The sequence below is a fragment of the Pseudomonas sp. EL_65y_Pfl1_R83 genome, from assembly GCF_963970695.1.
Classification (GTDB): domain Bacteria; phylum Pseudomonadota; class Gammaproteobacteria; order Pseudomonadales; family Pseudomonadaceae; genus Aquipseudomonas; species Aquipseudomonas tritici.
Window position 1 is genome coordinate 115,344 of sequence record NZ_CAXAQI010000013.1, and the last position, 57,671, is coordinate 173,014.

Genomic DNA, 57,671 nt, shown 5'->3' on the forward strand with positions numbered 1-57,671 from the left:
GTTCGCGTACTGTTTCGCCTCTATCTGATCACCATCGTCACCTACAGTGCAGCGATTTACCTCGTGCCCACGCTGGTGATCCAGCTGTTCGAGCACCGCTACGTGAATTACAACATCGAGCAGACCCGCGGCCAGCAAAAGCTGATTGTCAAACAATACCTGCGCGCACCTGTGGAGCGCTGGTCACAGGTCACCGACCAACTGGGCCGCGAATTCGCGCCACTCAACGTTCAATTGCTGCTGCGCCAGGACGCCAGCTACACCCCGGCTGAGGAACAGCTATTGGAACAGGGCAAGTCGGTAGTGCGCCTGGGCGAATGGGGCTGGATGGAGCAAATCAGCACTCCGATCAATGAGCAATTTGTGGTCAAGCTGACGATACCGCCTGACCCGATGGACATGAACGTGCTGTATTGGGCGATCAACGTGTTGATTGTTGCGGCGCTGCTGGCCTGCCTATTGGTGTGGCTGCGTCCGCACTGGCGCGACCTGGAACGCCTGAAAAGCACCGCGGGGCAATTGGGCCAGGGCAATATGGCGGAACGCACGCGCATTCCGGCCAGCTCCAGTATCGGCAGCCTGGCTTCGGTGTTCGACACCATGGCCGACGACATCGAACACCTGCTCAATCAGCAACGCGACCTGCTCAACGCCGTCTCCCATGAATTGCGCACGCCGCTCACGCGCCTGGATTTCGGCCTGGCCCTGGCGCTCTCCGAAGACTTGCCCGAGGCCAGCCGCGAACGCTTGCAAAGCCTGGTGGCGCATATCCGCGAGCTGGATGAACTGGTGCTGGAACTGCTGTCCTACAGCCGCCTGCAAAACCCGGCGCAATTGCCGGAGCGGGTGGAGGTGGTGCTCGACGAGTTTATCGACAGCGTGCTGGGCAGTGTCGATGACGAACTGGAAAACCCCGAGATCGTCATCGATGTAGCGCTCGACTGCGCCGTGGAGCGCTTCAGCCTCGATCCGCGCCTCACCGCCCGCGCGCTGCAGAACCTGCTGCGCAATGCCACGCGTTACTGCGACAAACGCATTCAGGTCGGCGTGAAGGTCTGCCCCAAGGGCTGTGAAATCTGGGTGGACGACGACGGCATCGGCATCCCGCCGGACCAGCGCGACCGCATCTTCGAGCCGTTCTACCGCCTGGACCGCAGCCGTGACCGCGCCACCGGTGGTTTTGGCCTGGGCCTGGCCATCAGCCGACGCGCCCTGGAAGCCCAGGGCGGCACCTTGACGGCATTGGCTTCGCCGCTGGGCGGTGCACGCTTTCGCGTGTGGTTGCCCAGCGTCGCCTGATCAGAGCACCTTGACCGCGCGGCCAATCGCCTGGATCGGCCCGGTGGGTTTGCCGGTCGGCGAGCCGCGCGGGTCTTCCAGGGTCAGTTCGAACAGCTGGTTCTGCGTAAGCGGCGGCAGCTTGTCCAGCGGCACCGACAGCGTTTGCCCGGGTTTGACCAGCCCCAGGGATACCGGCCCCTGCCAACCGTCACCCTTGGTCCAGAACTGCAGAGCCTTGTCCGTTGGCACTTCCATCACGCCCAGCGGGATCAACTGAATCTGCTGATTGTCACTGGCCTGGATCACCCAGCCCGGGGCCTGGCTTTGCGGCGCCACCAGCACCACCACAAAAGTCGGCTCGGCGGTGGGCGGGCGGGTCAGCAGCAGTCCGGCGAGGACCAGCGTAGTCAGCAACCCGGCGCCGGCCAGGCCGCGCCACACGGCCAGCAGGTCCCACCAGTGCGTGCGGGCGCTGGCGATGTTGCGTTCGATACGCCGCCACAACTCAGAGGAGGGTGGCACGGGCTGCGCCAAGGCGGTCAGCGGCAACAGACGCTGTTCCCAGGCGTCCACTGCGGCGCGTAATTCGGCGTCGTGCATGAGCCGTTGTTCCACCTCGGCGCGTTGTTCGGCGGGCAGGGTGCCCAGTACGTATTCGCTGGCCAGTTCGTCCAGTGGGTTGCTCATGCCATGCACTCCCGCAGCGCCGCGAGGCTACGTTTGATCCAGGCTTTGACGGTCCCCAGTGGGGTGTCCAGTTTCTGGGCGATTTCGCTGTGGGAATAACCGTCGACGTAGGCATGCAGGATGCAGGTGCGACGGGCCGGGTCGAGCTGCTCCAGGCAGAGGTGAACCCGCCCGGTGCGTGCGCTGAATTCAAAGGTGTCGGTTGCAGCGACTTGCTCGTGTTCTTCGCCCAACGGTACTTCGCGGTACTGGTTACGCACAACGTTGAGCGCCACGTGCCGGGTCACGCTGAACACCCAGCCACGCGCCGAACCGCGACTGGGGTCGAAACTGCCGGCACCGCGCCAGATCTTGATAAACGCGTCATGCACGATGTCTTCTGCCAGGGACTTGTCCCTGGCGATGCGCAACGCCACGCCGAGCAAACGGCTGCTGTCCTGCTCATAGAGCTGGCGCAAGGCGCGTTGATCGCCACGGGCGCAGGATTGCAGACAGGCTTCGTAATCAAACACGTGGTGCTCCCCCCAACGATCGGCATTGGGGGCAGCGTAGCCGACTTTGCTCAGTTGGCCGCCCAGAAAATGTAGTCGGCCTGGTACTTCACCACTTCCTGCTTGCCCTTGTTGGCCGCCGTGCACGCGCTGCTCGGTGCCACGCCGCCTTTGAGGGCAACCCGCTGGATGTAACTCACGCCGCTCATCGCGCCCTTGCCTTCAGCCGGGTTGGCCTTGACCAATTGGTACGGCAGGTTGCCCGCACCCGACGGCGCCACGGCCAACTGAGTGCCGGTGATTTTTGAACCGTCCTTGGCTTGCCAGGTGGCAGGCGGGCCGAAATAGGTGCCGACTTGCTCGCCGCTGCGGTCATTCAACACGGCCTTGGGGCCGACGAAGGTCCACTCGGTCTGGCCGGCGGCGTTGGCTTTGTCGCGGCACTCGTAAGTGATTTCGCCGACACCGGTAGTTTCCAGCGCTACCTTGTGGCCGTCCGGTACCTTGATGCTGTCCGGCAAGCCGGTCTGGGCGAAGGCAGCGGGTGCGGCAGCCAGCAGGGTGGTGAGGCAGAACAGTGCTTTAGCGTTCATGGGTGTTTCTCCATTTCAGTAAAACAGCGGGGTGACTGAAAGGACTACCCAGGGTGCTCAGGATTGGATGCACGGATTAGAAAATAAATGTTTGAGGGCGCACACTGTGCCCCCGCTTTACCCCTGAGGAGAGATTGGCAATGACGGGTGTCCACGCGTCTGCTCAACAAGGTTTCTCCACCCAGGCCGTCACTTACGCCCAGGGCCGGCCGAATTATCCCAGGCAACTCACTGGCTGGCTCACGCAAACCCTGCGCATTGATGCCCAGTCGACAGTGATTGACCTAGGTGCCGGCACCGGCAAATTCACGCGCTTGCTCAGCACCCTGGCGCCAACGCTGATTGCCGTCGAGCCGCTGGCGGCGATGGGCGCGCAACTGGCTAAGCTGCTACCGGGCGTGCGCCTGGTGAACGGCACTGCCGAAGCCATCCCCCTGGCGTCCGCCAGCGCCGATGCACTGGTCTGTGCGCAAGCCTTCCATTGGTTCTCTACCGAGGCCGCATTGGCGCAAATCCATCGCGTACTCAAGCCCGGAGGGCGCCTGGGGCTGGTCTGGAATGTACGCGACGAATCGGTGGGCTGGGTGGCGGCAATCACCGAAATAATCACACCGTACGAAGGCGACACCCCGCGCTTTCATAGCGGGCGTTGGCGTGAAGCTTTCACTGGCAAGTATTTTTCCGATCCTGAAGTCACCTGTTTTTCGTACAGCCACGTCGGCAGCCCCCAGGAAGTGGTCATGGATCGCTTTCTGTCAGTGAGCTTTATCGCGGCGCTCCCAGCCGCAGAAAAGGCCAGCGTTACCGCGCAATTGCGCACCTTGATCGACACCCATCCCGACTTGCGCGGGCGGGACACCATCGCCTTCCCGTATCAGACCCAGGCCTATGCCTGTCATCGGCTGCCATAAAAGGCATAAAGTCAGATCATATTGATATAAGTCGTTATAAGAAAAATCGCTATCCTGCGGCCAGAAATTTACAAGGCCGCAGGTAGCGTTGATGGAAGTGGGTAATGTTGGTTTTGTGATTGCCGGCCTGATCGTAGGTTTTATCGTGGGCATGACGGGGGTGGGTGGGGGCTCGTTGATGACCCCGATCCTGCTGTGGTTTGGCATCAACCCGGCGACGGCCGTGGGTACCGACTTGTTGTACGCCGCCATCACAAAGTCCGGTGGGGTGCTGGTGCACAGCAAGAACAAGAACATCGACTGGACCATCACCGGTTGGCTGACCCTGGGCAGCGTGCCTGCGGTGTTGCTGACCCTGTGGTTCCTGGCCAGCCTGCACACCGACCCCAGCGCGATGAACGCGGTGATCAAGCAAGCCCTCGGTGTGGTGTTGCTGCTGACGGCCCTGGCGATTCTGTTCAAGAAAAGCCTGTTGGCTTTTGCCCAGCGGCATGCCGGTGATGACTATCACATGAGCCCGCGCAACCTGAACATGCTGACGGTGGTGACCGGCGCTGTTCTGGGCACCATGGTTGCCCTGACCTCCATCGGCGCGGGTGCTCTGGGGACTGTGGCGTTGTTTATTCTGTACCCGTTCCTGGCCACGCGGCGGCTGGTGGGGACCGAGATCGCCCACGCCGTGCCTTTGACCCTGGTGGCGGGGTTGGGGCATGCCAGCATGGGGAACATGGACTGGCATTTGTTGGGTTTTTTGTTGATGGGGTCGTTGCCGGGGATTTACGTGGGCAGCCATATGACGGGCAAGCTGCCGGACGGGGTATTGCGGCCGTGCTTGGCGATTATGTTGATGGCGATTGGTTACAAGCTCGCGTTCTGATTTTTGCTGGGCGGCGATGGGGGGTATCGCCGTTATTTGGGTAACGGCTACTTAGGGTTCCGCTCTTACAGCGGGTCACGTTGGAAAAGCCGGAATGCCGGCCCAGCCCAAAGTAACCAAAGGGCTCTTGCCCCAACACTCGGCGCCCTTAAAGCCGACCGGTATTCAAAGCCGGACTCGGTCAAACTGTGGGCGCTGGCTTGCCTGTGATGGCATCACCCCGCCGTAAGGGCGGAACCCTCCGCCATCACCCAAATAACGGATATACCCCCTACCAAAACCGCGACTCAACCCCGGCCCGGGCCATTCCCAATCTGCCAAACAAACGGCGGCTCAGCCCCATTGATCACCCAGTCCCCCACAACCCGCGCCTTATAGATCACCGGATTATGCGACGACACCGTCCGCGCATTACGCCAATGCCGATCCAGCGCTTTACCCTGACGCACATCCGAAGCCCCCAGTGCGTTGAACAATTCACTGGTAGCCCGCTGGATCAACGCCGACACCACCACCTGAGCCGTCGCCGATTCAATCTCGGCGGCCACATTGGCTTCACGCTCCACGGCATCATCCCCTCCAAACCGCGCCAAGTACGCCCTCTGCGCCGGTAGCGTGGCTTTCAACGCACTCGCCTCGGCGGCATAGACCAACGCTGCCACGTCTCCCACCACCTGCTGAACCTGTGCGTCCTGGCTGACATGGGCCGCATTGCCATGGCTGTAGATCCGCTGGCGGCTGCGCACCTGATGCGCCACATCCCTCAGCGCTGCGCGTCCAATACCGGCCAGGCTGGCGAGCAGAACAAGCTGATAGAAGGCGGTCTGGTATTTGAACCGGCTGGAAAAGTCGATAACGTTTTCCGCCTCCACCACCGCCTCGGTAAAGCGCGACGTGCCGCTGCCCGTGGTGCGCTGGCCAAAGCCGTCCCAGTCGTCGCTGTGCACCACGCCAAGCTGGCGAGCGCGGGTGGCCGCGATCACATCGCCGCCGGTGTCGCTGCGTTGGGCGTACACATCGATCCAGTCGGCGAAAATGCTGCCGGTGCTGTAGAACTTTTCGCCGTTGAGTTTCCAAGTGTCACCGTCGGGGCTGACTTGGGTGACTACATCGCCGATGGCCACCTTACCGATTTCGGTCCAGGCGCAGCCGACGATATCGCCTTCCACAAAGCGCTTGAACCACAGGTCACGGCCAGCACTGGGGGGCGCGTTCAGGCGGTCTTCGGCAAAGGCGAAATGCCCGCGCAGGGCCTGGGGCACGTTGGAGTCGGCTTCGGCCAGCTCGATCAGCAATTCGAACAACTGCGGCAGGGAAGCACCACCACCGCCGTATTCCACCGGCACCCGTACCGCGCCAAAACCGGCCTCTTTGAGCCACTGGATGGGGTCATGGGGCAGGGTGCGCGTGTGTTCGCGCTCTACCGCGCCATCGGCGATGCGCTGGAAGATCGGTCGGAATCGCGCGGCTAACGTGGGGTAGTCGACGCCAATGGACAGTGGGTTGATGACGTGGTGGTCGCTCATGGGCAAGGTTCCTGGGCAGTGATCAGTACCGGGGTGATTGCACACTCCGTGCCGGGTGCCGGCGCCCGTATTTGCTGAAAAAAGCCCTGATGCACTGTTGCCCTGGCAACAGCTGATCGACAAACCTGCGCAATCCGCAACATCGGCCTCTGCCCCCAGCATTGGCGGCAACCCCCTTGGCCTGGGCGTTTCCCCGGCCTGGCACGCTTGCTGCTCAAGCGTTCGGTACATCCTTTTGTGCGAGGTACCGATTGATGAGTCAGCAAGCCGTGAAATTTGCCTATTGGGTGCCCAACGTCAGTGGTGGGTTAGTGGTCAGCAAGATCGAGCAACGTACCGATTGGGGTATCGACTACAACCGCAGACTGGCGCAACTGGCCGAAGCCGCGGGCTTCGAGTATGGCCTGACCCAGATCCGCTTCACCGCCGGCTACGGCGCCGAGAACCAGCACGAATCCGTGGCGTTCAGCCATGCGCTGCTGGCCGCGACCACCACACTCAAAGTGATCGCCGCGATCCTGCCCGGCCCGTGGCAGCCGGCGCTGGCGGCCAAGCAACTGGCGACCATCGACCAGCTCACCAACGGCCGTATCGCGGTAAATATCGTCAGCGGTTGGTTCAAGGGCGAGTTCCAGGCCATCGGCGAGCACTGGCTGGAGCACGATGAGCGCTATCGCCGCTCCGAAGAATTCATTCGCGCCCTCAAAGGCATCTGGACCCAGGACGATTTCACCTTCAAGGGCGACTTTTACCGCTTCAACAATTACACCCTCAAGCCCAAGCCCATCGGTCAGCCGGAGGTGTTTCAGGGCGGCAGTTCACGGGCGGCGCGGGACATGGCCGCGCGGGTCTCGGACTGGTACTTCACCAATGGCAATACCCCAGAAGGCATCAAGGCCCAGGTCGATGACATCCGCGCCAAGGCAGCGGCGAATAACCATTCGGTCAAGGTCGGCGTCAACGCTTTCGTGATCGCCCGTGACACTGAGGAAGAAGCCCGCGCGGTGCTGGCGGAGATCATCGACAAGGCCGACCCGGAAGCGGTGAATGCCTTTGGCGACGCGGCCAAACAGGCCGGCAAGGCTTCACCCGAAGGCGAGGGCAACTGGGCCAAGTCCAGCTTTGAAGACCTTGTGCAGTACAACGACGGCTTCAAAACCGACCTGATCGGCACCCCGCAGCAGATCGCCGAACGCATCATTGCGCTCAAGGCGGTCGGTGTGGACCTGGTGCTCGCGGGGTTCCTGCACTTCCAGCAAGAAGTCGAGTACTTCGGCAAACGCGTGTTGCCTTTGGTGCGCGAGCTGGAGGCCAAGGCTGCACTCAAGCAGGTGGCTTAACGGATCCTTCAGGGTACGCAGGCTTTTGTAATGAGCGGGCTGCCGCGCGCTGGGCCGCAGTGTGGTCTTCGTAATAGTCGTTGGTCAGCGCAAATCGCCGGTAACCCTTGCGTTCATACAGAACCAGGGCTGGTGACCCGGCGATGATCCAGCGTTTTGAGCTGACCGATGGCAAGCGCCGCCCGTTTGGTTCAGGAGGGGGGTTGAAGGGTCAGGACTTCGAAGCCATTCGCTGTCACCGCCACGGTATGTTCCCACTGCGCTGACAGGCTGTTGTCCTTGGTCACCACGGTCCAGCCATCCTTCAGGCTGCGCACTTTACTGCTGCCCTGGTTGAGCATCGGCTCAATGGTAAACACCATGCCTTCGCGCAGTTCCAACCCGGTGCCGGGGCGGCCGAAGTGCAGGATCTGCGGTTCTTCATGCATCTGCCGACCAATGCCGTGGCCGCAGTACTCGCGGACCACTCTGTAGCCGTTGGCTTGCGCGTGGCTCTGGATGGCATGGCCGATATCGCCCAGGCGGGCGCCGGGCTTGACCTGGCGGATGCCGGCCCACATGGCCTCAAAGGTCATTTCCACCAAGCGCCGGGCTTTGGGGGCGACGGTGCCGATCATATACATCTTGCTGGAGTCGGCGATAAAACCGCCTTTTTCCAGGGTGACGTCGATGTTGATGATGTCGCCGTCCTTGAGAATCTCCTTGGCGCTGGGCATGCCGTGGCACACCACCTCGTTGATCGACGTGTTGATGGAGAAGGGGTAGTCATACTGGCCAAGGCTGGCAGGGCGGGCCTTGAGCTCATGGCGAATGAAGGCTTCGACGGCGCTGTCCAGCTCCAGGGTAGAGCGGCCGGCGGCGACAAAACCGTCGAGCATGCAGAAGACCTGTGCCAGCAGGCGTCCGGCTTCACGCATCACGGCCAGTTGCGGGGCAGTCTTGATCATCAAGTGCGCCCCCGTATCAGGTCGGGCTTGTCGAGCAACAGTTTGTTGATCAACGCGTTGTAGGGCAGGTTGGGGTTGAGTTCGGCAAGCAGGCCGATCTTGATCCAGAACTCGGCCTGGGCGTTGATGGAGCGGTCCATCGCGGCGCTGGCCAGGCGCAGTTGTTCGTGCAGTTGGTCGGTGATCTTGACGATGCCCATGATGTTCACTGTGCGGTATGAATATACAAAGCGTATACGTTTCGTATATCCATCGTAAAGCCCCGGATGCTAAATGGTGCTTCATCATTGACGAAGTCACGGGCCGCCGGTTAGTTTCGTCACATGACCTTTCAAACCGTGTGCAGCCAGCAGAACATTATTATTACCGCCATTCCTCATTTGGCGGGATAGCGCACGGCTGTACCCATACCCGCCCTAGAGGCGGGTTTTGTTTTTCCGTCTCCCGGGCCCTTTACAAGAAGCCAGGAGATACCTATGAGCACCTGTACCGCGCCTCACACCGCCGACCCGGGCCTGCTTGAACACTATGTGAAGAAGATTCTCGCCGCCCCGGTGTATGACTTGGCGGTGCGTACGCCCTTGCAGGCCGCCCCGGCGTTGTCAGCGTTGTTGGGTAACCAGGTGCTACTCAAGCGTGAAGACCTGCAACCGACCTTTTCCTTCAAAATCCGTGGCGCCTACAACAAGTTGGTGCAGCTCACGCCTGAGCAAAAGGCGCGTGGCGTGATCACGGCCTCCGCAGGCAATCATGCTCAGGGCGTAGCGCTGGCAGCAAAGGCGTTGGGGATCCAGGCGCGGATCGTGATGCCGAGCACCACGCCGGAGTTGAAAGTAGTGGGCGTACGTTCACGGGGCGCCGAAGTGGTGCTGCACGGGGCGAATTTTCCCTTTGCCCTGGCCCACGCGCTGCAGTTGGCCGAGTCATCCGGGTGCACCTTCGTTTCGCCTTTCGATGACCCGGAGGTGATCGCCGGCCAGGGCACCGTGGCCATGGAAATCCTGCGCCAGCAGCAAGGCTCGTTGGACGCGATCTTCGTGCCGGTTGGGGGCGGTGGCTTGATCGCCGGCGTGGCGGCCTACGTCAAATACCTGCGCCCCGAAGTGCGCATCATCGGCGTCGAGCCCGAGGGCTCCAGTTGCTTGTTGGCGGCGCTGCGGGCCGGTGAGCGGGTGGTGCTGCCCAGCGTTGACGGGTTCGCCGACGGCACGGCAGTGGCGCAGGTCGGCGCCTATGGGTTTGAAATCTGCCGGGACTGGGTGGATGAGGTCATCACCGTGAGTAATGACGAACTCTGCAGCGCAATTAAGCTGATCTACGACGATACGCGCTCTATCACCGAGCCTTCAGGCGCTTTGGCGGTAGCGGGGATTTGCAAGCACGTTGCTGAACGTGGCGTGCGCGGGCAGACGCTGGTGGCGATTAATTCTGGAGCCAATATCAACTTTGATAGTTTGCGATATGTTGCTGAAAGGGTGATCGCGCACGGTGCTGTCTTCCACAACGTAGCGGGTTAAACGTTTAATCGAAGCTGTTCGATGATTATTTAACAGCCTCTATAAGTTCAAGTTTTAGTTATATGAAATCGACGCCTGCTTATGAGGAATCGTTACAACGAGGTCGGATTTTGCCGAGTAGGCTTGGGTGTCATAAGCGTCTTCCAAGGTCGGTAAGGCGCGGCGAGCAGGCGCTCGCTGGATTCACAACAATCTGTTGGCAGTCGCAAGAAAGGAGAGGTTGACCATGCTTTCGGAATTAGAACTTCGCAGCATTATTGAAGGAAGTTTCCTGCCCAAACGGTGTGAATGCACCAAAGCCGAAGATGCTTCGCTGACGATCAAAGTCTATGACGACCGCGACCGTGATCGGGTGGATTTGGAAGTCAAAGGCATAAACGCTGACAAACTCGACAGCAGCCGAGCCCTCTGCAACCTGATCACCGGTTTGCGTGAAGACCTCAAGCACACCCAGGCACCCGTCCTGAAACAAGTGTCAGGGCGAAGCTACAACTAACGTGACGCCTGAGGTTGGACGACCGCAGACCTGTGGGCCTGGATAAACGCCAGGCCCAATACGGTTTCCGTTCCCACCGCCAGCAGAATGCCGGGTCCGGCATTGCCGTTTATCCATTCACTGAACCCCAGCGCCGCCAACACCAGGCATCCGGTGATAAAACCGGTGGTCATGGCGCGTCGCGTATGGGAGGGCGGTGCATAGCGAGCGAGATAAAACATCACGCCGATGGCCAGGAACAGCGCCGCGTTACGTCGGGCAACCAGGCCCGTGGGGCTGGTGTACTCCACGCTCCACAGCCACAACATCCATTCGGGGCGCAGGCCCCATATCAAGGCCAGGGCGAAGCAGAGCAAGGCGGTACAGAGGGCGAGCGTGTGAAAGCGCAGTTGCATGGCGAGTCCTTTCAGCCGTTTGACGAGCGCGCAAGGATATCCCGTGTTGACGCATTACGCCGCCCTTATCTGCAGCCTGCTCAGTTTAGGAACAGGCAAGCCTCGGACATTTTTTTGTAGCTCACGTCTTAGACTTTGCCCGCCTTATCCAAAAACTTGATATCGGCCTTGATGACTTTGCATTCGTCGGTCGGGGTTTCGTTCATCGCCAGGACCTTGTCGATATTCATCGGCATGCCGTACTGGTAAGGCGCGGGTTTGGCAGTGGCGGGTTGATCGTCGGCCTGGGCCAGGCCTGAGGCTGCGGCCAGCGCCAAAGCGCTGCCGAGCATTGAAGTGCGTAGTGTCATAGGGGGACTGCGCAAGTGGGTACGACTTGGCTGCCGACTTGCGGGATTAACCATCGATTAATGTTACTTGGCTGACAAAACCTTCATCAGAGCTGCTCGCGATACGGCAGGTCGGGCCCGGTCTTGGCACAGGTCAGGGCAGCGGCGCGAATGGCGAAACCCAGCATGGCATCAATCTGCGCGCGCGTGAGCTGTTGCAGGCCTTGCACTGAATCCAGCTGCTGCTCGGTCAGCCAGGCAATCAAGGCGGCCTGGAAGGTATCGCCGGCGCCCACCGTGTCGGCCATCACAACCTTGACTGCGGGTGCAGACCAGGTGCCATGCTGACGGCTGAATACGCTGGCGCCATCGCCACCGCGTGTCAGGAACACTAACTGACAACGATGTTGCAGCCAGCCCTGCAGCACGCTCTCGGGCGACTGGTCGGGGTAGAGCAGGTGCAGGTCTTCATCGCTGACCTTGATCAGGTCGGCATGCTTGGCCAGCTCGGCGACACGGTCGCGCCACAGTTGGATGTCCGGTTGCGGGTTGAGCCGCACGTTGGGGTCGAGGCTGATCAGGCGCTTGCCGCTTTCGCGTTTGACCAGGCTCAGCAGGGTGTCGCCAATCGGCTGCACCACCAGCGAGAAGGAGCCGATATGCAGGCCGCGAATGTCATCGCCCAACTCCGGCAGGTGGGCGATTTCCAACAATCGATCGGCACAGCCTTCGCCGCGGAAGTTGTACTGCGGTGAGCCATTGGCGCCGACGGCGACCATCGACAAGGTCGTCGGCGCGGCAAATTCCACCAGGAACTGCTCGCTCACGCCTTCATCCTTGAGCACCTGCAACAAGCGGCACCCCAGGAAGTCGCTGGATAAACCGCCAAACAGCCCGGCTTCGATACCCAGGCGACGCAACCCGACGGCGACGTTGAACGGCGAACCGCCGGCAATCGCCTTGTAATTGACCTTGGAAGCCTGCCCGCTGGCATCTTCTTCGCTGAAAAAATCAAACAGCGCTTCGCCACACACCAGATACATAGTCGTTCGCTCTTAAAGGGTTGCCACAAGCTGCTGATAGCGCTCGTATGCCTGTTGATAGGCGCTGACATTGGCCGCCACCGGGAGGGTCCGGCTGGCCGGGTCGACGCTCACGCATTTGTCGCACAGGCTGGCCAGGGGTTCGCCGGATTGACTCCACGCCGCCTGGATCGCCGCGCCCAGGGCTGCGGCTTCGCTTTGTTCAGTGCAGATCACTTCGGTGTTCATGATATCGGCGACCATCTGCCGCCACACAGGGCTTTTCGAACCGCCGCCGATCAGGCGGATGCTGTGGCTTTGCAGGCCGGTCTGGCGCAGCAGGTCGAGGCCGTAGCGCAGGCCGAAGGTGGTGCCCTCGACCACCGCGCGACACAGGTTAGCGCGGGTCAGGTTGGTCATGGTCAGGCCATGCAGGCTCCCCGTCGCGTGGGGCAGGGCGGGCACGCGTTCGCCGTTGAGGAAGGGCAGCATGCTCACGCCCTCGGCCCCGACAGGGGCGTGTTCGACCAACGCATTGAACGCGGCCAGGTCGAGGTCGAAGAGCTCGCGGATCACCCCGGTGGCATTGGTCAGGTTCATGGTGCAGATCAGTGGCAACCAGCCGCCGCTGGACGAGCAGAACGTGGCGACCGACGCCTGCGGGCTCACGTTAGGCTGGTCGGCGAACGCATACACGGTGCCCGACGAACCCAGGCTCATGGTGATCACGCCTGGGGCAATGTTGCCGGTGCCGATGGCGCCCATCATATTGTCGCCGCCGCCGCTCGAGACAATGGCGTTGGGGTTGATGCCCAGGCGTTCGGCGACAGCGGGCAAGAGAGTGCCGACGGGTTGATCGGCCTCGATCAGTTCCGGCAAGGCGTGTTCCAGGCGACCGCTCGGGTCGATGTGCTTGAGCAGCGCCACATCCCACTCACGGCTGCGCACGTTGAAATACCCCGTACCGGACGCATCGCCGTATTCCGCGACCGCGCGACCGGTCAGCCAGTAGTTGAGGTAGTCGTGAGGCAGCAGGATGTGCGCGATGCGCGCGAAAATGTCCGGATGCTGTTCGCGGGTCCACAGCAGCTTGGACACGGTGTAGCCCGGCGCAATCGCCACGCCGAGGCGTTCCAGCGAACCACTTTCGCCACCGAGGTGGTGCAGCAGGCGGTCGTTCTCCGACGCAGTTTCGGTGTCGCACCACAACTTGGCCGGGCGTAGCACCTGACCTTTCTCGTCCAGCAGCACCAGGCCATGTTGCTGGCCGGAAACACCGATGCCGAGGATGTCCTGGCCATCCACACCGGCCTGTTGCAGGGCGCGGTGGGTGGCTTCGGTGAAAGCGTCCAACCATTCCTGGGTGTGCTGTTCGCGACGGCCATTGGCGCCGCTGATCAGCGTGTGCGCCGCCGCGCCGAGGCCCAGCACCCTGCCGCTGGAGGCGTCGAGGACGATGGCTTTGGTGCCCTGGGTGCCGCAGTCGATGCCGAGAAACAGGTTTTGCTGGGTCATGAGGATTTGCTCAGCAGTATTATTTTTTGAATTGGAAACCCTATCAACTGTGTGTGTGGCTTGCCTGCGATGGCGGTGGTCCAGTTAGCCATGATGTGGCTGATAGATTGCTATCGCAGGCAAGCCAGCTCCCACATTTTTAATTCGGTTTCTTCAGTAGGTGTTGCAGTGTTTCGGTGACACCGTTGTCACGCAAGCTGACAAAGCACCGCTCGAAAGCTGCCACAAACGCAGGCGAGTTGGGAATAGCTGTACCAAAAATCTCTTCCACCCCCAACAGGCGTTTGCTGATCAGCGCGTCATCGCTCACCAGTCCCTGGCAAAAATCAGCCCGCGGATCCGGGATCTTGTAGCTCACCCCGTTCTCATCCACACCTTTCAAATACAGCGCCCAGGCCGCCACCACCAACGCGGCGCGCTCGGTCTCGCGGCCATCGGCGATCAACCGGTTAATGGTTGGGACGGTGAACTTGGGAAACTTCGACGAGCCGTCCGAGCACACGCGCTCCAACTGATCGGCAATCGCCTGATTGGAGAAGCGATCCACCAAGGTCTGCTTATAGTCCGTCAGATCAATACCCGGTACCGGCGCCAGGTTCGGCGTGACATCAAGGTCCATGTAGGCACGCATGTAAGCGACAAACACCGGATCGTTCATGGTCTCGTGAACAAACCGATAGCCCTTGAGAAAGCCCAGGTAGGTCAGTGCCAAATGACTGCCATTGAGCAGGCCGATCTTCATTTCTTCATAAGGCGTGACGTCATCGGTGAACTGCACGCCGACCTTTTCCCAGGCCGGGCGTCCGTTGACGAATTTGTCCTCCAGCACCCACTGCACGAAGGGTTCGCACACCACGGGCCAGGCATCGTCGATGCCGTGTTCGTCGTGCAGTTGCAGGCGGTGGGCGGTGCTGGTCATGGGCGTGATGCGGTCGACCATGGCATTCGGGAAGCTCACATGGGCCTTGATCCAGTCATGCAACTCGCCATTGTGCAGGGCGGCGAAGGCCAGCAGCGCTTTGCGCGTGACAGCGCCATTGTGCGGCAGGTTATCGCAGGACATCACGGTAAACGCCGGGATGCCGGCGGCGCGGCGTTTGGTCAGGGCGGCGCAGATAAAGCCAAATACGGTTGTCGGTGACGTGGGGTGCGCCAGGTCGTGCTGGATCTGCGGCAAGTGGGCCATGAACTCGCCATTGCTGTCGTCGATGCAGTAGCCGCCTTCGGTGATGGTCAGCGAGACGATGCGAATCTGCGGGCTGGCCAGTTTGTCGATCAGCGCCTGGGCGCCGTCTTCAGCCAGCAGCATGTCGCTGATCGAACCGATCACGCGCACCTCGGTGTCGTCGGTGTCGCCCAGCTCATACAGGGTGAACAGGTAGTCCTGGCCAGCCAGATCGTCACGCGCCTTGCGGTCCTCGCTACGCAGGCCGACGCCACAGATGCTCCAGTCCAGGCCTTCGCCCGTGTTCATCAGCGCATCGGTGTAATACGCCTGGTGCGCGCGGTGAAAGCCGCCGACACCGATGTGCGCAATGCCCTGGGACGTGCTGGCAATCGCATAGGTTGGCAGCTTCACTTGCGGTGCCAACTGGGTGAGGTTCTGTTTATTCAGCTTCATGACGGAATACTCGCGAGATCAGGCGGCAGCGCGCAGTGGGCGGGCCACGGCAACACCGTCGGTGTCGAACAGATGGCAGTGCGCCGGGTCCAGGTGCAGGTGCAGCGTCTCGCCGTACTGGCTGGCCATGTCGCCACGAATCCGCATGGTCAGCGGCTCGCCGTTGGCGGTAATGACGTGGCAGAAGGTGTCGCTGCCCAGGCGTTCGCCGACATCGGCGGTGACGGTCAGCGTGGTTTGCCCCGGTGCGGCAATTTCCAGGTGCTCAGGGCGGATGCCCAGGGTCACTGCACTGCCGACGCTCAAGCTGGCACCGCTCAACGGCAGGCTGATGGTGGTGCCAGCGTCCAACTGCACATCGCAGCCTTGGCTTTCGATACGGGTGACCGTGCCCTTGAGGAAGCCCATCTTCGGCGTGCCGAGGAAACCCGCGACAAACAGGTTGGCGGGCTGGTGGTACAGCTCCAGTGGCGAACCGACTTGCTCGATACGGCCGCTGTTCAACACCACGACCTTGTCGGCCAGGGTCATGGCTTCAACCTGGTCGTGGGTCACGTAGATCATGGTCGCCTGCAGCTCTTTATGCAGGCGCGCCAGCTCCAGGCGCATCTGCACGCGCAGGGCGGCGTCGAGGTTGGACAGCGGCTCATCGAACAGGAAGATCTTCGGGTTACGCACAATCGCGCGGCCGATCGCCACACGCTGACGCTGCCCACCGGACAGCTGCTTGGGCTTACGCTCCAGCAACGGGCCCAGCTCGAGAATGCGCGCCGCTTCGCTGACCTTGCTCTCCACCAGCTTCTTGTCGATACCGGCCAGGTCCAGCGCAAACGACATGTTCTTGCGCACGCTCATGTGCGGGTACAGCGCGTAGGTCTGGAACACCATGGCCAGGTCACGCTTGGCTGGGGTGACTTCGGTGATGTCGCGGCCATCCAGCTCGATGGTGCCTTCGCTGACTTCTTCAAGGCCCGCGATCAGGCGCAGCAGCGTGGATTTACCGCAGCCCGAGGGGCCGACGAATACGACGAATTCCTTGTCGTTCACTTCCAGGTCGATGCCCTTGATGATGGAAAAGCCTTCGAAGCCTTTTTGCAGATTCTTGATTTTCAGGTGGGCCATGGGATGGGCCTCCGCTTTGAATTTTTTATTAGGCAGCCGTTACTTCACGGCGCCGAAGGACAAACCGCGCACCAGCTGTTTCTGGCTGATCCAGCCAAAGATCAGGATCGGCGCGCAGGCCAGGGTCGAGACGGCGGACAATTTGGCCCAGAACAAGCCTTCAGGGCTGGAGTAGGAGGCGATCAACGCGGTCAGCGGCGCGGCGCTGGACGAAGTCAGGTTCAGCGACCAGAACGCCTCGTTCCAGCACAGGATCAACGACAGCAACACCGTGGACGCCAGGCCGCCCTTGGCGATCGGCAGCAGGACGCGGACCATTTCCTGCCACAGAGTGGCGCCATCCAGGCGGGCGGCTTCGAGGATGTCCTTGGGAATGTCCTTGAAGTAGGTGTAAACCATCCACACCACGATCGGCAGGTTGATCAGGGTGTAGATGATGATCAGCGCAATGCGCGTATCCAGCAGGCCCATGCTCTTGGCCAGCAGGTAGATCGGCATCAGCACGCCTACCGGCGGCAGCATCTTGGTAGAGAGCATCCACAACAGCGTGCCTTTGGTACGTTTGGTTTCGTAGAACGCCATGGAGTAGGCGGCCGGCACCGAGATCAGTAGGCATAGGGCCGTGGCGCTGAAGGAAATCAGCACCGAGTTCCACGCATAACTGAAGTAGTTGCTGCGCTCGTTAATGTGCAGGTAGTTCTCCAGCGTTGGCGTGAAGATGAACTGCGGCGGCGTGGCGAACGCATCGATTTCGGTCTTGAAGCTGGTCAGCACCATCCAGAAGATCGGGAAGAAGATCAGGATCGCGATGGCCCAGGCCAATGTGCCAAGCAGCAGGCTTTGCAGCCGGCGGGATTGTTGAAGCGTCATGGCGCGGCCCTCAAGGCTTGTCAGTCAGGTTTTTGCCGATCATCCGCACCAGGATGATCGCCGCGATATTGGCGATGACCACGGCAATCAAGCCGCCGGCCGAGGCCATGCCCACGTCGAACTGCACCAGCGCCTGGTTGTAGATCAGGTAGGCGAGGTTGGTCGAGGCGTAGCCGGGGCCACCGTTGGTGGTGGTGAAAATTTCGGCGAATACCGAGAGCAAAAAGATCGTTTCGATCATCACCACCACGGCAATCGGGCGGGCCAGGTGGGGCAGGGTCAGGTGCCAGAAGATCGCGATGGCGCCGGCACCGTCGAGGCGCGCGGCTTCCTTTTGCTCCTGGTCGAGGGACTGCATGGCAGTCATCAACAGCAGGATCGCGAAGGGCAGCCATTGCCACGACACAATGATGATGATCGACAGCAAGGGGTAGTGCGCCAGCCAGTCCACCGGCTCGGCACCGAAAAACTTCCACACGGCGGCGAGAATCCCCGACACCGGGTGGAAAATCAGGTTCTTCCAGATCAGCGCACCGACGGTGGGCATGATGAAGAAGGGCGAAATCAACAACACCCGCACCAGGCCGCGGCCGAAGAACTCACTGGCCTCCAGCAGGGCACTGATCAACACGCCGAACACCACGCTGATCAACAGTACGCTACCGACCAGCAACAGGGTGTTGGTGGCGCCGGGCAGGAAGCCCGAGTCAGTGATGAAGTAGGCGAAGTTCTCCAGCCCCACGAATTGGTTTTCGCCGGGGTAGAGCAGGTTGTAGCGGATCAGCGAAAAGTACAGGGTCATGCTCAGGGGCACGATCATCCACAGCAGCAACAAAGCCACCGAGGGGCTGACGAGGAACCAGCCGGGGTTGGCCAGGCGGTTTTTGGGAGTTGTATTCATGGTATTCGAGACCGGTACAGAGCAAGAATCGGAGTGCGGTCAAATGTGGGAGCAGGCTTGCTCCCACATTTACAGTGGAGGGCTCACCTTATTTGGGGTAACCCGCCCGCTTCATTTCACGCTCGGTGGTGGTCTGCGCGGCGGTCAGTGCAGCATCCACCGTCTGCTGACCGGTCAGAGCGGCCGAGAAGAACTTGCCGACCTGGGTGCCAATTGCCTGGAACTCAGGAATGGTGACCAACTGGATACCGATATACGGCACCGGCTTGAGCGTTGGTTTGGTCGGGTCCGCCACTTTCAGCGATTCCAGGGTTACCTTGGCAAACGGCGCGGCCTTCATGTACGCGTCGCTGTAGGTCGACTTGCGCGTGCCAGGGGGTACGTTGGCAACGCCGTCGGTCTTGGCGACCAATGCGCCATATTCCTTGGAGGTGGCCCAGCTGGTGAACACCTTGGCGGCATCCTTGGCCTTGGAGCTGGTAGGGATTGCCAGGCTCCAGGAGTACAGCCACGACGTACCTTTGTCGGTTTTTTCGTGCGGGGCGAAGGTGAAGCCGACATGGTCAGCCACTTTGCTTTGGGTTTTGTCGGTCACAAACGAGCCGGCGACGCTGGCGTCGACCCAGATTGCGCACTTGCCGCTGTTGAACAGCGCCAGGTTTTCGTTGAAACCGTTGCTGGAGGCGCCCGGCGGGCCGGATTTCTTCATGTTGTCGACGTAGAAGTTCAGCGCCTCCTTCCATTCAGGGCCGTTGAATTCCGGTTGCCACTTCTCGTCGAACCAGCGCGCCCCGTAACCATTGGCCAGGGTGGTGATCAGCGCCATGTTCTCACCCCAACCGGCTTTGCCGCGCAGGCACAGGCCGTATTGCCCTTTGGTCTTGTCGGTGAGTTTGCTGGCGAATTCGCCGATCTGGGTCCAGGTCGGGTGCTCGGGCATGCTCAGCCCGGCGTCCTTGAACAGGTCGGTGCGGTAATAAGTGATCGAACTTTCGGCGTAGAACGGCAGGGCATACAGCGAGCCTTTGACAGACAGACCGTCACGCACCGAAGGGAATACGTCATCGAGGTCGTAGGACGCCGGCAAGTCCTTCATCGGCTCCAGCCAACCCTTGGCACCCCAAAGTGCTGCTTCGTACATGCCGATGGTCAACACATCGAACTGTCCGCCCTGGGTAGCAATGTCAGTGGTCAGGCGTTGGCGCAGTACGTTTTCTTCGAGCACCACCCAGTTCAACTTGATTTCCGGATGCTCGGCCTCGAAGGTTTTCGAAAGCTTTTGCATGCGGATCATGTCGCTGTTGTTGACGGTCGCAATCGTCAGGGTTTGCGCGCCAAGGCTGACGGCGCTGAGGGTCATGCAAGAAAAGGCAATTAGAGCTTTTGCTGTGAACTTCATCGCGCACTCCATTTCTGCGCCCAGGGGCTACAGAAGGACAGTTATTGTTGTTGTGTCTTCCACGACAGCAGGAAGAGTGTGCGTTGATTACAGCCCTCAAATGGCGCTGTGACAAATCCTTGGGAGCACTGGGACTGATACTTTTTTGCACTGGGTCTGCAAAATGTTCAACGGCGCCTACAGTGGCGCCGACCTGTTAGTTCTGACAGTAGACGCTTATGAGCACTGGAGGGTTAATGGTTCGGCACAACCCAACCAGGAGATGTTTATGAACGGTTCTCGCGTAACTCTCAAAAACAACGCAGTCTATAAGACTGTACTGGGCTTTATCATTGCTGTTTCTCTCGGTGCTTGTACAACGGAACCGCCGGAGTCACGAGAGCCTGCTTGTACTAAGGCCGGTTATTTTAAAAGTACTGATAGAGTCGGGGGGTACTACCGGTGTGTATGGAGCGCTCAATCTAACCGATGGCTTCAATTCCCTTACACTTGCCCCGCGGGGCATGAATTCAGCGAGCAGTTACAAAGATGTGTAAGGCCTTGATTTTTCCCCCAGGGTCTATTCATCGGTAGGATAAACAAGTGAGTGCGCAGGGATCAGTACAGGTACTGATCCCTGTTTTGCATCTACCTCAAATCGGATAGGGGGTCTGGATGATGCAAATATCATCCAGGTCGTAGATCCCGCCGGTGGTTGGGTTTTTGAAGGCTATCGAGGCGACAAACGGATTAGCGGGTAAGTAGTTGAGCGGGATGTCGACATTCAGCCAGGTATTGATGGCGGGGACCTGAGGCGTGCTTTTCAGTGTGCCCAGCCGGATTTCAATGAACGTTGGCGCGCCAATGGCAGCAAACTTGTTGATCCGATACCTGAAACTGATCCGGTAATAGCCTGCCGTGGCAGGCGTCAAGGTTTTGTACAGGCGGGCCCCGTTGCCAGTAAGGGGGCCTGCCTGCCAAAAGAAGTTGCCATTGGGTTCGCGTCGGATGCCCACATCAGGCCACTCACTGAGCCAGTAATTCACGTAATTGTTGGTGAATGTCGTGCAGTCGTGAACCATCACGCTTTTTACTGTGTAACGCGTTGGCGGAAACTCAATCGCCTGCCCCTCATCCCTGACGCCGTTGAACGCCACCTTAAACTGCAGGGTCAGCAGGCTGTTGCTTCCTAGGTCGTGCAGGTAACTGCTCAACACCGTTTCCAGGTGATAACCCTGGCTGATCCAGGCAGCATCAACCTCGCCATCGACCGTACCGTCCAGCAGGGTCAAGTTGTGCGCCTTACCGTCGCGGTCGGTACCGAACAATTTTAACCATACGGGCTGGTGCCGTGCGATAAATGGCCAGGTCGTCGCCCTGGCGGTGGCATTACCGATCAATGTGTCCAAATCGATCACGCCGGCGGGTGTGGCTTCATCGATCCTGATCACGGTCTTTTTCAACTCGGATTGAGGCAACGGTTCAAGATTCACCGTGAGCAAGACAGAGGGCCGGGTATCCGTACCTTTGGTTACCGTGTACCTGATTGTGAATTGGCTCGTGGTGCTGCGGATATTGGCGGCAATCAGTGGGGCGTCCAGGGGGACAATGACGGTGCCATCGGTTTCCCCATAGATCGGCCCGATGGTAGCCGAGCCGGCGCCGGCACTGCCTAGAACTTCCACATAGATCTTGTCGGTGGTGCTCATCGGACCATAGCTCACCCGCAGATTCGCACCGTATTGTGCGTTCAGCGGCGCCAATGTCACCAACGTGCCGGACCCGCTTGCCTCTTCCAAGAGGGGCACCGGGTACTGCGCAGGCAAGGCCCTGACGGTGTAGTCGCGCTGCAAAAACCTTACCGCATTGGACAGGTCCGCGCTCTGGTCGAAGGTGACTGCGCAGCGCATGGTCAATTGCGTCCCGTCCAAGAGTTTGCGTAATTGCGCAATGGGTGCAAGTGGATGAAGACCGTTCTGCTCGCCGTCCAGTCCCACCAGGTCCCCATAGTAGAAGGCATGGTAAAACTGATTGCCGTCTGCATAGGTACCGAGCATTTCGAACCACGCCCGCTGAAAGTGCTGGATGAAGAACCAGCGATCGACAAAGGCGCGTTCGGTGCCCTTCAGTGTGCTGAGGTCCAGCACCGCATCCAATGCATGGCCCTCCAGATAGGGTTTGGGGAATGGCGGTGGTAACAACTCCAGGTTCAACACGGGCGAAGGCGTTCTGTGCCGGCCCCGGATTACGAAATACTGCACTGTGATAAAGCGCCCTTGCGCCTGGATGTTGGCACCCACTACATCGGGGTCGATGTCGATATGCAGGACTTTCGATGTATTGCCATACTGGGTTTCGCAATAGGTCCCAATGCCTGGGATTCCGCTCCAGCAGGTCTCGATCTGGTCAGTGGGTCGCATTTGCGCAATATCGACCACGACTGTCGCTCCCTGCGTCGCGGCAACTGCCGCCAGTTGGTCGGGATAGCGGGTTGCTTCTGCGACTTCCGGTCGTTTCAGTTCGAGTGCTTTTCCCACTGTGATGAGCAGAACATCCGAAAAGCGTTTCGCGCTGCCATCCGCCGGTTGGAGTGTGTAGCTGAGACGAATTTCTCCATCGTTATTGGCAATGGCGTATTTCGCCTCTACTGGTATCACGACCTGCCTGCCCGCTGTCGATGAGTTGAGTGTCACGTCATCACTGACGGAGCCGTTGCTGGCAGAACCTCTCCAAAACCACTCGAGAATGTCGCCAGGGAACGTACGTGTTTCGGTCAAGGTCAAGTTGAGCGTGGTGCCGATAATGCTATCAATGTCCAAGTTCTTGAACAGGTCTGCGTATTGCAGTTTTGGTTCGGGCATTGAGCGTACTGCTGCGCCGAAGGTTACTTCCAGAACCTCGGATTTGCGCACCGCGTGAATGCCTTGCCCCATGATCCGCATTTGGCCGTCGTTGACGAGGTAGAACACGCGGACCAGTCCCAGCCCGATGAAACGCGAAAACTGCTCCTGGAGCACTGTGCGAGGGGGCGGGGGTGGCTCTTTTGCGCCAGCCAGCAATTCTTCTTCGTACTCGACCAGCCGGCCTGTCGAGTCCAGGGCCTCCATGCGGAAGATGACGCTCCAGTCAGCGTTATAGGGGAAGAATTTCGGGAAAAAAGCCTGGAAATGTTCGATCGATGGATCGATAAAGCCACCTTCGCTTTTATCGATGGTCATTGCCGGCATCGACTTTCTCGTGCCTGAAACCGGGACGTTCAAGCGTCGCGAGGTGCCGAGGGGCGTGCCAGTGGCGGTGGTCAGTGTGTAGAACAATTGGACGTGGCCGTTAGCCGCCATTTGAATATATTTGGGGTCAATGTCAGTGGTGGCCGACAGGCCGATTCGAGCGGGAAACGGGGGTAATGGGGTGACGGTATTTGCGCCATTATCATCGAACACGACGAGCGTCAGGTGGATCAACGTGCCGCCAGGCGTGGTCGTGCCATTGGGTAGCTTTCTGGGAACGAAGACCTCTCCTTCATAGGGGCCATCACCAACAAGGTCTACATTGACCTCAGTCACTGAATCCCCGTTGACCACCAAGTGTGGCCGTTCGAGCGCATATAGGTCCAGATCGGCTTCCACCTTCTCAGGCTTCGACCACTGCGGCACTTCCCCCGAATAGTTGAACACGATGTCGAAGATCCGGAAGTAAATCACCACCACGCCGCTGCCTCCGGCGATGATGATCGCTTCCGGTACATGCACGACAATCGGCTTGATGCCGTCGAGGTGGTCTTGATCAATCTCTAGGAACACTGGGTGACCGTTCCACCACACCTCGACAGTGTCTCCCAACGCCATGTTCGGGTAAGGATCAACCGTCAAGTCAACGCCTTGCTCAGCGCGCTCGGGGTCGAGTACACCCCCCACCAGATCAGGCGGTAGATGGATGACCAGGCGCGAGTGATAGTAAGGATTGGTGCTGACGCCGCCGGGACGGTCGGTTTTGACAAGCCAGGTTTCATAAGGGGAGGTGCTCGGGGTGCCGCTGCCCACTCTCTTCACTTGGCCAAAACACGGATAAACAAAGCCCCTCGGAACCAATCCCTCAGGGATCACCAGCGTTAAAAAATTCTTATCCGGATCCAAGTCCTCGAACCTGACCTCATCGGCAGCAATGGCGTAGGTGAAACTGCCCATGAATAACGTGAACGTGTCGCCCTCGTTGAAGTTGAACCACTTGCTGAAACGCACCGTAAGCCAGGGCTCCACCAGTCGAATATTCAAGCCGCTATCAGCGCCTGGAATCGGTCGTACTGCGTCGCTGACAAAGGGTGGGTCCAGCGGGTCGACAATGACGGGGGGCTTTGGCCCATGGCGATGGGGTTTGCAGACAGGGCAAGGCAAGTTGGAGGACGTGAATTTTTTCATAGCGAGCGCTCCTTATGCAGCGTAAAGCTGAGTAAGGAAATCACACACCCCTGGGTGTGGCGCGTATAGCTGTCAAAGTTGACAGTAGCGACGGGCGGTCAACCCAGGTTCTGCTCCGTCAAGCGCTGCACCGCCAACCGCCGGTAGTGCGATGGCGTCATGCCCTTGAGCTGCTGGAAGCGCCGATTGAAGTTGGAAATATTATTGAAGCCCGATTCAAAGCACACATCGGTCACCGGTTTGTCGCCGTCGGCGAGCAGTTCACAGGATTTGCTGATACGCAGCCGATTGACGAACTCGATGAAGGTGCGTCCGGTGGCTTGCTTGAACACCCGGGAGAAATACGTGGGCTTCATCCCGAGGTAGGCCGCGACTTCTTCCAGCGGCAACTCGCGTGCATAGTGAGCAAATATGTAATCCACTGCACGGTTGGTTCGGTCGATGCTGTGCTCGTCGGCCAGCTGCGGGGTGGTTGCACCGGACAGTAGTTGGTAGTCCTCACAGGCACTCAGCACTTCCAGCAAAATAAAGAAGTGCCCCAGGCGCGCAATGCCCTGGGCATCCTCGATGCGTTGCATCAAGGTCATCGCTTGGGCAATCGTGCGTTTGCATCGAAATTCGATGCCGTACTGCGCCCGTTCCAGTAGCGGTGCCAGCGTCTTGAGCTCGGTGAAAATGTGGCTGCCGTTCTCCAGCAACTCATCGGTAAAGTTCACCAGCATGTCGCGCTTGGGCACCACCTCGTCTTCCTCGACCTGGCTGATCCAGTTGTGGGGCAGGTTGGGGCCGGTGAGGAACAGGCTTTCCGGGTAGAAGTTGCCGATATAGTCGCCGATAAACACCTTGCCGGAACTCGCGACGATCAGGTGCAGCTCGTATTCCTTGTGAAAGTGCCAGCGCACCAGCGGGCAGGGGAAGCCATGCTGGCGATAGATGATGGACAGACCGTTGTGATCGTCCATGAGCTCGTAGGAAGGGTCGGTGATTCGTGTTGCTCGGGTCATGCTGCCGTCGCTTTATTGTGGTTGCCGCGTTGGATAATGCCCCCTCGCACGCGACCTCGCCAGCGCTGGTGCTTATACGCTGCGGTTTTTTGCCTCGATCCACTGGGACATGTATTGGGTACTTTTATGGGCATGATGGCGCAGCATGCTGCCGGTGAAGTTGTCCCGGCGATGGGCAGCGAGATGGCTGCGGCAGTGTTGCAAGCATGCCACCAGCGCGGGGCCATGAATGTTCTGGTCATAGCGGCGCGCCACCAGTTGGCGACCGTTTTCCTGGGCCTGGGTCCAGCGTTCGCGGTCCTGGTAGAGCGCCACGGCGGCGGTGGCCAGTGCAGGTGCGCTTTGCTCAATCACCCCGGGCCACGGTTGCCCATCACCCATGGCCTCGGCGCCGATGGGCGTGGTGATATTCGGCGTGCCACAGAGCATCGCGTCCGCGAGTTTGCCCTTGATGCCGGCGCCGAAACGCAAGGGCGCCAGGCAGATGCGTGCAGCGGTCATGACCTGTAACGCATCTTCGGCCCAGTTCATCACATGAAAGCCCTGGGCCGGGTTGTGCAGTGCCGTGGCCTTGGGCGGGGTGTAGGCACCATAGATATGCAGCTGCGCCCCCGGCAATTGCTGGCGTATCAGCGGCCACAGGCTGTTTTTCATCCAGAGCACCGCATCCCAGTTGGGCGCGTGGCGGAAGTTGCCGATGCTGAGGAAGTGCGCGCGGTCTTCAAACGGCGCAAAACGCTCGGTTGGCGATTCCAACATCAAAGGGCACCAGTGGAGCAGGGCGGCTGGCACGTTGAAGTGCTCAGTGAGCAGACGGATTTCCACGTCGGAAATCATCAGGCTGATATCGCAGCGGTAGATCGCCGCGATTTCGCGCTTGGCCAGGTCAGTGTCGGCCATGAGCTGGAATTCTTCGTGCAATGCCGGGGAAAACAACGCGCTGAAGTCGTCGCTGTCGGGGTGGGCCTTGAGGTGATCCTTGAGGCGCTGATGTCGCGCATCGCGCAGGCTTTGCAGGTCGGAGGTTTCCAGTACGCGCAGAGCGTTGGGGCAGCATTTCTCGACGCGCCAGCCGAATTGCTCTTCCATCATGAAACGGTCAAACAGCACGATGTCCGGCGCGAGTTCGCGTATAAAATCGTCGAAACTGCTGTTATTCAATTCGATTGGGCATTCGGCTATGCCCAGGGCGGGCAGATCGGCCTTGTGCTCGCCAATGGTCGCAGGGCTGCTGAAGGTAATGTCCCAACCTTGCGTAAGAAAGCTCTCAAGAATCTGCATCATATGCCCGCCTGCGGCTGAAGAGCGGGGCTCCGGCCAGACATAACCAATGACCAGGACTTTGGTGGCGCGGTGGTTCATTAACTCGAATCCTTGCACGTGTTCCGGCTGCATGGCCGGCAAAATTCAGCATTAAAACATGGAGTGACAACACCTACGCGTTTCCTGAACGTCAGAGATTGACTGATCGATGATCGCGAAATGAACTAACTAACTGTCAATTATCACAGTTATGCAGCGTGAGCGGGGCAGGCAGTGTGGTGATGCGTCTCCCTGGCCTCTGGCATGGGAGGAATTCACCATGGTCCGAGGAGCACCTCTAAAATGGACAAAAAAACTTCGGCACCCGCAAGTTGGGTAGGCGATACATTTTCAGGAAGTGCCAGCGGCTACACCGGCAATCTCGACATGCGCTGGAATCGAGTGGGCAGCAGTCTGACAGTACAAACGCTCAGGTACATGTTCACCGCCAATGGTAATCGCCACAGTGCAAATATCAATTTCGAGGTAAAAGCCGAGAATGGTGCAAAGTGGAAGGTCGATTCCCCTGATAACAGGCGGCAGGACGGAAAATGGCATGTCTGGGATACCACCCATACGATGGCCGTGGGGGGCTCCATCTGGATTGAGATCTTCGTGACGTTCATTTTTGACATGGGGGGGCCTGATGACCGCAGGACAGTCAGTCAGCGCTTTGATATTTAACAGTCGAGTGGGCGTCTGGCATCGCAGATGCCGGCGCCCGTATTTCTATAAATAATGTGTTTGCCATAGGTCCTCTGAGCAGTTTGTGGTTAACTTCGGCCTCTCGAATTCGTTAAACCCAACACAGCATAAGGATTCCGTTCATGGCTCAAGTCACCCTTCGTGGTAACCCTGTCCAGGTTGAAGGCGAATTGCCGAAAACCGGTACCCAAGCCCCTGATTTCACCCTGACTGCCGGCGATCTGTCGGACGCAACCCTGGCGACCTTTGCCGGCAAGCGCAAAGTGCTGAATATCTTCCCAAGCGTCGACACCCCGACCTGCGCCACGTCGGTGCGTAAATTCAACGCCCAGGCCAACGAGCTGACCAACGCTGTTGTGCTGTGCATCTCCACCGACCTGCCCTTCGCCCAGGCGCGTTTTTGCGGCTCCGAAGGCCTGGAAAACGTGAAGAACCTGTCCGACTTCCGTGATTCGGATTTCGCGGTGGACTACGGTGTTTCGATTGCCGATGGCCCGCTCAAAGGCCTGACCGCGCGCGCCGTTGTCGTGCTGGACGAAAATGACAATGTGCTGCACAGCGAGCTGGTCAGCGAAATCGGCCAGGAGCCAAACTACGAGGCAGCCCTGGCTGTTTTGAAGTAACTGTTTCGGTACGTTACTGTCGTTTGGCAGTAACACGTATGATGCATGCTTGCGGCCTGGCCTAGTCCAGGCCGTTTTTATTTGTCGCTCAGGTGCTTAGCGAAATAGCGAGCGGACTAAGCGCAGATGTTTACAGTTTTAAGCCCAAGGTAAATAGCCGGTAAAGGCGCTTTTCTTAACGCGCTCCAGTGCTTATCTTTCAGCCTCCCAAAGAAGAAGCTCTCGCGCCCAATGGTTGATCACTCCATGCAATCCTCCCCCCGCAACTCCCGCCGCTGGTTGTTCGGCCTGCTTGTGCTGCTGGCTATCGCCGGCCTGTGCTGGAAATTCTGGCCCAGCGGTGCCGCCCATAAAGACGCGCCGGCCGGCCATGCGAGCAAGACCGGCATGGCGCGCCCTGGGTTTGGTGGTTCCACTGGCCCGGTGCCGGTACGCGTGGCGCCTGCGGTGCTTGGCGAGTTCCCGGTGTACTACAAGGCCTTGGGCACGGTTACCGCACTGAACACGATCAATGTGCGCAGCCGGGTAGGCGGCGAGTTGGTGAAGATCGCGTTTGAAGAAGGGCAGAGGGTCAAGGCCGGCGACCTGCTGGCCGAGATCGACCCGCGCAGCTACCAGAACGCCTTGCTCCAGGCCCAGGGCACGCTGATGCAGAACCAGGCCCAACTGAAAAACGCCCAGGTCGACGTGCAGCGTTATCGCGACCTGTTCGCCCAGGACAGTATCGCCAAGCAGACCCTGGACACCGCCGAAGCGCTGGTCCTGCAATACCAGGGCACGGTCAAGACCAACCAGGGCGCGGTGGATGACGCCAAGCTCAACCTCGACTTCACCAAGATCCGCGCGCCGATCGGCGGCCGCGTAGGCCTGCGCCAGGTGGACGTTGGCAACTTGGTGGCGGCCAACGACACCACCGCCCTGGCCGTGATCACTCAGACCCAACCGATCAGCGTCGTCTTCACCCTGCCGGAAAATACCCTGGAAACCGTGCTTGCTCGCTACCACGCTGGCAACAAACTTCCTGTGGAAGCCTGGGACCGCGGCGATGTGAAAGTACAAGCCACCGGTGTACTGCAAAGCCTGGACAACCAGATCGACGTCACCACCGGCACCCTGAAATTCAAGGCGCGCTTTGATAACAAGGACCAGGCGCTGTTCCCCAATCAGTTCGTCAATGTGCACTTGTTGGCTGACACCCTGCATAACGTAGTGCTGGCGCCGTCGGCGGCGATCCAGTTCGGCAACACCGGCACCTTCGTCTACGTGCTCGACGGCGACAAGAAGGTCAAGGTGCAGCCGCTGGTGGTCGGCGATACCGATGACAATAACACGGTGATCAAGCAAGGTCTCAAGGCTGGCGACCGCGTGGTGCTGGAAGGCACTGACCGTCTCAAGGACGGCAGCGAAGTCGAAGTGGTGAATGAGAGCAGCGAAGTGCCGACCACGCCGACCGAACACCTGCAAGGCAAGCCCGCCGCGAAAGGGGAGACCGGCGCTGCTGACGGCAAGGCGCAAAAGGTCGGTTCATGAACCTGTCGCGACTGTTTATCCTTCGCCCGGTCGCCACCACGCTGAGCATGCTGGCCATTGTGTTGGCCGGCATCATTTCGTACCGCTTGTTGCCGGTATCGGCTTTGCCCCAAGTGGACTACCCGACCATTCGGGTGATGACCCTGTACCCCGGCGCCAGCCCAGATGTGATGACCAGTGCGGTCACCGCGCCGCTGGAGCGCCAGTTCGGGCAAATGCCCGGCCTCACGCAAATGGCGTCCACCAGTTCCGGCGGCGCGTCGGTGCTGACCCTGCGTTTCAACCTCGACATCAATATGGATGTCGCCGAGCAACAGGTGCAGGCCGCGATCAACGCCGCGACCAACCTGTTGCCAAAGGATTTGCCGGCGCCGCCGGTGTACAACAAGGTCAACCCGGCGGACACCCCGGTGCTGACCCTGGCCATCACGTCAAAAACCATGTTGCTGCCCAAGCTCAATGACCTGGTCGACACGCGCATGGCGCAGAAAATCGCGCAGATCAGCGGCGTCGGCATGGTCAGCATCGCCGGTGGCCAGCGCCAGGCCGTGCGCATCAAGGTCAACCCCGAGGCCCTGGCGGCCAACGGCTTGAACCTGTCGGACGTGCGCACCTTGATCGCGGCGTCCAACGTCAACCAGCCCAAGGGTAACTTCGACGGCCCCACCCGCGTGTCGATGCTCGATGCCAATGATCAGTTGGTCTCGCCTGCGCAATACGCCGAGTTGATCCTGGCCTACAACAACGGCGCGCCGTTGCGCCTAAAAGACGTGGCACAGATCGTCGACGGCGCCGAAAACGAGCGCCTCGCCGCCTGGGCCAATGAAAACCAGGCCGTGCTGCTGAATATCCAGCGCCAGCCGGGGGCCAACGTGATCGAGGTGGTGGACCGCATCAAGGCGCTGCTGCCAAGCATCACCGACAACCTGCCGGCCGGCCTCGACGTGACGGTGCTTACAGACCGCACCCAAACCATCCGGGCGTCGGTGAAAGACGTGCAACACGAACTGCTCATCGCCATCGCCCTGGTGGTGATGGTGACGTTCCTGTTCCTGCGTAGGGTCAGCGCCACGCTCATTCCGTCCATCGCCGTGCCGCTGTCGCTGGTGGGTACCTTTGGCGTGATGTACCTGGCGGGTTTCTCCATCAACAACCTCACGCTGATGGCCTTGACCATCGCCACCGGTTTCGTGGTGGACGATGCCATCGTGATGCTGGAGAACATCTCGCGCTATATCGAGGAGGGCGAAACGCCGCTTGCCGCCGCGCTCAAGGGCGCCAGGCAAATCGGTTTTACCCTGATTTCCCTGACCCTGTCGCTGATCGCGGTATTGATTCCGCTGCTGTTCATGGCCGACGTCGTGGGGCGCCTGTTCCGTGAGTTCGCCATCACCCTGGCAGTGGCGATCCTGATTTCCCTGGTGGTGTCCCTGACCCTCACGCCGATGATGTGCGCGCGGCTGCTCAAGCGTGAACCCAAGGAAGAGGAGCAAAGCCGATTCTACAAAGCCAGCGGTGCGTGGATCGATTGGTTGATCGCGCGTTATGGAAGCATGTTGCAGTGGGTGCTCCGGCACCAACCGCTGACCCTGCTGGTCGCCATCGCGACCCTGGGCCTGACCGTGGTGCTGTACCTGGTGGTGCCCAAAGGCTTCTTCCCGGTGCAGGATACGGGCGTGATCCAGGGTGTTTCCGAAGCGCCGCAGTCGATTTCCTTCGCCGCCATGAGCCAGCGCCAGCAGGCGCTGGCGAAGATCATCCTGGCCGATCCAGCGGTGGAAAGCCTGTCGTCCTACATTGGTGTGGACGGTGACAACGCTACCCTCAACAGTGGGCGCTTGCTGATCAACCTCAAGGCTCACGGCCTGCGCGACTTGAGCGCAGCCCAAGTGATCAACCGCCTGCAGCCGCAAATCGACAAGCTGGTGGGCATCCGCCTGTTCATGCAGCCGGTTCAAGACTTGACCATCGAAGACCGCGTCAGCCGCACCCAGTACCAGTTCAGCATGTCGTCGCCGGACGCCGAGCTGCTGGCGTTGTGGAGCAAAAAACTGGTCCACGCGTTGAGCCAGATGCCCGAACTCACCGACGTTGCCAGCGACCTGCAGGACAAGGGCCTGCAGGTGTACCTGATGATCGACCGCGATGCGGCGTCACGCCTGGGTGTCAGCGTATCGAGCATCACCGATGCGCTCTACGATGCCTTCGGCCAACGGCAGATTTCTACCATTTACACCCAGGCCAGCCAGTACCGCGTGGTATTGCAGGCCCAGTCCGGCGAAACCCTGGGTCCGGATGCGCTGAACCAGATCCATGTGAAAACCACCGATGGCGGCCAGGTGCGCTTGTCCAGCCTGGCCCATGTGGAACAGCGCCAGGCGCAACTGGCGATTGCGCACATCGGCCAGTTCCCGGCGGTGATGATGTCGTTCAACCTGGCGCCTGGTGTCGCGTTGGGCAAAGGCGTTGAGCTGATCAACCAGACCCAGAAAGACATCGGCATGCCGGTGGGCGTGCAGACCCAATTCCAGGGCGCGGCCCAGGCGTTCGAAGCCTCGCTGTCGAGCACCTTGCTGCTGATCCTGGCGGCGGTGGTCACCATGTACATCGTGCTGGGTGTGCTCTACGAGAGTTATATCCACCCGATCACCATCCTCTCTACCTTGCCGTCGGCGGCCGTCGGCGCTTTGCTAGCGTTGCTGCTCAGTGGCAATGACCTGGGCATGATTGCGATCATCGGCATCATTTTGCTGATCGGTATTGTCAAGAAGAACGCGATCATGATGATCGACTTCGCCCTCGATGCCGAACGCAACCAGGGCCTCGACCCACAGACCGCGATCTACCAGGCGGCGCTGCTGCGCTTCCGGCCGATCCTGATGACCACGCTGGCGGCGCTGTTTGGCGCGGTGCCGTTGATGCTCGCCACGGGTTCCGGCGCTGAATTGCGTCAACCTTTGGGTCTGGTGATGGTCGGCGGTCTGCTGGTGAGCCAGGTGTTGACGCTGTTCACCACGCCGGTGATTTACCTGTACTTCGATCGCCTGGGCCGTCGCTGGCGCAAAGAGCCGCAAAGCCTGGAGCCGGTTGAGTCATGAACCTGTCCGGACCTTTCATTCGCCGGCCGGTAGCGACCATGCTGCTGAGCCTGGCGATCATGTTGCTGGGCGGGGTCAGCTTCAACCTGCTGCCGGTATCCCCGCTGCCGCAGATCGATTTTCCGGTGATCGTGGTGTCGGCCAGCTTGCCTGGCGCGAGCCCCGAGGTGATGGCGTCTACCGTGGCCACACCGCTGGAGCGCTCGTTTGGCTCGATTGCCGGCATTACCACCATGAGCAGCTCGTCGAGCCAGGGCTCCACCCGGGTGATCCTCGCGTTTGACTCCGACCGTGATATCAACGGCGCTGCGCGGGAAGTGCAGGCGGCAATCAATGCCTCGCGCAACCTGCTGCCCAGCGGCATGCGCAGCATGCCCACCTACAAAAAGATCAACCCGTCCCAGGCGCCGATCATGGTGCTGTCGCTGACCTCGGACATGCTGCAGAAGGGCGAGCTGTACGACCTGGCCTCGACCATTCTTTCGCAAAGCCTGTCCCAGGTGCCGGGCGTAGGCGAAGTGCAGATCGGCGGCAGCTCCCTGCCGGCGGTGCGCATCGAGCTGGAGCCCAAGGCCCTCGACCAGTACGGCGTGGCCCTCGACGATGTGCGCAACACCATTGCCAATGCTAACCAGCGGCGGCCCAAAGGGTCCCTGGAAGACAGCCAGCGCAACTGGCAGATCCAGGCCAACGACCAGCTGGAAAAGGCCAAGGACTACGAGCCGCTGCTGATCCGCTACCAGAACGGTGCCGCCTTGCGCTTGAGTGATGTGGCGAAGATCAGCGACGGCGTGGAAGACCGCTACAACAGCGGCTTCTTCAACAACGAACCGGCGGTGCTGCTGGTGATCAACCGCCAGTCCGGTGCCAACATCATCGAGACGGTCAGGCAGATCAAGGCGCAGTTGCCGGCGTTGCAAGCGGTGCTGCCGTCCAGTGTCAAGCTGAGCCTGGCGATGGACCGCTCGCCGGTGATCACGGCCACCTTGCACGAAGCCGAGATGACCCTGCTGATCGCCGTGGGCCTGGTGATTCTGGTGGTGTACCTGTTCCTCGGTAACTTCCGCGCCTCGCTGATCCCGACCCTGGCGGTGCCGGTGTCGCTGGTGGGCACCTTCGCGGTGATGTACCTGTACGGTTTTTCGTTGAACAATTTTTCCTTGATGGCGTTGATCCTGGCCACCGGCCTGGTGGTGGACGATGCCATTGTGGTGCTGGAGAACATTTCTCGGCATATCGACGAAGGCGTGCCGCCGATGAAGGCGGCGTACCTGGGCGCGCAGGAAGTCGGGTTTACCTTGCTGTCGATGAACGTTTCGCTGGTGGCGGTGTTCCTGTCCATCCTGTTCATGGGGGGGATTGTCACCAGCCTGTTCCGCGAGTTTTCCATCACCTTGTCGGCGGCGATCATTGTGTCGCTGATTGTCTCGCTGACCCTCACGCCGATGCTTTGCGCGCGCTGGCTCAAGCCCCATGTCAAAGGCGAAATGACCGGTTTGCAGCGCTGGAGCCAAAGGGTCAACGACCGCATGGTCGCCGGCTATGCCACCAGCCTGGACTGGGTGCTGCGCCATCGTCGCCTGACCCTGCTCAGCCTGTTGCTGACCATTGGTTTGAACGTGGTGCTTTACGTGGTGGTACCGAAAACCTTCATGCCGCAGCAGGACACCGGCCAGTTGATCGGTTTTGTGCGAGGCGATGACGGCCTGTCGTTCAGCGTGATGCAACCGAAGATGGAAACCTTCCGCAAAGCCGTGCTCAAGGACCCTGCAGTGCTCAGCGTGGCCGGCTTTATCGGCGGCAACAGTGGCACCAACAACGCGGTGATGCTGGTACGCCTCAAACCTATCAGCGAACGCAAGATTTCCGCCCAGGCGGTGATCGAGCGCCTGCGCAAGGACGTGCCGTTGGTGCCGGGCGGGCGGCTGTTCCTGATGGCCGACCAGGACCTGCAATTCGGCGGCAGCCGCGACCAGACCAGTGCGCAGTATTCCTACATCCTGCAAAGTGGCGACCTGGCGGCACTGCGTCTGTGGTATCCGAAGGTCGTCGCGGCCCTGCGTGAGCTGCCGGAACTCACCGCCATCGACGCCCGAGAAGGCCGGGGTGCGGCGCAGGTCACGCTGATTGTCGACCGCGACCAGGCCAAACGCCTGGGTATCGACATGAATATGGTCACGGCGGTGCTCAACAACGCCTACAGCCAGCGGCAGATTTCCACCATCTACGACAGCCTCAACCAGTATCAGGTGGTGATGGAGGTCAATCCCAAATACGCGCAGGACCCGATCACCCTGAACCAGATGCAGGTGATCACCGCTGACGGCGCGCGGGTACCGTTATCGACCATTGCCCATTACGAGAACAGCCTGGCGGACGACCGCGTCAGCCACGAAGGCCAGTTCGCTTCGGAAAACATTGCCTTCGACATGGCGCCGGGTGTGACAGTCGAGCAGGGCACGGCCGCTATCGAGCGGGCGATTGCCAAGGTCGGCTTGCCAGAAGATGTCATCGCCAAGATGGCCGGCACCGCCGATGCCTTCGCGGCCACACAGAAGGGCCAGCCGTTCATGATCCTCGGCGCGTTGGTGGCGGTGTACCTGGTGCTGGGCATTCTGTATGAAAGCTACATCCACCCCTTGACGATCCTCTCGACCCTGCCGTCGGCCGGTGTTGGCGCGATGTTCGCGATTTACCTGACGGGGGGCGAGTTCAGCCTGATCTCCTTGCTGGGTCTGTTCCTGCTGATTGGTGTGGTGAAGAAGAACGCGATCTTGATGATCGACCTGGCCCTGCAGCTGGAGCGTAACGACCGCATGGGCCCGATGGAGTCGATTCGCAGCGCCTGCCTGCTGCGTTTGCGGCCGATCCTGATGACGACCCTGGCGGCCATCCTCGGTGCGTTGCCTTTGCTGTTGGGCAGTGGTGATGGCGCGGAAATGCGTCGCCCCCTGGGCCTGACCATCATCGGCGGCCTGGTGTTCAGCCAGGTCCTGACCCTTTACACCACCCCGGTGGTTTACCTCTATCTCGACCGCGCGCGCCATCGCTTCAATAAATGGCGCGGCGTGCGTACCGATGCTGCCCTGGACACTGCGCTATGACCGATTCAACCTTTGCCCGATTGGCCCTGTTCCGCGGTTGCCGCGTGGCGAGCCTGGTGCTGTGTGGCGTGTTGCTCAGCGCTTGCGCCGTTGGTCCCGACTACAAGCGTCCGGAAGTCGTCGAGCCCGCCCAGTTCAAAGAAGCCCAGGGCTGGCGCCAGGCAACCCCAAGCGACGCCCTGGCCCGTGGCGCCTGGTGGGAGCTGTACGGCGACCGCCAGCTCAATGACCTGGTGCTGCGCCTCAACCACTCAAACCAAACCGTCGCCCAGGCCGAAGCGCGCTTTCGCCAGGCCCAGGCGCTGGTGCGCAGTTCCCGTGGTGCGTTTTACCCCACTGTTGACCTCAGCGTCGGTAAAACCCGCGCCAGCCAAGGCACCGGCAGCAGCAGCGCCAGCCTGAGCAGTTCCAGCAGCGGTATCCGTGACACCCTGAACGCACAGTTGGGCGTGAGCTGGGAGGCGGATATCTGGGGCAAATTGCGCCGTGGCCTGGAAGCCAACGAGGCCAGCGCCGAAGCCAGCTCGGCGGACCTGGCGGCGATGCGCCTGAGCCAACAGTCGGAACTGGTGCAAAGCTACCTGCAACTGCGCGTGATGGATGAACAGACGCGTTTGTTGCAAGCCACGCTGGAGGCCTATCAACGCTCCCTGCAAATGACCCAGAACCAATACCGCGCCGGGGTCTCCGGCAAGGACGCGGTGGCCCAGGCGCAAACCCAGCTCAAGACCACCCAGGCCAGCCTGATCGACCTCATCTGGCAGCGTGCCCAGCTGGAGAACGCAATTGCCGTGCTGATCGGCGAGGCGCCGGCCAACTTCAACCTGGCGGTGAGCAAAGATATTCCGGCACTGCCGCAGATTCCGCTGAGCCTGCCCTCGCAACTGCTTGAGCGTCGCCCGGATATCGCCTCGGCAGAACGCTCGGTGATCGCCGCCAACGCCAATATCGGCGTGGCCGAGGCCGCCTACTACCCGGACCTGAGCCTGAGCCTCGCCGGGGGTTATTCGAGCAGCACCTATTCCGATTGGATCAGCCTGCCGAACCGCTTCTGGTCGGTAGGCCCCAAGCTCGCCATGACCCTGTTCGACGGCGGCCAGCGTTCGGCGGAAGTTGACCGCAGCGTGGCCAGCTATGATGAGACCGTCGCCAAGTACCGCCAGACCGTGTTGGATGGTTTCCGCGAAGTGGAAAACTACATGGTGCAGCTCAAGGTGCTGGAAGACGAGGCGGTGGTGAGCAATGAAGCGCTTGAGGCCGCGCGTGAATCGCTACGGCTGACCCAGAACCAGTACAAGGCCGGGCTGATTGCCTACCTCGACGTGGTCACCGTGCAAGCGACAGCCCTGAGCAACGAACGCACCGTATTGACCTTGCTGCAGACGCGCCTGGTGGCCAGTGTGCAACTGATCGCCGCGCTGGGCGGTGGTTGGGATGGGCAAACACCCATTGCCGAGAAAGAGTGAGTGTGAACTCAGGCCAATGTGGGCGCGGGCTTGCTCGCGCAGGCAGTGTGTCAGTCACCGGATTAGTGGGTTGATTCACCGCCTTCGCGAGCAAGCCCGCGCCCACATTTGGACTCAACCTAAGCAAAGATTTAAGGTGTTGTCGAGCTGGCCAATTGACGTCAAAATGCCAGTAATGGCTATACAATAATTAATCAACTGTACAAGAATTATTGTCGCTACAATCGCCCGCTTTGCCAATTTGCACGGGCCTCTCAGGCCTGCTGCGCACGAGAAGTCCCATGCTCATCGGTAGTTATTCACCCTCCCTGGTCGCGATCTCACTGTTTGTCGCGATCCTTGCTTCCTACACCGCGTTGGACCTATCCGGCCGCCTTGCCACCGCCAAAGGTCGCGCGGTCTATTTATGGATAGCCGGCGGCGCGATGGCGATGGGGATCGGGGTGTGGTCGATGCATTTCATCGGAATGCTCGCGCTGCGTTTACCGTTTGCGCTGGGCTTCGATAGCGGCATCACCGCGTTGTCGTTGTTGATCGCGGTGCTCTCCAGCGGCTTTGCATTGTGGCTGGTCAGCCAGCCGCGTTTACCTGCGTGGCAACTGGCATTTGGTGCGCTGATCATGGGCACGGGCATCGCCTGCATGCACTACACAGGTATGGCCGCGATGCGCATGACGCCGGGTATCGACTACGACCCGGCCTTGTTTGGCGCTTCTTTGTTGATTGCCGTCGGAGCCTGCGGCGCAGCGCTGTGGATCGCCTTCAACCTGCGTCGTAATACCCCATACGTGCGCCTGGCACGGGGTGGCGCAGCTGTCGTCATGGGGTTTGCCATCGTCGGCATGCATTACACCGGTATGGCGGCGGCGCAGTTCGCCGATGACAGTTTCTGCGGTGCCGCGCTGGATGGCTTGAGCAGCAATGGCCTGGACAATCTGGTACTGGTCACGACCCTGGCCGTGCTCGCCATCGCCTTGCTGACCTCATTGCTCGACGCGCGGCTGGAAGCCCGCACGGCGGTGCTCGCTGACTCCCTGACCCAAGCCAATCAGGAACTGACCCACCTGGCCCTGCACGACATGCTCACCGGCTTGCCCAATCGCACCTTGCTCGCCGACCGTATTCAACAAGCCATGCAGGCCGTCAAGGAGCAGGGCGGTTGCTTCGCACTGATGTTTATCGATCTGGACGGCTTCAAACCGGTCAACGATGCCTTCGGCCACCACATGGGCGACCAGTTGCTGCGTGAAGTAGGCCAACGCCTGCGTGAAGATTTGCGTAGCCAGGACACCTTGGCGCGTATCGGCGGGGATGAGTTCGTATTGCTGGTGCAACTGACCCAGCCGGATGACGCGCTCGGCCTTGCCGAACGCCAGGTGATGCTGATCAATCGCGCGTTCCAGGTAGCCGAACATGAACTGAAGATCTCCGCCAGCGTTGGTATCGCCATGTTCCCGGGCAATGGTGGCAACCCCCGGGAACTGCTGATGAACGCTGACGCCGCGATGTACCACGCCAAGGGCGTGGGCAAAAACGGCTACAGCTTTTTTGATGCATCGATGAGCACCAATGCGCGCAAGCAGTTGCAGTTATTGCAAGACCTGCGCAATGCCCTGGAACAGCAGCAGTTCCAGCTCTACTACCAGCCCAAGTTCGACGCGGTGAGCGGTATTCCGGTGGGTGCCGAAGCGCTGTTGCGCTGGGAGCATCCGCAACAGGGGCTGCTGCTGCCGGCGATGTTCATTGAACGGGCGGAAAAGACCGGGCTGATCATTCCCATCGGCGAGTGGGTGCTCAATGAAGCCTGTCGCCAAATGAGTATCTGGTACGCCCAAGGCTACGAAGACTGGCGCATAGCGGTGAACCTTTCGGCCATGCAGTTCTGCCATGCCGGACTGGTCAAGAGCGTGGCCGCGGCCCTTGAGCGCCACCAGTTGCCCGCCAACAACCTGACCCTGGAAATCACCGAAACCACCGCCATGAGCGATGCCGATGCGAGCATGACCGTGTTGCAGGCACTGTCGGACATGGGGGTCGATTTGTCCATCGATGACTTCGGTACGGGTTACTCCAGCCTCATGTACCTCAAGCGCCTGCCCGCCAATGAGCTGAAGATCGACCGTGGGTTTGTCCGCGACCTGGAGCACGACAGCGATGACGCCGCCATCGTCTCGGCCATCGTCGCACTCGGCCAGGCGTTGGGGTTGCGCATTGTCGCCGAAGGCGTGGAAACCAATGCGCAGCAGCGTTTCCTGACTCGGTTGGGGTGTGATTCCCTGCAGGGTTACCTGCTGGGGCACCCGTTGCCGGCGGAGGGGTTCATGGCCGATATCCGGCACGCCGAAAAAGGCGTTGCGCCTGACAAAAGCCGTGAGTGACGGGTATTCTCGGATACGACCCTAACTATCAGGTTGAATCAGGAGAACGCACGTATGGACAAAGTCGTCATCATCACCGGGGGCAGCCGTGGGATCGGCGCCGAGACGGCATCGCTGGCCGCTCGCGAGGGCTACCGCATCTGCATCAACTACCAGTCCGACGAAGAGGCTGCTCACCGCACGCTCGAGCAAGTCCGTGCGCTGGGCGCCCAGGCGATTGCCGTGCGCGCCGATGTGAGCAGCGAAGATGAAGTGATCGCCTTGTTCAACCGTGTCGACGCCGAATTGGGTCGCGTCACTGCACTGGTCAACAATGCTGGCACCGTGGGGCACAAGGCGCGGGTTGATGAGATGTCCGAGTTCCGCATCCTTAAAATCATGAAAACCAACGTGCTCGGGCCGATCCTGTGTGCCAAGCACGCGGTGCTGCGTATGTCGCCCAAGCATGGCGGGCAGGGCGGCAGCATCGTCAACGTCTCATCGGTGGCTGCCCGACTGGGCTCGCCGGGTGAATACGTCGATTATGCGGCCTCCAAAGGCGCGCTCGACACGTTCACCCTGGGCTTGTCGAAGGAAGTCGCGGGCGAGGGCATTCGTGTCAACGCCGTGCGCCCCGGTTACATCTTCACTGACTTCCACGCCCTGAGCGGCGACCCGGACCGCGTCAGCAAACTCGAGTCCGGCATCCCCATGGCCAGGGGCGGGCGCCCGGATGAAGTGGCGGAGGCGATTATCTGGTTGCTGTCGGATAAGGCTTCGTATGCGACGGGCACATTCCTAGACCTGGGTGGCGGCCGCTGATCAGCAGCCGGTGGAACGCGTGAGGCCCCGCCTAGAGGCCTCACGGTTGACCGTCAGGGCAGCTTGACCTGGTACGCCGCCAGTTGCGCTTTATGCTCCGGCTCCACGGTGCTCTGGTCGACCAATTTGGCGAACTGCATCAGGTCGCGTCGGGCATTCTCCTTGTCACCCAGCCGGTCATAGGCCAGCGAGCGCTGGTAGAAGGCCCAGGCGTAGTCAGGTTGTTTGACCAGCCCTGCGCTGAACGCTTCGGCGGCTTCGCGGTATTCGCCGAGGTCGAGCAGCGCCAGCCCCAGGTGATAGAACGTCGGCATGTTGAAACCGCCGCCCTTGCCGAGCTCGCCGAGGCCGGCGTCAAGGTTGGACTGCACCAGTTCCAGCGCTTTGCGTGGGTTGCCATTCAGGCGATACAGATAACTGAGTTCCAACGTCGCTCGCGGTTCGACTTGCGGGTTGGTGGCGATGGATTTCTCCCGCGCGATGATGGCCTCGGGGTACTGCTTGAGGTTGCTATAGGCCGCGGACTTGAGCAGGTACACCGTGCTCTGGATTTTGGCCGGCAGGGTGTTCTTGGCCAGGCACAGGTCGGCTTCCTGGATAACCAGCTGGTTCTGGTCGGTTTTTATGGCCTTAAGGGCGTTGGCGCAATGCTGCAGGTCACGTTGGGCAGCGGTTGGCTGATGTGCGCAACCGGCCAGGACGGCGGCGGCCGCCAGTAGGGAAAAACCACGGATAAGGGCGATAGGCATCTTGGTCAGTCCAGCAGGTTGGCGTTGAGGTCGGGGCGATAGACTTGCAGCAGCGGGGGCGTGACGGTGCCCTGCAAGGAGCAGAAAATCTTCGTCCGCGTCTCGGTCGTACCTTTTTCCAGGCTCAGGATGCGTTCCACATAGCCAAAGGGCGTGGCCACGCCCGGTCCCGCCAAACCTTCGGTGCGCCACTGCCCGATAGGGTCGCCGACCCGGCGAATATCGACGCGGCTGAAGCTGCCTCTATCAGGCGCCACGCGCGCGTTATCGGCGATCAACGGTTTGAGGCGCGCGGTGACATCCTTCACTGAACCTTCTGCGACAAAGCCCCAGAACAGGATCTTGCCAACACCTTGCAGCACCATGGCTTCGTTCTGATAACCCACCAGGCGCACGCCGTTCACCACCAACGGTTGCTCGAACGGCTGATAGCGTCCACCTTCCTGCAGCGGGTTCATGACCACTGGGGCGGTGACGGCGCCCTGTTTGGCCACGCGCAGGGTGCCGGCGGGCAGGGAGGCAGTGTTGAGGGTTTCGAAGAAGCGTGCGTCACAGCGAGAAAAGTCGCTGAACAGCTGTTCGGGGCTGGTGGCGGATTGGGCCTGCGCCTGGCTGGCAAGCGCCAACAAGCAAATTCCGGATAGCAGTGGGCGAAGCATCGGCGTCATCCATGAGCAGTGAGAGGGCGGTAAGTGTAACAAGAGTGAAACATCTTCGCTAACGGCGGGGCACGGCACTGCACAAGAGAGACGCAGTGAGCAGCCTGATCAAAATGACCGCACAATCCGCCCCAGCGTCTCCATGGCCTTCTCCGACGCTTCAGTCCACGGGCTGCCGTAGTTCAAGCGAATACAGTTCCTGAACCGTTGGGTCGCCGAGAAAATCGGCCCCGGCGCGAGGCTGATACCTTGCGCCAACGCCATCTGGAACAACTTCAACGAATCCGTCTGCTCCGGCAATTCCAGCCACAGGAAATAGCCGCCGGCCGGTTGACTGACGCGCGTCTGCGCCGGGAAGTAGCGCGCGATGGCAGCCAGCATGGCGCTTTGCTGTTCTTCCAGGGCATAGCGCAATTTGCGCAGGTGCCGGTCATAGCCGCCGTGTTGCAGGTAATCGGCAATCGCTGCCTGGGCGGGCATCGATGGGCACAGCGAGGTCATTAACTTCAAGCGTTCGACCTTCTGCGCAAAGCGCCCGGCTGCGACCCAGCCCACGCGATAGCCAGGGGCCAGGCTTTTGGCGAAGGAACCGCAATGCATCACCAGGCCTTCGGTATCGAAAGCCTTGGCCGGTTTGGGGGCCTGTTGACCGTAATACAGCTCGGCGTACACATCGTCTTCGATCAGCGGCACCTGATGGCCGCGCAACAGCTCCACCAGCGCTTGTTTCTTGGCTTCCGGCAAGGTCGCGCCCATGGGGTTCTGGAAGCTGGTCATGGTCCAGCAGGCCTTGATCGGGTAGCGCTCAAGGCTTTGCGCCAGTGCGTTGAGATCAATGCCATCGCGTGGGTGCACGGGGATTTCCACCGCCTTGAGTTTCAAGCGCTCCAGCACTTGCAGGCAGGCATAGAACGCCGGGGCTTCGATTGCCACCAGGTCGCCCGGTTCGGTGACGGCCTGCAGGCACAGGTTCAGTGCTTCCAGCGCGCCATTGGTAATCAGCAGCTCTTCCATAGGCAGCATCAGCCCGCCGACCATATACCGCAGCGCGATTTGCCGGCGCAGTTGCGGGTTGCCCGGTGACATGTCGGTGACGACCAGGCGCGGGTCCATCTCGCGGCTGGCGCTGGCCAGGGAGCGTGCCAGGCGCGGCAGCGGGAACAGCATCGGGCTGGGGAAGGCCGAGCCGAAAGGCACGGTGTTGGGGTCTTTGATCGAGTCGAGGACTGAGAACACCAGTTCGCTGACGTCCACTTCGGTGGATTCATGCACCTGTTCACTCACCACCGGCTCGGAGAACGGGCTGGGCGCATGGGTGTTGACGAAGTAGCCAGAGCGCGGTCGCGCGCGAATCAGGCCGCGGCGCTCCAACAGATAATAGGCCTGGAACACCGTAGACGGGCTGACGCCGTAAGTCTGGCTGGCATAGCGCACCGACGGCACCCGCTGGCCGGGGCCGAGCACGCCGGAACGGATCAGTTCTGCAATGTCGTCGGCGAATTTTTCGTAGCGTTTCATGGGGCCTAATCACTTTCTTAAATTGTACGCAGGGCTAAATGGGATCTTCAGTGCCTGACAGGCCTCAGCGGTTCAGCGGCGCCACAAAGCGGCTATCGGCCGCGCTGTAGATCCACGGTTCATCCACATCCGTTACCTTGAAACGCAGGGTTTGCGAACTGCTCGCCGGTTTATCCGCCAGCAAGGCCACCGACACCGGTACATCACTGATTTCCCCCGGCGCCAGGCTGATTTCGGTCTTGCCTTGCAGTTGGAAGCCATCGGCGTCCACCAGTTCCAGGCGGTAGTCCTGGTGCTGTTGGGTCTTGTTGATCACCTTGAGGCTGTAGATGTTTTCGATCAGGCCCTGGGCGTTCTCACGGAACATGCCACGGTCCTTGGTGACATCCAGCGACACCATCGGCCGTTCCACCAGCGCCACCACCAACGCCGCAATCATCACTAACAGCACGGCACTGTAGCCGATCAGGCGCGGCCGTAGCAGGTGGGTCTTGCCGCCTTGCAGTTGATGTTCACTGGTGTAGCTCACCAAACCGCGCGCGTAGCCCATCTTGTCCATGATCGAATCGCAGGCGTCGATGCACGCCGCGCAGCCGATGCATTCCATTTGCAGGCCATCGCGGATGTCGATGCCGGTCGGGCAGACCTGCACGCACAGTTGGCAGTCAATGCAATCGCCCAGACCGACGTCGGCGGGTTTGACCTCACGTTTGCGCGGGCCACGGTGTTCGCCGCGGGCCACGTCGTAGGAAATGGTCAGGGTGTCCTTATCAAACATTACGCTTTGGAAACGCGCATACGGGCACATGTGCATGCACACCGCTTCACGCAGCCATCCCGCGTTGAGATAGGTGGCACCGGTGAAAAACAGCACCCAGAACAGGCTGACGCCGCCCATTTGCCAGGTCAGCAATTCGGCGGCCAGCGGGCGGATGGGTGTGAAGTAGCCGACAAAGGTCAGCCCGGTCAGCACGCTGGTGCCCAACCACATCATGTGTTTGGCCGAGCGTCGCGCCAGTTTGTTCAGGCTCCAGGGCGCGGCTTGCAGCTTGATGCGCTGATTGCGTTCACCTTCGGTGATCTTCTCGCACCACATGAACAGCCAGGTAAACGAGCTTTGCGGGCAGGTATAGCCGCACCACACGCGGCCGGCAAATACGGTGATCGCAAACAGGCCGAAGGCGCAGATGATCAACAAGGCCGACAGCAGGATGAAGTCCTGCGGCCAGAACGTGGCGCCAAAAATGTGGAATTTACTGTCCGCCAGGTCCCACAGCACCGCCTGCCTGCCACCCCAGTTCAGCCACACGGTGCCGAAAAAGGCCAGGAACAGAAAGCCTGCACCGCACACGCGCACAGTGCGGAACACGCCGGTAAAGCTGCGGGTATGAACAAGGTTGTCGCTGGATTTGGCCTTCACCTTCTTTGGGTGTATGGGCTCAAAGGTTTCCACGGTGGGGATTCGTTCGCTCATGGTCGTTCGCTCATCAGCCTCCATCAGGCGGATGAACTATGCGCGCGGCTCTGTTTGCATAACAGACTCAGCTAGGGCGATAAAAAGCGGATCAGATGGACTATGAGAGAGTCGCTGCGACAATCTGCTGCACCCCGTGGAACAAGCGGCGCAGCGTTGTCTGAGGTGTGCTGATGCAGATCAATCAAATCAACGAACCAGGGTCGTCTGCCTTTACATGTTCACGCTCATCGTGGGCGCCCGCAACCGTCAGCGCGTCTGCCTCGGCTTCGGTGATATAGATCCGCTCGGCCGCCAATTCCACGTAAGACATGGATTTGTCGATGTCGGTAACAATATTGACCCGGGTCGCTGGCACGCTCTGTTCCTGGCCGTTGTCATCGAGCATGAAGTAGCACAGTTGGTTTTCGATACGTATGGGCATTCCGATCTCCTTTTTTGTGAGCTATTGAAGGTTAGGGGACGGCGCTGCGCAGGGGTTCCAGGCAACTGACTGGCGGTCGCCGCTGTCCATCCTTTACCAACAATGACAAAGGACAGCTGAGATGGACGCTTGGTGGCATGAAGTGTGGCAAACCCTGCAGGCTGAATTTGCCGACATCGGCGACGCCAGGCAGCTCACCCAGATCACTGTGCGGCTGCTGATCGCCGCGATCCTCGGCGGCATTCTCGGTTTTGAGCGAGAGAGCAAGGGCAAGGCCGCCGGGGTGCGCACACATATGCTGGTGGGGTTGGGCGCTGCGCTGTTTGTCATGGTGCCGCAAATGTCTGGCAACCAGGCGGATGCCATGAGCCGGGTGGTACAGGGCGTGATCGCCGGGATCGGCTTTCTCGGCGCTGGCACGATCATCAAGGGCAAGGATGATGAAGACGGCCATGTCAAAGGCCTGACCACCGCAGCCGGCTTGTGGATGACCGCTGCGATTGGGGTCTCGGCCGGGTTGGGCCGGGAATCGACAGCGGTTCTGAGCACATTCCTGGCCTTGGTGGTGTTCAGCGTGATGCCGAAAATCGTCAAGCGTTTCGAGAAGGACTGACGATCACCGGGGGCATGGTCGTCGGCGGTTCTTCGACCGGCGGCGGCTCATTTTCTGGCGGCTCCTTTTCCGGAATTGGCGCCGGCTCGGTGGGCGGCAGGGTCGGGTTGTCGATATTGGGGTCCGGCGTTTCAGCCGGGATTGGGATATTCATCGGTGTGGCCTCCTTTGTGCTTGGCTCTAGCGGTGGACAGCCGCCGGGCCGAATTGATTCCCGCCCAATGGCGACACATTCACCTGAACTTTTAACAGTGGCGCAGGCTCGGACCTATAAGCGGCCCTGCTCAGGGAGAGCATGGCCGCACCAGAATTCGGATCAAGCAAAGAGCGTCCATAGGGCGTAAGGGGAGATGCTCGATGACTGCTGAAGCACAGGTTCCAGAAAACGCCATATTGCCGCTGTCCCAGGCACTGTTGCTGCCCAGGATCGCTATCGAAAGCACCACCCCCGTGATTGACGGCGGCGAATTCGCCGTCAAGGCCGTGGTGGGGCAAAGGGTCAATGTCACCAGCAACGTGTTCGCCGACGGCCATGACAAGCTCGCCGTGCTGATCCGCTGGCGCCCGCTGCAGGAAGAGAGCTGGCACAGCGTGGTGATGACTGATGTGGGCAACAACGGCTGGGAGGGCGCATTTACCGTCACCCATCAAGGCCCCCACGAATATTGCATTGAAGCCTGGATCGATACCTTCGCCAGCTTCTGCTACGAGCTGCGCAAGAAGCATGAAGCCGGCGTACCAGTCAGCCTGGAATTGCAGGAAGGCCGCAGCCTGGTGCTGCAGGCCGCCGAACGCAGTGACAATGAACTGCGCGAACGCCTGATGCTGCTACACCACGAACTCTCCGGCCTGCTGGAAGCCGAGCAGGTCGCGCAGTTTCTGCACGAAGACAGTGCACGCCTGATGACCCAGGCCGATCACCGCGCTTATTTGAGCGTCAGCACCGTGTACCCGATTGATGTGGAGCGCGAGGCCGCACTGTTCGCTAGTTGGTATGAGTTGTTTCCGCGCTCGATCACTGACGATCCTGCGCGTCATGGCACCTTTAATGATGTGCACTCGCGGCTGTCGATGATCCATGACATGGGTTTTGATGTGCTGTACTTCCCGCCCATCCATCCGATCGGGCGCAGCCACCGCAAAGGTAAGAACAACTCCCTGACTGCTGGCCCTGATGATCCGGGCAGCCCGTATGCGATCGGCAGCGAAGAGGGTGGCCACGAGGCCATTCACTCGCAACTGGGCAGCCGCGATGACTTCCGTCGCTTGGTGCAGGCCGCTGCCGACCATGGCCTGGAAATCGCCCTGGACTTCGCCATCCAGTGTTCCCAGGACCATCCTTGGCTCAAGGAACATCCGGGTTGGTTCAACTGGCGCCCCGATGGCACGATCAAATACGCGGAAAACCCGCCGAAAAAGTACCAGGACATTGTTAACGTCGATTTTTACGCGGCGGACGCGATTCCAGGCCTGTGGACCGAACTGCGCGACGTGGTGGTGGGCTGGGTGGGAGAGGGCGTGAAAACCTTCCGTGTCGACAACCCGCACACCAAGCCGCTGCCATTCTGGCAATGGTTGATCAGCGACGTGCGTGCCAAGCACCCGGACGTGATTTTCCTCGCGGAGGCGTTCACCACGCCGGCGATGATGGCGCGCCTGGGCAAGGTCGGTTATTCCCAGAGCTACACCTATTTCACCTGGCGCAACACCAAGGCCGAGCTGAGCGAATACCTGACGCAGTTGAACGAGTCGCCATGGCGCGAATGCTACCGGCCGAATTTCTTCGTCAATACGCCGGATATCAATCCGCCGTTTTTGCATGAGTCAGGCCGCCCGGGCTTTTTGATCCGCGCCGCGCTGGCCACCATGGGTTCGGGCCTGTGGGGCATGTATTCGGGCTTTGAGTTGTGCGAAGCGGCGCCGGTGCCGGGCAAAGAGGAATACTTGGATTCAGAGAAGTACGAGATCCGCCCGCGAGACTTCACCGCCCCCGGCAACATCATCGCCGAGATCGCTCAGCTCAACCGCATCCGCCGGCAAAACCCGGCGCTGCAAACGCACCTGGGCTTGAAGCTTTACAACGCCTGGAACGACAACATCCTGTATTTCGGCAAGCGCAGTGAGGATGGCAGCAACTTCATTCTGGTGGCGGTCAACCTTGACCCGTTCAATGCCCAGGAGGCCAGTTTCGAGTTGCCATTGTGGGAATTGGATTTGCCGGATGACGCCGAGACCCAAGGCGAAGACCTGATGAACGGCCATCGCTGGACTTGGTATGGCAAGACCCAGTGGATGCGCCTTGAACCGCAGATGCCGTTTGGAATCTGGCGTATCACCACATCCTGAGCCAAGTGAAGATCAACTGTGGGAGCTGGCTTGCCGGCGATAGCGGTACATCAGTCAACACGTGCTGTGCTGACACACCCTTATCGCAGGCAAGCCAGCTCCCACATTAAACCGCGTTCATTCAGCCGGTTTTTTCAGAATTTCCAGGAGTTTCCAATGGCGAAGAAACCCAACGCTGCCACCTTTATCAAAGACCCGCTCTGGTACAAAGACGCGGTGATTTACCAAGTTCATGTCAAATCCTATTTCGACTCCAACAACGACGGCATCGGTGACTTCCCCGGGCTGATCGCCAAGCTCGACTACATCGCCGACCTGGGTGTAAACACCATCTGGCTGCTGCCGTTCTACCCTTCGCCACGGCGCGATGACGGCTACGACATCGCCGAATACCGGGGCGTGCACAGCGATTACGGGACCATGGCCGACGCCAAGCGCTTCATCGCCGAGGCGCATAAGCGCGGGCTGCGTGTGATCACTGAGCTGGTGATCAACCACACCTCCGACCAGCACCCTTGGTTCCAGCGTGCGCGCAAGGCCAAGCCCGGCTCCGCAGCGCGGGACTTCTACGTCTGGTCGGATGACGAACAGAAATACGACGGTACGCGCATCATTTTTCTCGACACCGAGAAATCCAACTGGACCTGGGACCCGGTCGCCGGCCAGTACTTCTGGCACCGCTTCTATTCCCACCAGCCGGACCTCAACTTCGACAACCCGCAAGTCATGAAAGCCGTGCTGTCGGTCATGCGCTACTGGCTGGACATGGGCATTGACGGCCTGCGCCTGGACGCCATCCCGTACCTGATCGAACGCGACGGCACCAACAACGAAAACCTTCCCGAAACCCACGATGTGCTCAAACAGATCCGTGCGGAGATCGATGCGCATTACCCGGACCGCATGCTGCTGGCCGAAGCCAACCAGTGGCCGGAAGATACGCAGTTGTATTTCGGTGACAAAAAGGGCGACGACGGCGATGAATGCCATATGGCTTTCCACTTCCCGTTGATGCCGCGTATGTACATGGCGCTTGCCCAGGAAGATCGCTTCCCGATCACCGACATCCTGCGGCAGACGCCGGAGATTCCCGCCAATTGCCAGTGGGCGATCTTCCTACGCAACCATGATGAGCTGACCCTGGAAATGGTCACCGACAAAGAGCGCGATTACCTGTGGAACTACTACGCCGCCGACCGTCGCGCGCGCATCAACCTGGGCATTCGCCGCCGCCTGGCGCCGTTGATGGAGCGAGACCGTCGCCGTGTCGAGTTGCTCAACAGCCTGTTGTTGTCGATGCCTGGCACGCCAACTCTGTATTACGGCGATGAAATCGGCATGGGCGACAACATCTATCTCGGCGACCGCGATGGCGTGCGTACGCCGATGCAATGGTCCATCGACCGCAACGGCGGTTTTTCCCGCGCCGACCCGGCCAGCCTGGTGCTGCCGCCGATCATGGACCCGCAATATGGCTACCAGTCGGTCAACGTTGAGACCCAGGCCCAGGACCCGCATTCGTTGCTGAACTGGACCCGGCGCATGCTGGCGGTGCGCAAGCAGTCCAAGGCATTTGGCCGTGGCAGCTTGAAAATGCTCTCGCCGAGCAACCGCCGCATCCTGGCGTATACCCGCGAATTCACCGGCGAAGACGGACGCCACGAGATCATCCTGTGCGTGGCCAACGTGTCACGCAGTGCCCAGGCGGCCGAGCTGGATCTGTCGGCGTTTGCTGGTATGGTCCCGGTGGAGATGCTCGGCGGCAATGCATTCCCGCCCATTGGCCAGCTGAATTTCCTGCTGACCCTGGCGCCTTATGGTTTCTATTGGTTTGTCTTGGCGGCCGAGAATCAAATGCCCAGCTGGCATGTGGAGCCTGCTCAAGGGATGCCGGACTTCACCACACTGGTACTGAAAAAGCGTATGGAAGAACTGTTGGAAGAACCCTGCCGTAACTCGCTGGAGCAGACTGCGCTCCCGGCCTGGCTGCCCAAGCGCCGCTGGTTTGCCGGCAAGGACACGGCTATCGACAGCGTGCGCATTGCCTATGGGGTACGTTTTGGCGACCCGCAACACCCGGTACTGCTCAGCGAGCTGGAGGTGACCGCAGGTGGTCAGGTCAGTCGCTATCAACTGCCGTTTGGCTTCCTTGGCGAGGACCAGTTCACCAGCGCATTGCCGCAGCAACTCGCGATGGCCCGTGTGCGTCGGGCACGCGAGGTGGGCCTGGTGACCGACGCGTTCAGCCTTGAGCACTTCATCCGCGCGGTGATCCAGGGCCTGCAGGCCGGCACGGTGCTCAACTCCAGCGAAGGCGACCTGCGGTTTGAAGCCACAAAACATCTGGATGCGCTGCAACTGACGGACGAAGCACAAGTGCGCTATTTGTCCGCCGAGCAGTCCAACAGCTCAGTGGTGGTGGGCGAGGGCCTGGTGCTCAAGCTGATCCGCAAAGTCAGCGCCGGTGTGCACCCGGAGCTGGAAATGAGCGCCTACCTCACCGCAGCCGACTACCCGAATATTTCGCCGCTGCTGGGTTCGGTGATTCGCCGCGACGCCGACGGCCATGACAACCTGCTGATGATTGCCCAGGGTTACCTGAGCAACCAGGGCGACGCATGGAGCTGGACGCAGAACAACCTGGAAAGGGCGATCCGCGACGAGCTTGCCCAAGCCATCTCGGAGCAGGAACAGCACTACAACGCCCTGGGCGAACTGGCCGACTTTGCCGGATTGCTCGGCCAGCGCCTGGGTGAAATGCACGTGGTGCTGGGTGCAAAAACCACAGACAAAGACTTCAAGCCCGAAGTGACCACGGCCAAGGACACTCAGGCCTGGGCCAAGGATGTCGGCGCGCAGCTCGACCGCGCGCTGCAGTTGCTACAGCTGCATCAAAACCATTTGAACCCTGTGGAGCAAGCGCTGGTCAGTGATTTGCTGGCGCAGAAAAAGGCCATCGCCAGCCATGTGCAAGCCCTGGCGAAAGCCACGGCAGGCGGGCTGCGTATCCGCGTCCATGGTGATTTGCACCTGGGCCAGGTGCTGGTGGTGAAGGGCGATGCCTACCTGATCGACTTCGAAGGCGAACCGGCACGACCGCTGCACGAACGACGCGGCAAGCACAGCCCGTATAAAGATGTGAGCGGCGTGTTGCGCTCCTTCGATTACGCGGCGGCCATGGCGTTGAATGTGCAAGGGGTGGATCACTCACACGAGGCGGGCATATCACGCAAGCGTGTGACCGATCGTTACCTGAAAGAAGCACGCCAGGCCTTTATCGAGGCTTATCAGTCAGCTACGTCTACACTGGCGCATGACTGGCAGGATGCCAAAGGCCAGGACGCAGCGCTGACCTTGTTCAGCCTGGAGAAGGCCGCGTATGAAGTGGCTTACGAAGCGGAAAACCGTCCGACCTGGTTGCCGGTGCCCTTGCAAGGGTTACACGGCCTATTGAGTGGGCTAACACCAATATCGAAAACTGCACGCGGTGGGGAATCGTCATGAGCTTTACACATAAAGAACCGCTGCAACCGAAGTTGACTGCACTGCCGGCGTCCAAGGACGTCGACGCACTGGTACGCGCCGAACACCATGACCCGTTCTCGGTGCTCGGGCCACACGATGATGAGCACGGCGGCCAGTTTATCCGCGCATTCCTGCCGGAGGCCTTGAGCGTCCAGGTACTGGCGCGTGACAGTGGCGAGCAGATCGGCAGCCTGGACGCGAGCCAGGTCCCGGGGTTGTTTGTCGGGCACTTCACTACACGTCAGGCGTACCTGCTGAAAGTCCAGTGGGCCGGTGGTGAACAGCTCACCGAAGACCCCTACAGCTTCCAACAACTGTTGCTCGGTGAAATGGACCTTTACCTGTTTGCCGAAGGCAATCACCGTGACCTCAGCAGTTGCCTGGGTGCCCAAGTGACCACGGTAGACGGCGTGCAAGGTGTGCGCTTTGCCGTATGGGCACCGAATGCAAGGCGCGTATCGGTGGTGGGCGACTTCAATGTCTGGGACGGTCGCCGTCACCCGATGCGCCTGCGCCATCCTTCCGGCGTGTGGGAGATCTTTATCCCACGCCTGCAACCGGGGGCAGCGTACAAATATGAAATACTTGGCGCCAATGGAATCCTGCCGCTCAAGGCCGACCCGATGGCGCTGGCCACTCAACTGCCACCCGACACCGCATCCAAGGTTGCCGAACCGTTGGCGGTCGACTGGCAGGATCACGAATGGATGCAGTCACGCCTCGACAAGCAAAAATCCACCGCGCCACTGTCGATCTACGAGTTGCACGTGGGCTCATGGCAGTGCGAGTTGGACGAGGCGGGCGAAGTAGCCCGCCAATACAACTGGCGCGAGCTGGCTGAGCGGTTGATTCCTTACGTGCAGCAACTGGGGTTCACCCACATCGAGCTGATGCCGATCATGGAGCACCCGTTCGGTGGCTCCTGGGGCTACCAAGCGTTGTCACAATTCGCGCCGACGGCACGGTTCGGTTCGCCGCAAGATTTCGCGTATTTCGTCAATGCCCTGCATCAGGCCGATATTGGCGTGATTCTCGACTGGGTGCCGGCGCATTTCCCGACGGATACCCACGGCCTTGCGCAATTCGACGGCACCGCGCTGTACGAATATGCCAACCCGTTGGAAGGCTTCCACCAGGATTGGGACACGCTGATCTACAACCTGGGTCGCACCGAAGTGCATGGCTTCATGCTGGCCTCAGCGCTGCATTGGCTCAAGCACTTCCATATCGACGGCCTGCGCGTTGATGCCGTAGCGTCAATGCTCTACCGCGATTATTCGCGCAAGGCCGGCGAATGGGTGCCCAACCGCCATGGTGGGCGCGAGAACCTTGAAGCCATCGACTTCCTGCGTCACCTCAATGATGTGGTGGCCCTGGAAGCGCCGGGCGCCTTGGTGATTGCCGAGGAATCCACCGCCTGGCCGGGTGTGAGCCAGCCGACCCAACAGGGCGGTCTGGGCTTTAACTACAAATGGAACATGGGCTGGATGCACGATTCCCTGCATTACATCCAGCAGGACCCGGTGTACCGAGCCCATCACCACAACGAACTGAGTTTTGGCCTGGTGTATGCCTGGTCCGAGCGGTTTATCCTGCCGATCTCCCACGATGAAGTGGTGCACGGCAAGCACTCGTTGATCGACAAGATGCCCGGCGACCGCTGGCAGAAGTTTGCCAACTTGCGCGCCTACCTGGCGTTCATGTGGATGCACCCCGGTAAGAAACTGCTGTTCATGGGCTGCGAATTCGGCCAGTGGCGCGAGTGGAACCATGATCAGCAACTGGACTGGTACCTGCTGCAGTACGCGGAACACAAGGGCGTGCAGAAGCTGGTCGGCGATTTGAATCGCTTGTATCGGGAGGAGCCGGCCCTGCATGAGCAGGACGACGCACCGCAGGGCTTCCAGTGGCTGATTGGCGACGATGCGATCAACAGCGTCTATGCCTGGCTGCGCTGGAGCAAGGACGGCAAGCCGGTGCTGGTGGTGGCCAACTTCACCCCGGTGCCGCGTCAGGGCTATCAAGTCGGTGTGCCGTTTGGCGGGCGCTGGAGTGAGGTGATCAACAGCGACGCCGACATGTACGCAGGTTCCAATTATGGGAACGGCGGCGAGGTGTTTACACAGGATGAACCACTCCATGGTCAACCGGTGTCAATGTCGTTGAACGTGCCGCCACTTGGGGTGCTGATTCTGCGGCCAGAAACGCTTTAAAGGCGCTACCGTGCTCGATTTTGTTGTCCATGCTGGTGGCAGGGTGCCACAATAGCGCCATTCTCGGGGGCAGTAGATCAGGCGGATTTAATGAATGGCCTTGGGCGTGGGCAGGACCAGGATTGCGTTATAGAGGAGCTGGTGCGAACTGACCGTTTGCACCAGCTGTTTCGGCAGTCATTTGCCGCCATTCTCGGCAGTTTCTTGGCAGCGGTCATGCTCTGCTGGCTCTGCTGGGACCGGTTTGACCATCAGGTCATCCTTGTCTGGCTGGTGGTGTTGGCGGGGTCATCCCTGTTGCGCGTCAAGATGTTTGTAGAGTGGTTTCGCTGCCCCAACGCCGAGCGCACGCCGGATCTGTGGGAGCGCCGTTATTGGATGACGCTGGTGTTTTCCGCCGGGATCTGGGGCTTCGGCGCCTTGGCGGTGATGCCGACGGATGATCGCCTGTCCCAGGTGCTGGTCATGTTGTTTACCGTGGGCATGTCGGTCAGCGCGGTATCCTGTTACTCGGCTTATCGTTACATGACCCTGGCCTCCATGGGCCTGGTGCTGCTGCCATGTACGCTGTGGCTGCTGTTCCAGCCTTCTTCGATGCAAGTGGGCGTGGCCATCGCCGTATTGGTGTTCTCCACCTTTGTTGTCAGCGCCACGCGCAAGTTGTCCGATGCATTGGAAAAGGCGTTTCGTCTGACCCGGCAAATGGAACGTGCCCACAATATCTCCACTCGCGCCGCACAGACCGATGAACTCACCGGTCTGATGAATCGCCGCGCGTTTTTCGAACATGCCCAGCGGCTGCATGAACAATGCCTTCACAACCAGCAGCCGCTGTGCGCGCTGATGATGGACATGGACCACTTCAAGGAAATCAACGACACCTACGGCCACCAGACCGGGGACCAGGTGTTGCGCCAGATTGGAGGGGTGATCAGCGCGTCCTTTCGCCAGGCGGACGTGTATGGGCGCGTGGGCGGTGAGGAGTTTGCGGTATTGCTGCCCAATACTTCGCTGGAAACGGCTCGGGGTATTGCCGAGCAACTGATCAAGGCCATTTCCAGCCTGGACTCTGAACCCGTGCAAGGGTTGACCGCCAGCCTGGGCGTGGCGTCCACCCATGGCAAGGACCAAGACCTGCACGGCCTGATGAATACCGCCGACAAGGCGCTGTACCGCGCCAAGGCACAAGGTCGCAATCAGGTGGCGGTGGCGCAGTAGGGCTTAGTCCTGGACATTGCCTTGGTCAGTGCCCGTGCAACCAGGTCGGCGGAATAGGGCTTGGGCAGGAACTCGACGCCTTCATAGCCACTTTCGGCCAGCTCTTCGCTGTAGCCGGAGGTGAGCACCACCGGCAAGTCCGGGCGCCGTTGACGCAGCTTTTTGACCATCGCCACACCGGTCATGCCAGGCATCACCACATCCGAAAATACCCCATCGAATGCCAGGGCATCCGTACCGGCCAGCGCGAGTGCCTGTTCGGCATCGGTGGCCCAGGTGGTCTGGTAACCCAGGTCCTGCAGGATCTGGTTGGCAAAGCGGCCCACTTCCAGGTTGTCTTCCACGATCAGGATATGGCGCTGGGTCGTATCTTGGGGCAGTTGCTGGCCTGTCGGTGTCGGTGTGTGGTGCGTCATCTGCGGCGCCACTTCGGGCAGGTACAGGGTAAACACCGTGCCCTGGTCTGGGTGGCTGGCCACGTCAACGTTACCGCCGGACTGCTTGGCAAACCCGAATACCTGGGACAACCCCAGTCCCGTGCCTTTGCCTACCGGCTTGGTGGTAAAGAACGGCTCGAAAATGCGCTCGAAGGTGTCAGCCGGAATGCCGCTGCCAGTGTCAGCCAAGGAGACGGTTACAAAAGGTTGGCGTACTTGCTCATCGCCGCGGATGCGCGGCATTGCGTCTACATCGGCCACGCGCAAGGTCAGGGTACCTTGGCCTTCCATCGCATCCCGGGCATTCAGGGCGATATTGATCAGTGCGGTCTCGAACTGGCTGGTGTCGACACGTGCATAGCAAGGCCGCTCGGGCAGTTGTACCTGCACATGGATACGCGCGCCGGTGACGCTTTCGAGCATTTCGCCGATGTTCTTGACCCGTTGCCCGACATCGAAGACTTCCGGGTTCAGGGGTTGGCGCCGAGCGAAGGCGAGCAGTTGGCTGGTGAGCTTGCTGGCGCGCTCGACGGTGTCGGAAACCGCGCCCATATAGCGTTGGCGTCGCGCCTCGGAGAGCCCGGGCTGACGCAGGAAATCCACGGACGAACGAATGATGGTCAACAAGTTGTTGAAGTCATGGGCCACGCCACCGGTCAATTGGCCGATGGCTTCCAGCTTCTGCGACTGGCGCAGCGCGGCTTCGGCCTGGGTGAGGGCAGCGGTGCGCTCTTGCACGCGTTGTTCCAGGGTCGCGTTCAGCTCGGCGAAGGCGGCCAGGCCTTCGCGTACGGCGGCGTCGGCACGCACCCGCTCGATATGCGCCCAGGAGCGCTCGGTGACTTGGCCGACCAATGCCAGGTCATCAGGCGACCAGACCCGGGCGGTTTTGTGGTGCACGGCCATCAACGCGGTCAGGCGGCCATTCTTGATGAGTGGGAAGCACGCCGTCGCCAGCGCACCCAGGGCCTGATAGCTGGCGGCAACCTCGGGGGCGAACTCAATGCGACTGTCTTCGACCACCAACGGCTCACCGCCGCGCAATTGTTGCGCCGCCCTTGCGCCGAACGAGGCCAGGCGGTAGCGCCCCACGGTGCTTGGCGAGCCGGGCGCGGCCCAATTGCCACGAATGGTAAAGCCGTCTTCATCGTCGTCCATATCGGCGTAGGCGCAATTGGAGACTTGCAAGTGCTCGGCAAGCAGTCGCGTAGTGATCGACATGATGCTTTCGGCGTCGGCAGCATTCGCCACGGCGCTGCCCACTGCGTCCAACACGGCCAGGCGGCGGGTCAGGAGTACGGTGGCGGTGGTTTCGGTGACGGTATCGAGCATCCCCACGACGTTGCCCTTGGGATCGCGGATGGGGCTGTAGCAAAAGGTAAAGTACGCTTGTTCGACACCCATGCCGCGCTCGATCTGCAGTGGGTAGTTCTCGATATAGGTGGCACGGCCTTCGAATGCCGCGTTGGCAATAGGGCTGATGTCTGCCCAGGCCTCACGCCAGACTTCGCTGAACGGGCGGCCCAAGGCATCGGGTTTATCGCCCAGGATCGGAATGAAGGCGTCGTTATACAACATGGTCAGGTGAGGCCCCCACACGATGGATTGGGGGAAACTCGAGGCAAGGCATAACGCGACGGTGGTCTTGAGCACGTCCGGCCACTGCCCCGGCGGCCCCAGGGGCGTTTTCGCCCAATCATGCTGGCGAACCCGCTCAGCCATGTCGCTGCTGCTTTGCAGCCATTTCATCATTGCAAGAGCACCTTGTTTGCCTCGGTCTGTTTATCCGCCCCCTATGTCAGGCTGCCAAGCTACAGACCGGGATGGCCGCTGCCAGTTCAACGGGATTATCCATGAGATGGCAATTTGATGCTTCCTGCATTTCAATCTGCCAATACCGCGTTTATTGTGCGCCGAAAACCCCCGTCCAATAGATGCCTGCGTCACTCTTCGGGTCCATCGCATAGGCCGCACCCAGCTCGCGGAATTGCGGGTTCATGAGGTTGGCGCAATGGCTGGGGCTGGCAAGCCAGCCGTCGACGACCTTGCGTGGCGTGTCCAGGCCGGCAGCGATATTTTCGCCGATGGCCTTCGCGGTGTACCCGGCCAGTTCGGCGCGGTCGCCGGGGGTACGGCCGTCATGGTCGAGGTGGTCGAAGAAGTTACCGTTGGCCATGTTGCGCGTATGGCTGTTGGCGGCGCCGGCCAGGTTTTCATTCCAGGACAATGGCGTGGTCGCGGTAAACGCCT

General features: G+C 60.4%; 46 protein-coding genes (2 of these 46 cut by a window edge). 20 read left to right on the forward strand and 26 right to left on the reverse strand.

Annotation, left to right across the window (positions count from 1 at the left end; genetic code table 11):
• Positions 1 to 1,299, forward strand: partial view of an ATP-binding protein gene (locus tag AACY08_RS18995; protein WP_339438855.1) — the 3' portion only. The gene continues 3 nt to the left of window position 1, outside the view; the window shows 1,299 of its 1,302 coding nt (coding positions 4-1,302); its start codon lies beyond the left edge, outside the window; it ends in the stop codon at positions 1,297 to 1,299.
• Here the strand turns inward: AACY08_RS18995 and AACY08_RS19000 are convergent, their stop codons facing one another.
• From AACY08_RS19000 to AACY08_RS19010, 3 genes are read right to left on the reverse strand one after another with little or no spacing between them, the layout of a single operon-like run.
• Positions 1,300 to 1,968, reverse strand: a complete 669-nt coding sequence (locus tag AACY08_RS19000; protein ID WP_339470870.1) for an anti-sigma factor — start codon at positions 1,966 to 1,968, stop codon at positions 1,300 to 1,302.
• Positions 1,965 to 2,480 (reverse strand): sigma-70 family RNA polymerase sigma factor, encoded by a 516-nt coding sequence (locus tag AACY08_RS19005; RefSeq protein WP_339470871.1) that lies wholly within the window; start codon positions 2,478 to 2,480, stop codon positions 1,965 to 1,967. Before AACY08_RS19005 ends, AACY08_RS19000 begins: the two co-directional genes overlap by 4 nt.
• Positions 2,481 to 2,530: 50 nt before the next feature.
• Positions 2,531 to 3,052, reverse strand: coding sequence for a DUF3455 domain-containing protein (locus AACY08_RS19010; protein WP_339470873.1), 522 nt, complete (start codon positions 3,050 to 3,052; stop codon positions 2,531 to 2,533).
• A gap of 140 nt (positions 3,053 to 3,192) precedes the next feature.
• On the opposite strand from AACY08_RS19010, the gene AACY08_RS19015 reads away from it, so the two are divergent.
• Positions 3,193 to 3,963, forward strand: a complete 771-nt coding sequence (locus tag AACY08_RS19015) for a class I SAM-dependent methyltransferase (protein ID WP_339470874.1) — start codon at positions 3,193 to 3,195, stop codon at positions 3,961 to 3,963.
• Positions 3,964 to 4,054: 91 nt separating this feature from the next.
• A complete protein-coding gene (locus AACY08_RS19020; RefSeq protein ID WP_339470875.1) occupies positions 4,055 to 4,840 on the forward strand; it encodes a sulfite exporter TauE/SafE family protein in 786 nt (261 codons plus the stop codon).
• A 287-nt stretch (positions 4,841 to 5,127) separates the two neighbouring features.
• On the opposite strand, the gene AACY08_RS19025 is transcribed toward AACY08_RS19020, so the two are convergent.
• The gene (locus AACY08_RS19025; RefSeq protein ID WP_339470876.1) at positions 5,128 to 6,366 is read right to left on the reverse strand and encodes an acyl-CoA dehydrogenase family protein; all 1,239 of its coding nucleotides are present in this window, start codon (positions 6,364 to 6,366) and stop codon (positions 5,128 to 5,130) included.
• Positions 6,367 to 6,620: 254 nt separating this feature from the next.
• Here AACY08_RS19025 and sfnG point away from each other — a divergent pair, with 254 nt between their 5' ends.
• Positions 6,621 to 7,706 (forward strand): dimethylsulfone monooxygenase SfnG, encoded by a 1,086-nt coding sequence (gene sfnG / locus AACY08_RS19030; RefSeq protein WP_339470877.1) that lies wholly within the window; start codon positions 6,621 to 6,623, stop codon positions 7,704 to 7,706.
• Positions 7,707 to 7,897: 191 nt separating this feature from the next.
• On the opposite strand, the gene map is transcribed toward sfnG, so the two are convergent.
• The gene (gene map, locus AACY08_RS19035; RefSeq protein ID WP_339470878.1) at positions 7,898 to 8,653 is read right to left on the reverse strand and encodes a type I methionyl aminopeptidase; all 756 of its coding nucleotides are present in this window, start codon (positions 8,651 to 8,653) and stop codon (positions 7,898 to 7,900) included.
• The gene (locus tag AACY08_RS19040) at positions 8,653 to 8,853 is read right to left on the reverse strand and encodes a ParD-like family protein (protein ID WP_314570019.1); all 201 of its coding nucleotides are present in this window, start codon (positions 8,851 to 8,853) and stop codon (positions 8,653 to 8,655) included. Before AACY08_RS19040 ends, map begins: the two co-directional genes overlap by 1 nt.
• Before the next feature lie 276 nt (positions 8,854 to 9,129).
• Here AACY08_RS19040 and ilvA point away from each other — a divergent pair, with 276 nt between their 5' ends.
• Both ilvA and AACY08_RS19050 read left to right on the forward strand, forming a co-directional pair.
• Positions 9,130 to 10,170, forward strand: a complete 1,041-nt coding sequence (gene ilvA, locus AACY08_RS19045; protein ID WP_339470880.1) for a threonine ammonia-lyase, biosynthetic — start codon at positions 9,130 to 9,132, stop codon at positions 10,168 to 10,170.
• A 226-nt stretch (positions 10,171 to 10,396) separates the two neighbouring features.
• A complete protein-coding gene (locus AACY08_RS19050; protein ID WP_339470881.1) occupies positions 10,397 to 10,666 on the forward strand; it encodes a DUF1652 domain-containing protein in 270 nt (89 codons plus the stop codon).
• On the opposite strand, the gene AACY08_RS19055 is transcribed toward AACY08_RS19050, so the two are convergent.
• From AACY08_RS19055 to AACY08_RS19095, 9 genes are all read right to left on the reverse strand, one after another.
• Positions 10,663 to 11,061 carry a hypothetical protein gene (locus AACY08_RS19055; protein ID WP_339470883.1) on the reverse strand — a complete coding sequence of 133 codons (399 nt, stop codon included), beginning with the start codon at positions 11,059 to 11,061 and terminating at the stop codon, positions 10,663 to 10,665. The genes AACY08_RS19050 and AACY08_RS19055 overlap by 4 nt on opposite strands.
• 128 nt (positions 11,062 to 11,189) lie before the next feature.
• Positions 11,190 to 11,411: a DUF2790 domain-containing protein gene (locus tag AACY08_RS19060; RefSeq protein ID WP_339470885.1), complete on the reverse strand. Its 222-nt coding sequence runs from the start codon at positions 11,409 to 11,411 to the stop codon at positions 11,190 to 11,192.
• An 86-nt stretch (positions 11,412 to 11,497) separates the two neighbouring features.
• Positions 11,498 to 12,433, reverse strand: coding sequence for a carbohydrate kinase family protein (locus tag AACY08_RS19065; protein ID WP_339470887.1), 936 nt, complete (start codon positions 12,431 to 12,433; stop codon positions 11,498 to 11,500).
• A 12-nt stretch (positions 12,434 to 12,445) separates the two neighbouring features.
• On the reverse strand, positions 12,446 to 13,927 hold the full coding sequence (gene xylB, locus AACY08_RS19070) for a xylulokinase (RefSeq protein ID WP_339470889.1): 1,482 nt from the start codon (positions 13,925 to 13,927) through the stop codon (positions 12,446 to 12,448).
• Between the two features lie 139 nt (positions 13,928 to 14,066).
• Positions 14,067 to 15,548: a mannitol dehydrogenase family protein gene (locus AACY08_RS19075; RefSeq protein WP_339470890.1), complete on the reverse strand. Its 1,482-nt coding sequence runs from the start codon at positions 15,546 to 15,548 to the stop codon at positions 14,067 to 14,069.
• Positions 15,549 to 15,566: 18 nt separating this feature from the next.
• Positions 15,567 to 16,670, reverse strand: coding sequence for an ABC transporter ATP-binding protein (locus AACY08_RS19080; RefSeq protein WP_339470891.1), 1,104 nt, complete (start codon positions 16,668 to 16,670; stop codon positions 15,567 to 15,569).
• 39 nt (positions 16,671 to 16,709) lie between these two features.
• Positions 16,710 to 17,540 carry a carbohydrate ABC transporter permease gene (locus tag AACY08_RS19085; RefSeq protein WP_339418442.1) on the reverse strand — a complete coding sequence of 277 codons (831 nt, stop codon included), beginning with the start codon at positions 17,538 to 17,540 and terminating at the stop codon, positions 16,710 to 16,712.
• Between the two features lie 10 nt (positions 17,541 to 17,550).
• A complete protein-coding gene (locus AACY08_RS19090) occupies positions 17,551 to 18,441 on the reverse strand; it encodes a carbohydrate ABC transporter permease (RefSeq protein ID WP_339470892.1) in 891 nt (296 codons plus the stop codon).
• A gap of 88 nt (positions 18,442 to 18,529) precedes the next feature.
• Entirely contained in the window at positions 18,530 to 19,801 is a 1,272-nt protein-coding gene (locus tag AACY08_RS19095) for an ABC transporter substrate-binding protein (RefSeq protein ID WP_445262034.1), read from the reverse strand.
• 307 nt (positions 19,802 to 20,108) lie between these two features.
• On the opposite strand from AACY08_RS19095, the gene AACY08_RS30590 reads away from it, so the two are divergent.
• Entirely contained in the window at positions 20,109 to 20,384 is a 276-nt protein-coding gene (locus tag AACY08_RS30590) for a chitin-binding domain-containing protein (RefSeq protein WP_445261448.1), read from the forward strand.
• 88 nt (positions 20,385 to 20,472) lie between these two features.
• On the opposite strand, the gene AACY08_RS19100 is transcribed toward AACY08_RS30590, so the two are convergent.
• The 3 genes from AACY08_RS19100 to AACY08_RS19110 form a co-directional block, all read right to left on the reverse strand.
• Positions 20,473 to 24,234, reverse strand: coding sequence for a hypothetical protein (locus AACY08_RS19100; RefSeq protein ID WP_339470894.1), 3,762 nt, complete (start codon positions 24,232 to 24,234; stop codon positions 20,473 to 20,475).
• Positions 24,235 to 24,332: 98 nt separating this feature from the next.
• Complete coding sequence (locus AACY08_RS19105; RefSeq protein WP_339470895.1) at positions 24,333 to 25,238, reverse strand: AraC family transcriptional regulator; 906 nt, start codon at positions 25,236 to 25,238, stop codon at positions 24,333 to 24,335.
• Positions 25,239 to 25,310: 72 nt separating this feature from the next.
• Positions 25,311 to 26,600 (reverse strand): glycosyltransferase, encoded by a 1,290-nt coding sequence (locus AACY08_RS19110; protein WP_339470897.1) that lies wholly within the window; start codon positions 26,598 to 26,600, stop codon positions 25,311 to 25,313.
• A gap of 243 nt (positions 26,601 to 26,843) precedes the next feature.
• Between AACY08_RS19110 and AACY08_RS19115 the strand changes: the two genes are divergently transcribed.
• From AACY08_RS19115 to AACY08_RS19150, 8 genes are all read left to right on the forward strand, one after another.
• Positions 26,844 to 27,224, forward strand: a complete 381-nt coding sequence (locus tag AACY08_RS19115; RefSeq protein ID WP_339470899.1) for a hypothetical protein — start codon at positions 26,844 to 26,846, stop codon at positions 27,222 to 27,224.
• A gap of 143 nt (positions 27,225 to 27,367) precedes the next feature.
• Positions 27,368 to 27,868: a thiol peroxidase gene (gene tpx, locus AACY08_RS19120; protein ID WP_339470901.1), complete on the forward strand. Its 501-nt coding sequence runs from the start codon at positions 27,368 to 27,370 to the stop codon at positions 27,866 to 27,868.
• Between the two features lie 231 nt (positions 27,869 to 28,099).
• Positions 28,100 to 29,398: an MdtA/MuxA family multidrug efflux RND transporter periplasmic adaptor subunit gene (locus AACY08_RS19125; RefSeq protein WP_339470904.1), complete on the forward strand. Its 1,299-nt coding sequence runs from the start codon at positions 28,100 to 28,102 to the stop codon at positions 29,396 to 29,398.
• Complete coding sequence (locus tag AACY08_RS19130; protein ID WP_339470905.1) at positions 29,395 to 32,496, forward strand: MdtB/MuxB family multidrug efflux RND transporter permease subunit; 3,102 nt, start codon at positions 29,395 to 29,397, stop codon at positions 32,494 to 32,496. The genes AACY08_RS19125 and AACY08_RS19130 overlap by 4 nt, the downstream gene beginning before the upstream one ends.
• The gene (locus AACY08_RS19135; RefSeq protein ID WP_339470907.1) at positions 32,493 to 35,600 is read left to right on the forward strand and encodes an efflux RND transporter permease subunit; all 3,108 of its coding nucleotides are present in this window, start codon (positions 32,493 to 32,495) and stop codon (positions 35,598 to 35,600) included. Before AACY08_RS19130 ends, AACY08_RS19135 begins: the two co-directional genes overlap by 4 nt.
• Positions 35,597 to 37,066, forward strand: coding sequence for an efflux transporter outer membrane subunit (locus AACY08_RS19140; RefSeq protein ID WP_339470909.1), 1,470 nt, complete (start codon positions 35,597 to 35,599; stop codon positions 37,064 to 37,066). The genes AACY08_RS19135 and AACY08_RS19140 overlap by 4 nt, the downstream gene beginning before the upstream one ends.
• 281 nt (positions 37,067 to 37,347) lie before the next feature.
• Positions 37,348 to 39,444 carry a putative bifunctional diguanylate cyclase/phosphodiesterase gene (locus tag AACY08_RS19145; RefSeq protein ID WP_339470911.1) on the forward strand — a complete coding sequence of 699 codons (2,097 nt, stop codon included), beginning with the start codon at positions 37,348 to 37,350 and terminating at the stop codon, positions 39,442 to 39,444.
• Between the two features lie 54 nt (positions 39,445 to 39,498).
• Positions 39,499 to 40,245: an SDR family oxidoreductase gene (locus tag AACY08_RS19150; protein WP_339470913.1), complete on the forward strand. Its 747-nt coding sequence runs from the start codon at positions 39,499 to 39,501 to the stop codon at positions 40,243 to 40,245.
• 53 nt (positions 40,246 to 40,298) lie between these two features.
• Here the strand turns inward: AACY08_RS19150 and AACY08_RS19155 are convergent, their stop codons facing one another.
• The 5 genes from AACY08_RS19155 to AACY08_RS19175 form a co-directional block, all read right to left on the reverse strand.
• A complete protein-coding gene (locus AACY08_RS19155; protein WP_339470915.1) occupies positions 40,299 to 40,994 on the reverse strand; it encodes a tetratricopeptide repeat protein in 696 nt (231 codons plus the stop codon).
• A 5-nt stretch (positions 40,995 to 40,999) separates the two neighbouring features.
• Positions 41,000 to 41,623, reverse strand: coding sequence for a hypothetical protein (locus tag AACY08_RS19160; RefSeq protein ID WP_339470918.1), 624 nt, complete (start codon positions 41,621 to 41,623; stop codon positions 41,000 to 41,002).
• Between the two features lie 138 nt (positions 41,624 to 41,761).
• Positions 41,762 to 43,171, reverse strand: coding sequence for a GntR family transcriptional regulator MpaR (gene mapR / locus AACY08_RS19165; protein ID WP_339470919.1), 1,410 nt, complete (start codon positions 43,169 to 43,171; stop codon positions 41,762 to 41,764).
• A 64-nt stretch (positions 43,172 to 43,235) separates the two neighbouring features.
• The gene (gene ccoG / locus AACY08_RS19170) at positions 43,236 to 44,645 is read right to left on the reverse strand and encodes a cytochrome c oxidase accessory protein CcoG (RefSeq protein WP_339470920.1); all 1,410 of its coding nucleotides are present in this window, start codon (positions 44,643 to 44,645) and stop codon (positions 43,236 to 43,238) included.
• 184 nt (positions 44,646 to 44,829) lie between these two features.
• Positions 44,830 to 45,069: a DUF3203 family protein gene (locus tag AACY08_RS19175; protein ID WP_339470921.1), complete on the reverse strand. Its 240-nt coding sequence runs from the start codon at positions 45,067 to 45,069 to the stop codon at positions 44,830 to 44,832.
• Positions 45,070 to 45,190: 121 nt separating this feature from the next.
• Here AACY08_RS19175 and AACY08_RS19180 point away from each other — a divergent pair, with 121 nt between their 5' ends.
• Positions 45,191 to 45,682 (forward strand): MgtC/SapB family protein, encoded by a 492-nt coding sequence (locus AACY08_RS19180; RefSeq protein ID WP_339470922.1) that lies wholly within the window; start codon positions 45,191 to 45,193, stop codon positions 45,680 to 45,682.
• Here the strand turns inward: AACY08_RS19180 and AACY08_RS19185 are convergent.
• A complete protein-coding gene (locus AACY08_RS19185; protein ID WP_175403076.1) occupies positions 45,660 to 45,836 on the reverse strand; it encodes a hypothetical protein in 177 nt (58 codons plus the stop codon). The genes AACY08_RS19180 and AACY08_RS19185 overlap by 23 nt on opposite strands.
• Before the next feature lie 203 nt (positions 45,837 to 46,039).
• Here AACY08_RS19185 and AACY08_RS19190 point away from each other — a divergent pair, with 203 nt between their 5' ends.
• The 4 genes from AACY08_RS19190 (at position 46,040) to AACY08_RS19205 (ending at position 54,984) form a co-directional block, all read left to right on the forward strand.
• Positions 46,040 to 48,028, forward strand: coding sequence for an alpha-1,4-glucan--maltose-1-phosphate maltosyltransferase (locus AACY08_RS19190; RefSeq protein ID WP_339470923.1), 1,989 nt, complete (start codon positions 46,040 to 46,042; stop codon positions 48,026 to 48,028).
• Positions 48,029 to 48,184: 156 nt separating this feature from the next.
• The gene (gene treS / locus AACY08_RS19195) at positions 48,185 to 51,532 is read left to right on the forward strand and encodes a maltose alpha-D-glucosyltransferase (protein ID WP_339470924.1); all 3,348 of its coding nucleotides are present in this window, start codon (positions 48,185 to 48,187) and stop codon (positions 51,530 to 51,532) included.
• Positions 51,529 to 53,766 carry a 1,4-alpha-glucan branching protein GlgB gene (glgB, locus tag AACY08_RS19200; protein ID WP_339470926.1) on the forward strand — a complete coding sequence of 746 codons (2,238 nt, stop codon included), beginning with the start codon at positions 51,529 to 51,531 and terminating at the stop codon, positions 53,764 to 53,766. The genes treS and glgB overlap by 4 nt, the downstream gene beginning before the upstream one ends.
• Before the next feature lie 90 nt (positions 53,767 to 53,856).
• The gene (locus AACY08_RS19205; protein ID WP_339470927.1) at positions 53,857 to 54,984 is read left to right on the forward strand and encodes a GGDEF domain-containing protein; all 1,128 of its coding nucleotides are present in this window, start codon (positions 53,857 to 53,859) and stop codon (positions 54,982 to 54,984) included.
• Here AACY08_RS19205 and AACY08_RS19210 read toward each other — a convergent pair.
• Complete coding sequence (locus tag AACY08_RS19210) at positions 54,963 to 57,173, reverse strand: ATP-binding protein (protein WP_339470929.1); 2,211 nt, start codon at positions 57,171 to 57,173, stop codon at positions 54,963 to 54,965. The genes AACY08_RS19205 and AACY08_RS19210 overlap by 22 nt on opposite strands.
• Positions 57,174 to 57,324: 151 nt before the next feature.
• A protein-coding gene (locus tag AACY08_RS19215; protein ID WP_339418511.1) for a CAP domain-containing protein crosses the window boundary here: on the reverse strand, positions 57,325 to 57,671 show its end. 505 nt of this gene lie beyond the right edge of the window; the window shows 347 of its 852 coding nt (coding positions 506-852); its start codon lies beyond the right edge, outside the window; it ends in the stop codon at positions 57,325 to 57,327.

Excerpts from the sequence above, each read along its gene's own strand:
- AACY08_RS19000 (WP_339470870.1), bottom strand. The coding sequence starts at position 1,968 with ATGAGCAACCCACTGGACGAACTGGCCAGCGAATACGTACTGGGCACC.
- AACY08_RS19010 (WP_339470873.1), bottom strand. The coding sequence starts at position 3,052 with ATGAACGCTAAAGCACTGTTCTGCCTCACCACCCTGCTGGCTGCCGCA.
- AACY08_RS19015 (WP_339470874.1), top strand. The coding sequence starts at position 3,193 with ATGACGGGTGTCCACGCGTCTGCTCAACAAGGTTTCTCCACCCAGGCC.
- AACY08_RS19020 (WP_339470875.1), top strand. The coding sequence starts at position 4,055 with ATGGAAGTGGGTAATGTTGGTTTTGTGATTGCCGGCCTGATCGTAGGT.
- AACY08_RS19025 (WP_339470876.1), bottom strand. The coding sequence starts at position 6,366 with ATGAGCGACCACCACGTCATCAACCCACTGTCCATTGGCGTCGACTAC.
- sfnG (WP_339470877.1), top strand. The coding sequence starts at position 6,621 with ATGAGTCAGCAAGCCGTGAAATTTGCCTATTGGGTGCCCAACGTCAGT.
- map (WP_339470878.1), bottom strand. The coding sequence starts at position 8,653 with ATGATCAAGACTGCCCCGCAACTGGCCGTGATGCGTGAAGCCGGACGC.
- AACY08_RS19040 (WP_314570019.1), bottom strand. The coding sequence starts at position 8,853 with ATGGGCATCGTCAAGATCACCGACCAACTGCACGAACAACTGCGCCTG.
- ilvA (WP_339470880.1), top strand. The coding sequence starts at position 9,130 with ATGAGCACCTGTACCGCGCCTCACACCGCCGACCCGGGCCTGCTTGAA.
- AACY08_RS19050 (WP_339470881.1), top strand. The coding sequence starts at position 10,397 with ATGCTTTCGGAATTAGAACTTCGCAGCATTATTGAAGGAAGTTTCCTG.
- AACY08_RS19055 (WP_339470883.1), bottom strand. The coding sequence starts at position 11,061 with ATGCAACTGCGCTTTCACACGCTCGCCCTCTGTACCGCCTTGCTCTGC.
- AACY08_RS19060 (WP_339470885.1), bottom strand. The coding sequence starts at position 11,411 with ATGACACTACGCACTTCAATGCTCGGCAGCGCTTTGGCGCTGGCCGCA.
- AACY08_RS19065 (WP_339470887.1), bottom strand. The coding sequence starts at position 12,433 with ATGTATCTGGTGTGTGGCGAAGCGCTGTTTGATTTTTTCAGCGAAGAA.
- xylB (WP_339470889.1), bottom strand. The coding sequence starts at position 13,927 with ATGACCCAGCAAAACCTGTTTCTCGGCATCGACTGCGGCACCCAGGGC.
- AACY08_RS19075 (WP_339470890.1), bottom strand. The coding sequence starts at position 15,548 with ATGAAGCTGAATAAACAGAACCTCACCCAGTTGGCACCGCAAGTGAAG.
- AACY08_RS19080 (WP_339470891.1), bottom strand. The coding sequence starts at position 16,670 with ATGGCCCACCTGAAAATCAAGAATCTGCAAAAAGGCTTCGAAGGCTTT.
- AACY08_RS19085 (WP_339418442.1), bottom strand. The coding sequence starts at position 17,540 with ATGACGCTTCAACAATCCCGCCGGCTGCAAAGCCTGCTGCTTGGCACA.
- AACY08_RS19090 (WP_339470892.1), bottom strand. The coding sequence starts at position 18,441 with ATGAATACAACTCCCAAAAACCGCCTGGCCAACCCCGGCTGGTTCCTC.
- AACY08_RS19095 (WP_445262034.1), bottom strand. The coding sequence starts at position 19,801 with ATGACCCTCAGCGCCGTCAGCCTTGGCGCGCAAACCCTGACGATTGCG.
- AACY08_RS30590 (WP_445261448.1), top strand. The coding sequence starts at position 20,109 with ATGAACGGTTCTCGCGTAACTCTCAAAAACAACGCAGTCTATAAGACT.
- AACY08_RS19100 (WP_339470894.1), bottom strand. The coding sequence starts at position 24,234 with ATGAAAAAATTCACGTCCTCCAACTTGCCTTGCCCTGTCTGCAAACCC.
- AACY08_RS19105 (WP_339470895.1), bottom strand. The coding sequence starts at position 25,238 with ATGACCCGAGCAACACGAATCACCGACCCTTCCTACGAGCTCATGGAC.
- AACY08_RS19110 (WP_339470897.1), bottom strand. The coding sequence starts at position 26,600 with ATGAACCACCGCGCCACCAAAGTCCTGGTCATTGGTTATGTCTGGCCG.
- AACY08_RS19115 (WP_339470899.1), top strand. The coding sequence starts at position 26,844 with ATGGACAAAAAAACTTCGGCACCCGCAAGTTGGGTAGGCGATACATTT.
- tpx (WP_339470901.1), top strand. The coding sequence starts at position 27,368 with ATGGCTCAAGTCACCCTTCGTGGTAACCCTGTCCAGGTTGAAGGCGAA.
- AACY08_RS19125 (WP_339470904.1), top strand. The coding sequence starts at position 28,100 with ATGGTTGATCACTCCATGCAATCCTCCCCCCGCAACTCCCGCCGCTGG.
- AACY08_RS19130 (WP_339470905.1), top strand. The coding sequence starts at position 29,395 with ATGAACCTGTCGCGACTGTTTATCCTTCGCCCGGTCGCCACCACGCTG.
- AACY08_RS19135 (WP_339470907.1), top strand. The coding sequence starts at position 32,493 with ATGAACCTGTCCGGACCTTTCATTCGCCGGCCGGTAGCGACCATGCTG.
- AACY08_RS19140 (WP_339470909.1), top strand. The coding sequence starts at position 35,597 with ATGACCGATTCAACCTTTGCCCGATTGGCCCTGTTCCGCGGTTGCCGC.
- AACY08_RS19145 (WP_339470911.1), top strand. The coding sequence starts at position 37,348 with ATGCTCATCGGTAGTTATTCACCCTCCCTGGTCGCGATCTCACTGTTT.
- AACY08_RS19150 (WP_339470913.1), top strand. The coding sequence starts at position 39,499 with ATGGACAAAGTCGTCATCATCACCGGGGGCAGCCGTGGGATCGGCGCC.
- AACY08_RS19155 (WP_339470915.1), bottom strand. The coding sequence starts at position 40,994 with ATGCCTATCGCCCTTATCCGTGGTTTTTCCCTACTGGCGGCCGCCGCC.
- mapR (WP_339470919.1), bottom strand. The coding sequence starts at position 43,171 with ATGAAACGCTACGAAAAATTCGCCGACGACATTGCAGAACTGATCCGT.
- ccoG (WP_339470920.1), bottom strand. The coding sequence starts at position 44,645 with ATGAGCGAACGAATCCCCACCGTGGAAACCTTTGAGCCCATACACCCA.
- AACY08_RS19175 (WP_339470921.1), bottom strand. The coding sequence starts at position 45,069 with ATGCCCATACGTATCGAAAACCAACTGTGCTACTTCATGCTCGATGAC.
- AACY08_RS19180 (WP_339470922.1), top strand. The coding sequence starts at position 45,191 with ATGGACGCTTGGTGGCATGAAGTGTGGCAAACCCTGCAGGCTGAATTT.
- AACY08_RS19185 (WP_175403076.1), bottom strand. The coding sequence starts at position 45,836 with ATGAATATCCCAATCCCGGCTGAAACGCCGGACCCCAATATCGACAAC.
- AACY08_RS19190 (WP_339470923.1), top strand. The coding sequence starts at position 46,040 with ATGACTGCTGAAGCACAGGTTCCAGAAAACGCCATATTGCCGCTGTCC.
- treS (WP_339470924.1), top strand. The coding sequence starts at position 48,185 with ATGGCGAAGAAACCCAACGCTGCCACCTTTATCAAAGACCCGCTCTGG.
- glgB (WP_339470926.1), top strand. The coding sequence starts at position 51,529 with ATGAGCTTTACACATAAAGAACCGCTGCAACCGAAGTTGACTGCACTG.
- AACY08_RS19205 (WP_339470927.1), top strand. The coding sequence starts at position 53,857 with ATGAATGGCCTTGGGCGTGGGCAGGACCAGGATTGCGTTATAGAGGAG.
- AACY08_RS19210 (WP_339470929.1), bottom strand. The coding sequence starts at position 57,173 with ATGATGAAATGGCTGCAAAGCAGCAGCGACATGGCTGAGCGGGTTCGC.